Below are 54,812 nucleotides of genomic sequence, written 5' to 3'. Positions count from 1 at the left end.
CCTCTCCATCGTCTTCCCGGAGGCCATGCGCGCGCTCGAGGACAAGAAAGCGAAAGAAAAGAAGAATTAGCTCCGATGATCAATCCCAATCCACAGACCCACTACGCAGGCCCCGCGCTGAGACAGGAGGTCGAGACGCGGACGCTCTCGGTGCTCGTCGACAACGAGCCCGGTGTGCTCGCGCGAGTGATCGGGCTGTTCTCGGGCCGCGGCTACAACATCGACAGCCTGACGGTGACCGAGACCGAGCACGAGAAGCACCTGTCCCGCATCACCGTCATCACGCGCGGCACGCCGGCCGTGCTCGAGCAGATCAAGCATCAGCTCGAGCGCCTGGTGCCGGTCCACCGCGTGCGCGACTTGACCTCCGAGGGCGTCTCTCTCGAGCGCGAGCTCGCCCTCGTGAAGGTGACCGGCAAGGGCGACAAGCGCATCGAAGCCTTGCGCATGGCGGAGATCTTCCGCGCCCAGGTCGTCGACACGTCGATCGAGCACTTCGTCTTCGAGGTCACCGGCAAGCCCGGCAAGATCGAGACCTTCATCGGTCTCATGACGGAGCTGGGGCTGGTCGAGGTCTCGCGCACCGGCATCGCGGCTATCGGGCGCGGCGCGGCGGCTATGTGATGGCCGCCCGACTCCAACAGCGTTTTCCGGTATTAGGGACGTATCGTACGTCTTGCGCGCCGTCGGTCCTTTCCCACGAGGGGGAGAGGATCTGCGGTTCTGCCTGCGCGCAACCGGCTTTAGAAGATTTTCTGCTTGCGCTTTCCGCTCTTGCCCCGCGCAGCCTGCGTTTCGGCGACCGAAAGCGCGAGCCGCGAGAAGGCGAGGCTCTGGTCGCTCGCGAGCACCTTGCTGTTGCCCGCGGTCTGGAAGCCGATGCCGCCGTCCTTGACCGGATAGAGAGGCTCGGCGCGCGCCGATTTGGCGCCGATCGTCACCATGAACGCGGAGAGCCGCGCCCGATACGTGCCGGCGGCCGAGCGCTCACACCGGTTCTCGCCAATGGCGCTTTCACAAGCCTGAACGTTGTTGTACGAGGCCGACGACGCTTCGTGGGCGGCGACCGCACGCTCGATCGCTGCGGCGCACGCCTTGACGGCGTTGACGCCGAACGAAACGCAGTCGCCGGCAGTCGCGATCACGCCGTGCGTATCGGCGGGCTTGCTGGCGCCGGCCGGGTTGGTTCCGTCGCCGCAGCCACCGAGCGCGGCAGCGAGGCAGAGCAGGGCGGCGCGTGCTGCGGACGGGAACGGGGGCATGGAGGGAACGCTTCCGGAACGGTGAAAACGGTCCATAGTGCGCCGCCGCGCCTTTCGGATATGTTAATCCGCATGCCGATCCTCGGCGGTCGGGTGCAGACCAATATGTATCGGTCCAAGGCCGTATTGGCCGTTGAATCAGGACCGGCCGGCGATGTAACGTCCGCCCGACTTTCAGGAGCGCCCGCTTCTCGACACTTCCGGGGCGTCGGCCCCGCCCGTTCCACTCACCGTTAATCTCCAAACCACAAGAGAGACCGATGCGCGTCTATTACGATCGTGATTCCGACATTAATCTGATCAAGTCGAAGAAGGTTGCCATTGTCGGCTACGGCAGCCAGGGCCACGCGCACGCGCTGAACCTGCGCGATTCCGGCGTCAAGGACGTAGCCATCGCGCTGCGCAAGGGCTCGGCCTCGGCCGCCAAGGCCACCGGCGAGAAGCTCAAGGTCTTCGACGTCGCCGAGGCCGCCAAGTGGGCCGACGTCGTCATGATGCTGACGCCCGACGAGCTGCAGGCCGATATCTACAAGGAGCACCTGGCGCCCAACCTGAAGCAGGGCGCCGCGCTCCTGTTCGCGCACGGCCTCAACGTGCATTTCAACCTCATCGAGCCGCGCGACGACCTCGACGTCGGCATGGTGGCACCGAAAGGCCCCGGGCACACGGTGCGCGGCGAGTACCAGAAGGGCGGCGGCGTGCCGTGCCTGATCGCCATCCACCAGGACAAGAGCGGCAACGCCCACGATCTCTTCCTGTCCTATGCCTCGGCCATCGGCGGCGGCCGCTCGGGCGTCATCGAGACCACCTTCCGCGAGGAATGCGAGACCGACCTCTTCGGCGAGCAGGCGGTGCTCTGCGACGGCCTGGTCGAGCTGATCCGGGCCGGCTTCGAGACGCTGGTGGAGGCGGGCTATGCGCCCGAGATGGCCTACTTCGAGTGCCTGCACGAGGTGAAGCTGATCGTGGACCTGATCTACGAGGGCGGCATCGCCAACATGAACTACTCGATCTCGAACACGGCCGAGTACGGCGAGTACCGGACCGGCCCGCGCATCATCACGCCCGAGACCAAGGCCGAGATGAAGCGGGTTCTGGCCGACATCCAGGCCGGCCGCTTCACGCGCGACTGGATGCTCGAGTGCAAGGCGGGCCAGCCGAGCTTCAAGGCCACGCGCCGCCTGAACGACCAGCACCAGATCGAGGAGGTCGGCGCCAAGCTCCGCGCTATGATGCCCTGGATCTCGAAGAACAAGCTGGTCGACAAGGGCCGCAACTGACGGCCGCTCTTTAGAACCGTTCGACCGGCAGCCCGCCCTTTGTTGCGCAAAGTCCGCGCTCGGAGGGCGGGCTGCTGCGTTTCGGCGATCGGCCGCTGGAATGCGACATCATTTCGGAGCATCCTCCGCTTGTGTAGGCAACCGCACACAGGGAGTGGAGAAGATGAAACGCGCGATCATATCGGTGGGTCTTGCCGCCGTTCTAGCCGTGGCCGGTACGCTGGCGTTCGATGCCCTGCGAGGGCCGGAGCAGTCGGCCGCAGTGGCGGCCAAGGGCCACAAGGTCTGCAAGGCCAAGACCAATGCCGGCAAGCTCAAGACCTGGCGCTGCGGGACGGATCAGGCGTGCTGCGTCAACCGCGCGCTGGACCTCTACGTCTGCGGCTATCCGGGGCTCGGCTGCTTCTAAAGGCAAACGACGCGCAGGCCCGGTGCGCGGCGGAGGCCGGGCCTGCAACGATCGCTCGGCGCGGTGCTGGCGTCGCAGCCGTCTCGCGGGAAAAAGGCCGTGTAAATCCCGCAGGTTATCGATCGGCGCCATGCATCGACTTAAGAAAAGATTTAAGGTCTGGCGCGCTGCCTACTGTTTATCCAAGCGTATTATAATTTCGGCAACACTTGCCGTGGAATAAATGCCCTACGTCTCGGAGCGACCGCCCGAGGGATCTCTCCAGCGGTTGTGCCGAGGGCGTTCCCCAGAACCTCGGATTCTGCAAAAGAGGGACACGGGTGAGCGGCAAGAGCATACGCGACCGGCACATCGAGGACCGGCTCAAGGACATCCAGCACGAGGTTCTCGTCGCGGTTGCCACGGGCGAGCCTCTGGCCGATGTCATGAGCCTGCTCTGCGGGCGCGCCGAGGAGGTGGCCCCGAACGCCATCTGCTCGGTCCTCCGCGTCGACTCCGCCGGCTGCTTGCGGACGCTCGCCGCGCCGTCCTTGCCCGACAGCTATTCGCAAGCCATCGATGGAATCCCCGTGGGCCCGATGACCGGCTCCTGCGGCAGCGCTGCGTTCTACGGCAAGGCCTTCGAGGCCGTGAGCATCAAGACGGATCCGCGCTGGGTCGATTATAAGGATCTCGCCCTCGCCATCGGCCTGAAGGCGTGTTGGTCGAGCCCGATCAAGTCGCATGACGGCCGTGTCGTGGGCACGTTCGCGTTTTACTTCCGCCGCGCCCGCCGGGCGAGCACGCTCGAGAAGCGCATCGTGGCGCGCTGCGTGCATCTGTGCGCGCTCGCCATCGAGCATTGGGATGCCCAGGGCCGCATCCGGCGCCTCGCCTATACGGACCCGCTGACCGGGCTTGGCAACCGCGCGCTCCTGGCCGAGGAGTTCCCGGGAATTCTCAAGCGCGCAGACGAGTCCGGCAGGGAGGTTGCGGTCTTCTACGTCGATCTCAACGGCTTCCGCGGCATCAATGCGGCGCGCGGTCACAAGATCGGAGACCGGTTGCTGTGCGCCGTTGCCGACCGGATCCGGACGACATGCGGCGAAGCCGACCTCACCGCGCGTCTTGGCGCCGACGAGTTCCTGATCGTGAAGACGGATGAGGAGGGCGGACACGGGTTCGATGCCTTGGCGGCTGCGCTCGGCGAGGCGCTGCGCGAGCGATACCGTCTCGACGCCGATATCGACGTCAAGGCCGAGGCATCGATCGGCATTGCCCGCTTCCCCTGCGACGGTGTCGATCTCGACGCGCTGATGGGCCATGCGGACACGGCGCTCGGCCAGGTCAAGGGCTCCGGGCGGCCGGGTTACGCCTTTTACACGGCCCGCCTCGATGCCGAGCGGCGCGCGCGCCGCGCGTTCGAGCGGGATGTCTCCGTCGCCGCAATCGCCGGCCAGCTCTCGCTCGTCTTTCAGCCGCAGGCGGATGCCCAGACGCGCGCGGTCAAGGGGTTCGAGGCGCTGTTGCGCTGGAACCATCCCATCCATGGTTTCGTCCCGCCGGCAAAGTTCATTCCCGCAGCGGAGGCATGCGGCGCCATCGAGGACATCGGCGCCTTCGTCCTGCGCCAGGCGCTGGCGCAGGCCGCCAAATGGCCGAAACACTTGCGCGTCGCGGTCAATGTGTCGCCGGCCCAGATCGTGCACGCGGATTTCGCGCACCTCGTCGAGACCGCGTTGGCGGAGACCGGGGTCGACGCCTCGCGGCTCGAGATCGAGGTGACCGAGAGCCTCTTCATCTACGATGCGGACACGGCGCTGCAGACGCTCGAAAAGCTCAAGGCCCTGGGTGTCAGCGTTGCCATGGACGACTTCGGCACCGGCTATTCGTCGCTGAGCACGCTGAGATCGTTTCCGTTCGACCGCATCAAGGTCGATCGCAGCTTCATTCAGGACATGGTGTGCAACAAGGACGCTGCCGCCATCGTCGACACCATCATGGGGCTGGGCAGAGCCATTGGCCGGCTGGTCGTGGCCGAGGGCGTCGAGACGGCGGCGCAACTCGAGCTGCTGCAGAGCCAGGGATGCAACGAGGTGCAGGGCTACCTGATCGGGAAGCCGCTGCCCATCGAGCACTATTCTCATTTGATGAGCGCGGGAGGCAGATCGGGCGACGCCAGCGGGATACCGACCGCGGTCGCCTGAGCCGGACCGTCAGTCGTCGCCGTGCCCGAACGAGGCGACGCGATTACGCCCCGACGACTTGGCGTCGTAGAGCTTCGCGTCCGCGCGCTGCACGAGCGTCTCCACATCGTCGCCCGGCCGATACTCGGCGACGCCGAACGACGCGGTGAGCTGCCCGATCTTCTGGCTGGTCTCCCGGATCGTCAGCCGCTTGCTTTCGAACTGGCGGCGGATGCGCTCGGCGATGCTGCGGGCGGCCTCCTGCTCAGTCTGCGGGAGCACGATGGCGAATTCCTCGCCGCCGTATCGGATCACGGTGTCCGCGTCGCGGACGCTGCCCTCGATCACCCGCGCGAACATCCTGATCAGCTCATCGCCGACCTGATGTCCGAAAGCGTCGTTGACGCGCTTGAAATGGTCGATGTCGCACATGATGAGCGAGAGCGTCGTCCCGTTTCGCTCGCACTCGAGAACCGCCTTCTCCATCGTCACGTCGAACTGGCGCCGGTTGCCGGCTCCCGTGAGCGGATCCTTGAGCACCACCGCCTCTGCTTGGCTGAGGCTGGACCGGAGCGACTGGATCTGCTTTTGAGAATCTTCGAGCCGGGATTGAAGCAGGCCGCTGTCCTGGCGCATGCGCTCGTTCTCCGCGACCAGGAGGCTCACGATGACGCGCACCTGCTCCCCTTCGGAGAGACCCGAAAGGCGGGACTGCGCGCTTGCGAGAGATTTGGCGTAGCTCTCGTTGGTGGTGATGTGGGCGCGGATGTGTCCGAGCACCTTGCCGAGCTCCTGATCGAGCTTTTGTCCGGCCTGCGCGAGGGCGTCGCTCGGTGCGCCGAGAATGCCACCGGCAAACTTGGGCAGGAGACGCAGAAAGCTCGCAAAGACAAGTCCGAGGGCGCCGAGGATCGCCACCCCGATCAGCGCGAGTCCGACAATGGCGATGGGATTGTAGCGCGTTTCGACGACGTTGCCCGCTCCGTTGACATGCACGGCGCGCAGCGTCCTGAAGGCGGTCAAATCGAGATCGGAAGCCGAGAGAAGTACAAGCAGCGCAGCAACGACGGAAGCCGCTCCAACCCCCAGCAAGGTGCGTTGGCTTGCAGTCAAGTCTCTGAGTGAGATCATGAGAAAACACTTTGCGGGCGAGGCGAGCTCATAGAATCCTATAACTTATGGATCGCCCCGGGGATGTGATAAAATAGACCATAAGTACGAACAAACGAGCGCCGCCAACATACCTCTAGAGTGGCATGCCGGACGCGAGCCCGACGAATACGGTGCGCTTCTGTCGCATCTTCTCCGTTGAATTCAAAGCAGTTCTAGCGCGCGTCCCCTCGGACTGCAAACTGGGTTGACAACCTAAGCGATTCTCCGAAAGGCCGGAAGAAAGCGGTTTCTGCTGCTAAGCAGGCGCCAAGGCGCCATGGAAACGGTCACGAGCGCTGGGCAGCATGCGTGCTCCGTGCCCACGCGAGTGCGCTTTCGAGTCGATCGTTGCCCCAGAACAGCTCGCCGTCCGCTGCAACGAAGGTCGGTGCGCCGAAAATTCCCATCTCCCCCGCACGCTCGGTCTCTGCCCGCAGCCGCTCCTTGATCTCGGCCGTTTGCGCGAGTTCGAGAAAGCGCAGCGCGTCCGTGGCGAAACGTTCGACGACGGATTGAATGATGCCCGCGTCGGCGATGGGACGGCCATGCGCGAACGCCTCGCGGAACACCTGCACGCAGTAGTCGCCCAACCACGCTTCGTCGGCCGCCGCGACAGCGACGCGTGCCGCGAGCAGACTGTTCTGCGGGAAAGGCTCCGGCCGCACGAGGGGTAAGCTCAGCTCGGTGCAGATGCGCGCCAGGTCCCGCCACATATAGCGGCCCTTGGCGGGATAGAGGTTGAACGGTGAGGTGCTCCAGCCCTGCGCCTTGAAGATGGCACCCAGCATGAACGGACGGAATCGGACCTGCACCTCGGCCTCACGCGCCAGCGCCTGGATGCGCTGTGAGGCGGGGTAGGAATAGGTCGACCCGAAGTCGAACCAAAACTCGAGTTGCGGTTGGGCCATCGTGAGCTCGATCGTTAGGAGGAGGTGGCACGGTCGTAGGCCACCGGCAGCGCGCTTGCGACCAGGAACAGCGCCATGACGATGTTGAACGTACGGACGTGCGATGGGCTGTCGACAAGGCGGCGCATGAAGCTGCCGAAGGCGGCCCAGGCGCTGAGCGACGCAAGCGCGATGACGACAAACACGGACGCGACCCAGGCGAGACCCGACAACCCCGCTTCCGGCGCGGAGAAAGCGGCGGTTGCTGACAGCGCGACCGCCCAGGCCTTGGGATTGACCCATTGAAACACGGCGCCGGTTGCGGCCGACAGCGGACGCACCGCACGCGTATCGTCTCCGGCGTTGAGGCTCGGCGCACTCGTTGCCACCTTCCAGGCGAGCCACAGCATGTAGGCGACGCCGAGCGCCTTCGCCGCCGCGTGAAAGCCCGGGTTCGAATGGATGAGCGAGCCGAGGCCGATCCCCACGACGATCACCATGAAGGCAAAGCCGAGGCTGATGCCCACGATCAGGGGCAGCGAGCGCGGGACGCCGTGATTGAGCCCGGAGGTGAGCACGAGGAGATTGTTGGGGCCGGGGGTGATGGAGGAGGCGATCGCGTACCCGACGAGCGCAAGCAGGAGATCGGCTGGCATAAGGAGGACGTCTCGATGACTGATGGCGCAACCAGCATAGCCGTGCGCACGCGCGCTTTCACTGTCAGTGCGGAAGGTCCCAGAACGGTCTCCGCCATTCCTCGTACGCATCGGCGCGGCTGACCCCGATATCCTGAAGCGCCCGCTCGTCGAGCGCCATGAGTTGACGGCGCTCGCGGACGGTGCGGAAGACGGCCTCGGCCCAGGAGAGGGCCTGCGTCAGCCGCGCAGCCGTTTTGCGGCGTGACGCGGGGCAGTGGGGGATGCACGACGTGTGGTCCATTGGACATTCCGGGGCTTGCGCGGAGGCGTGTCTTAGGGCACATCTTTGTATTAGTGAAGCAAATGTAATTCATATTACGCATAACGGATCGTTATGGAGTGCGGCCATGGTGCGCAACATCGACATGGGGCTTCTGCGCGCCTTCACCGCTGTCGTCGAGACCGGCTCGGTGACGGAGGCGGCCGGCACGCTGAGCCTCACGCAGGCCGCGGTGAGCCAGCAGATCAAGCGACTCGAGGAGCTCATCGGCAAGCCCATGTTCGTGCGCACGCAACGCCGGCTGGTGTTGAGCCCGGACGGTGAGCGGCTCTTGCCGTACGCCCAGAAGCTGATTGCGTTGAACGACGAGACATGGCGCGCCATGGCGGCACCCGCCTTCGACGGTGAGGTGCGTCTCGGCGTGCCGTACGATCTCGTTGCCCGTTTCCTGCCCAAGGTGCTGCGCCTTTTCGACAAGCGCTTTCCGAACGTACGTGTCTCGCTGATGACCAGCACCTCACGCCTGCTGCTGGAAGCCCTGAGCCGCGGCGAGCTGGACCTCACGCTGACCACCGAAGCCGCGCGCCCTGCGCGCGCCGAAAGCCTGCTCGTCGACCAGCTCGTATGGGTCGGCGCTGACGGCGGCGATGCCTATCTCAGGGATCCGCTGCCCGTCTCCCTCGGCGCCGACACCTGCGCCTTCCGCCCCTACGCGCTGGCGGCGCTGGCCAAGTGGCATCGCCAATGGCGTCCCGTCAGCGAGAGCAACAGCCTCGAGCCCATGATCGCCACGCTGGAGGCGGATCTCGCGGTGGCGCCGATGCTCTCGTGCGCCGCGCCGAAGAGGCTCGCCATCTTGAGCGACGCCGCCGGCCTTCCCAGATTGCCGACCTGCCACGTCAATCTCTACCTGCCGCGCAACACGCAGAACGACATGGCGACCGAGCTGGCCGCGGTGCTGCGCGAGGAGTTCGCCTCCGTGGGCCGCGAGAGCCGAACCCCGCCGAAAAGGAGTGCTGCTGTCGCCGCAACGCCGTGAGGCTGATCTGACGCATCATGCGGCACGTAACGGCACGCAAGAACTCGAACTCCGACCAGAAACGAGGGCAAACGGATGGATCTCAATCTCGCAGGCAAGACGGCGTTGGTCACGGCCTCGTCCGGAGGCATCGGGCTCGAGATAGCCCGTGCGCTCGCCGCCGACGGCGCGCGCGTGGTCGTCAACGGCCGCACGCAGGCGAGCGTCGACAAGGCGATCGCCGACATACGCGCAGGGCTCCCGAACGCCGACCTCGTGCCGCTCGCGGCCGACAACGGCACGGCACAAGGCTGTGCGGCCACGATCGCGGCGCTGCCCTCGGTCGATATCCTGGTCAACAACCTCGGCATCTACGAGGCGGTCGGATTTTTCGACGAGACGGACGAGGCGTGGCAGCGCCTGTTCGAGGTCAACATCATGAGCGGCGTGCGCCTCACGCGCCACTACTTGCGCGGCATGCTCGACCGCGGTCACGGTCGCGTGATTTTCATATCGAGTGAATCCGGCGTGAACCCCGCACCCGAGATGGCCCACTACAGCGCCACCAAGACCATGCAGCTCGCCATCTCCCGCTCACTGGCCGAGCTGACCAAGAACACGCGCGTGACCGTGAACTCGGTGCTGCCGGGTCCCACGCGCACGCCGGGCGTCGAGGAGTTCATCGGCGGCATCTACGCGGGCCTGAGTTTCGCCGACGCCGAGCGCAAGTTCATCGCCGAGAACCGCCCGACGTCGCTGATCGGCCGCCTGATCGACCCCAAGGAGATCGGCGACGTGGTGGCCTTCGTCTGCTCCGACCGCGCCGCGGCCATCAACGGCGCCGCGATCCGCGCCGAGGGCGGTCTCGTGCGCAGCGTGGTCTGAGCCAACACGTCACGGTCGAATCCTGACGTCTACCCGCCCAAGCGTTGAGACTGGCGTGGGTGCCGGACTTCGCCGGCATGACGTCATTTTGGTCGCACCGTCCCGCCACCACTCAACGTCATCCCGGCGTAGGCCGGGATCCACGCAAGCTTCCACGCGCGCGACGTCGGCAGGATCATGCGTGTCGGTGAAGCCTCGTCCGTCTGGACCCTGCGGCGCCATCAAATCGCCGGATAGGCATATGAAAGTCGAGGCCGTGACGGCGCTCGGCTTGTCACGGGCACCGCCGGCTGGTATAGCCGGCCCATCATCAACGCAACCGGGGAGGACGACATGATTGTGACACGTATGCGCCTCTTCTCGGTTTGGACCGTCCGGCACGGTTAGCCGCACCGTCCTTGGATCGCCCGCGCGATCGCCCTTGCCGACAAGGCAATTCCCAAAATTTGTTCTGGACCGCAGACGCCCGCCCGACGTGCGTCTTGCGCGCCCCAATCCTTCGGAGACGGCGCACCGCGCCGAATGTGTGATGACAAGTGAGAACCGCAACGGCGAACGCGCGGCGATCAGCGCCGTGCTCGCCTATGCCGCCGGCCACTGGCGCCGGCGCAAGCTGATGGTGGCCCGGGTCGCCGGCGCCATCCTGCTCGCCACGCTGGCCGACGTGTTCATTCCGTTCTTCTCGGGCCGCCTTGTCGACGCGCTTCTGGTCGCCGACACGGCGCGCGAGGTTGCGCTCGCACGCGCGCTGGAGGCGTTCGGCATCATGATCGCGCTCGGCGTCGCCATGGTGGGCCTGCGCCACTACGGCTGGCTCGGCGTGATCCCGCTGTCGCTCGGCATGATGACGGACATCGCGCAGGAGACGTTCGCGCGCGTGCAGCGTTTCTCGACGGATTGGCACGCCAACAGCTTCTCGGGCTCGGTGATGCGCAAGGTCACGCGCGGCATGTGGGCGGTTGACCAGTTGAACGATACGCTGCTCCTCGCGCTGTTGCCGTCCGCATTCGTGCTCGTCGCGACGACGGTGCTGCTCGCCGTGCAGTGGCCGTTGATGGGCCTGATCGTCGCGCTGGGTGCTGCGGCCTACGTCGCCATGACCGTCTCACTCGCCGTGTTCTACATCGCGCCGGCCTCCAAGCTCTCGAACGCCTGGGACACGCGCATCGGCGGCACGCTGGCCGACGCGCTGGGTTGCAACGCCGTCGTCAAGGCGTATGGCGCCGAGGCGCGCGAGGATGCGCGGCTTGCCCGTGTCCTAGCCAAATGGAGCCGGCGCAGCGCGCGCACGTGGTTCCGCCACACGCTAGCGGGAACGGGCCAGCACGTGGTGCTGCTGCTCGTGCGCTCGTTGCTCGCCGGCGCCGGTATCTGGCTCTGGTGGATAGACCGCGCTACGCCCGGCGACGTGACGTACCTGCTAACGACGTACTTCGTCGTGCACGGCTATCTGCGCGACGTGGGCATGCACGTGCACAACCTGCAGCGTTCCGTCAACGAGATGGACGAGCTGGTGGAGCTGCATGCCACGCCCATCGGCATCGCGGATCGCCCGGACGCGGCACGCATGCGGATCACGGCCGGCGAGGTGCGGTTCGAGGACGTGGCCTTCCACTACGGCGCGCACGAGACGCCGCTCTATAGCGACCTCTCGGTCGTGATCCGGGGCGGCGAGCGTGTGGGCCTCGTCGGCCACTCGGGCTCGGGCAAGACGACGTTCGTGAAGCTGGTCCAGCGGCTCTACGACGTCACGGGCGGCCGCGTCCTGATCGACGGACAGGATGTGTCCGGCGTGACGCAGCAGTCGCTGCGCTCGCAGATCGCCATCGTCCCGCAGGAGCCGATCCTGTTCCACCGCACGTTGGCCGAGAACATCGGCTACGCGCGGCCGGGCGCGTCGGAGGCGGAGATCGAGCGGGCGGCACGTCTGGCCAATGCGCACGACTTCATCGCCCGCCTGCCGAAGGGCTATCAGACGCTCGTCGGCGAGCGCGGCGTGAAGCTGTCGGGCGGCGAGCGCCAGCGCATCGCCATCGCGCGTGCGTTCCTCGCCGATGCGCCGATCCTGATCCTGGACGAGGCCACGTCGAGCCTCGACTCGGAGTCGGAGCAGGCGATCCAGGCAGCAGTCGAGCGGCTGTTGAAAGGGCGCACGGCGATCGTTATCGCCCACCGCCTGTCGACGGTACGCGCGCTCGATCGCATCCTGGTGTTCGAGGCGGGCCGAATCGTCGAGGACGGCCCGCACGGCGAGCTGATCCGCCGCCCGAACGGCCGCTACCGGCACCTGTTCGAGCGCCAGACGAGCGACCTCCGCGCCGCGGAGTAATAAAAGCCCCCTCTTCCCGTAAAAACGGGGAGAGGGGGATACGCCTAGTGCAGCGTCTCGGCCGTCATGGCGCCGAAGCGGCCCTGCTCGAAGTCGAGCATGGCCTGCTTGATCTCACCGACCGTGTTCATCACGAACGGCCCATGCGCCACCACCTGCTCGTTGATCGGCTCGCCCGAGAGAACGAGCACCGTCACGTCGTTGTTGGCCTCGAGCGTGATGGCGCCGCCGCTCCTTTCGAACGCGACGAGCTGTCCGCTCCGCACGACCTCCTCGCCGTTGACCAGCACCGTTCCGCCGAGCACCGCCAAGGCGACCGTGTGTCCCTCGGGCAGCGTGAGCGTCGTGGTCTTGTCGCGCGCGAGCCGGAGGTCCCAGATGTTGATCGGCGTGAACGTCCGCGCCGGTCCCGTCTGGCCCTCGTAGTCGCCCGCGATCACCCGCACGCGCCCCGCCCCGTCCGCGAGATCGACGGACGGGATGTCGGCGTTGAGGAGCGTCTGGTAGCCCGGAGGCGCCTTCTTGTCCTTGGCGGGCAGGTTGACCCAGAGCTGCACCATCTCGAGCGTTCCGCCCGTGCGGGTGAACGCCTCCGAATGGAACTCCTCGTGCAGGATGCCCGAGGCCGCCGTCATCCACTGCACGTCGCCCGGACCGATCGTGCCGCCGTTGCCGGTGGAGTCACGGTGCGCGAGCTCGCCCTGGTAGACGATGGTGACGGTCTCGAACCCGCGGTGCGGATGCTGCCCCACCCCGCGTGGCCGATCCGTCGGCGCGAATGTAGCCGGTCCCGCATAGTCGAGCAGCAGGAACGGCGACAGGCCGCTCTCGGGCGAGAGCAGCGAGCGCACGGGGAAGCCGTCGCCGACCCAGTGGGCCTGCGGGCTGTTGGTCACTCCGAGGATCTTTCTCATGGGGCTCACTCCTTTCCGACCGAGCCTGCAGAAGCGCAGGGGGTCTGTGTAAGCCCGCCAAATGGGGAACGCGGCGCCGATAGCAAGGGGTTGCGGCAAACGCTGCGTTTCCGGCACGGCACCAGTGTGTGGCACCAAGTTGCGCTATTTCCGCGGGTGTACGGACGGGCGATGGACCTCGGCGGCAGGCTTGTCTTCGCGCAGGCCCTTGAAGGCCGCGTGGCGGAGCAGGTTGTCGCCGGTGAGCGCCCGGTATTCGATCTGCGCCACGAGCTCCGGCTTAACCCACACGACGCCACGCCGCTGAGGAGCCGTGAGCGCCCCGGCAAACGGGGCGGCCGCAGTTTTGAGCGGCTGCAGCGTCTTCCACAGCGCACGCGCAGTGGCGTTCGTGTACCCGGTGCCGACGCGTCCGGCGTAGACGAGACGCCCACGCTCGAACGTGCCGACCGCCAGCGCTCCTACCGCCCTGGCGTCGACACTCGAGACGAGGTATCCGCCGATGACAAACTCGTCGGTCTGGATGCACTTCGACTTGAGCCAGTCGCCGTTGCGGCCGGACCGGTACGGGCGGTCGGCGCGCTTTGAGATCACGCCTTCAAGCCCAAGCACGCAGGCCTCCTTGAGCACTACGCCGCCGTCGCCGGCAATGTGCGCGCTGTAGCGCAGGTGCTTCGAGCGGCTCCGCTTCATGACGGCTTCGAGCAGGAGCTTGCGGTCGCCCAGCTCCGCCGGCGTGACGTCGACGCCGTCGTAGTAGAGGAGGTCGAACGCCACGTACACCATGTCCTGGGAGCGGCCGGTCTCGAGCGCCTCGACCAGCTTGACGAAGCTTGTCACGCCGCGCGCATCCTCGACCACCGCCTCGCCGTCGATGAGCGCGTTCTTGACCTTCAGCCCCTTGAGCGCCTTGGCGATCGACGGGAACCGCCCTGTCCAATCGAGGCCGCTGCGCGTGAGCAGCCGCACGTCTCCATTCACGATGCGCGCCTCGAGCCGGTAGCCGTCGAGCTTGATCTCGTGCACCCAGTCCGCGCCCTCGGGCGGCGCGTCGGTGAGCGTGGCCAGACACGGCGGCACGAACGACGGCATCCGATCGGGCGTACGGCCGGCCAGCGCGGTCGCGCTGTCTCGCGCAGCGCGCGTCGGCGCGTTCGGCCTGCGCCGCGTCTCCTTCTCAACGGAACTCATGCAAGCCCGTCAGCATTCGTCATAAGCGCCTGTGCGCGCTTCATGTGGAAGGGGACTGCCATGCCCATCGTCACCACGGCCATTCTGACGTTCATCATTCTTGTCGCCATCGGCATTATCGTCGGGCTTCTGTTCAATCGCAGGGGACGAAGCTGGCTCGGACGCCAGGTCGCCGATGCGACCGGCGCGGGCGACGTGACCTACAGTCTGGTCGGCATCGCCGGCTCGTTCATGGGCTTCCACGTTGGCGTCATCCTGGGCCTCCTTCCCTCGGTTCTTCTTTATGTCGTGGCCATTCTCGGCGCCGCGCTGACCATCTTCCTCTGGCGCGGACGCTGAAGGGCAACCGTCATTTCCCGTCCACGAGCTTGCGGATGGCGCCCTTGAGCGGGCGCGCCGCCTTGTCGTAGTCGGCCCATGCCTTCGAGGTCTTGATGAGGCCCGGCACCGTGCGCATCGTGAACCGCATCGGGTCGAGCCCGCGGCGCACTTGCGCCCACGTCAGCGGCATCGCCACCGGCGCCCCGGGCCGCGCCCGCGGCGAGAGCAGCGCCACCGCCGTCGCCATGCGGTCGTTGCGCAGATAGTCGAGGAAGATCTTTCCGCGCCGCAGCGCCTTGCGCATCGTGGTCACGTAAAGGTTGGGGTTGTCGTGCGCCATGCCCTCGCAAACCGCGTGCGCAAACGTCTTGGCGTCGTCCCAGCCGAGCTTGTCGTTGCGATCCGTCTTGAGCGGCACCACGACATGCAATCCCTTGCCGCCGGTCGTCCGGCAGAAGGGGACGAGGCCCAGCTTCTCGAGCCGTCCGCGCATCTCGTTCGCCGCCACCACCACGCCGTCGAAGGCGACGTCCGGCCCAGGATCGAGGTCGAATACCAGCCGCCCCGGAACGGTTGGCGCGTTCGGGGCGCAGTTCCAGGGATGGAACTCGAGCGCCGCCGCCTGCGCCATGGCGATCAGTCCTTTGACGTTGTCGATCTGGATATAGGGCTCCCGGTCGCCGGCGATGCGTACCAGCGTGATGTGGTCGGACGTGCCGCGCATGGCGTGGCGCTGTAAGAACGTCTCGCCCGTAATCCCGTCCGGTGCACGGATCACGGAGCAGGGCCGGCCCGCGATATGCGGCAGCATCCACGGCCCCACCGTCGCGAGATAGCGCGCCAGGTCGGCCTTGGTCACGGCCGGCTCGCTCTTGGTGGCTGGCCACAGCACCTTGTCCGGTTTGGTGATGGTCACGCCGAGCACGGGGTCGTCCCCGTCCGAGTGCCAGACCGCATTGGGCTTGAAGGCCGACCGGCCGCCGAGCATGAACGGCTGCGGGCTCTTGCCCTTGCCGGCTGCGATCTCCGCCATGCTGCGCCCCGACGCCACGGACCGATCATCCTTTAGCAGCGCATCCTTGTCGCCGGACTTGGCGTATTCGTCGCGATGCTTGATCAGCAGCCAGTTGGTGCGCTTGCCGCCCATGCGATCGTGCTTCATGCGCACGAGCACCCAGCTTCCCTTGAGCTTGGTGCCGGCGAGCAGGATCTTGAGGTCGCCGTCGGCGAGCGCTTCGCGCGCGGGCTTGTCGCCCTCTGGCAGCCAGAAGCCGCGGTCCCACACCATGACGGCGCCGCCGCCGTACTCGCCCTTCGGGATGGTGCCTTCGAAGTCGCCGTAGTCGAGCGGATGGTCTTCGACCTCGACCGCCAGCCGCTTGTCGGCCGGATCGCGCGAGGGCCCCCGCGTTACCGCCCAGGACTTGAATACGCCGTCCATCTCGAGGCGCAGGTCGTAGTGCAGCCGCGTGGCGTCGTGCTTCTGCACGACGAAGCGGGGGTATTCGGCGCCGCGGACGGCCTCGAGGCCGCTCGGCTCCTCGGTTTTCGTGAAGTCGCGCTTGGCGCGGTACGCGGAGAGCTTTTTCTTTTGCCTTGCCATCTCTCGTCAACCCGCGGACTGCCGAAGCGTTTCAATCCTGACCGCTAGGCCCGCTTCTTGTTGCCGCGCGCGGGTTTGGACTTGGCCGATGACGAGCCCCCCTTGGGCGAGCTCGTCTTCGTGGACGACGCCCCGACGCTCTTCTTCAGCGCCTCCATGAGGTCGACGATGTTGCCGCCCTGCGGCCGCTCCTGCTCGTGGGCGACGATCTTGCGCCCCTTGAGCTTGTCCTGGATCAGCGCCTTGAGGGCGGACGCATAGTGATCCTCGAACTTCTCTGGCTTGAACGCGCTCGACTTCTTCTCGATGAGCTGCACGGCGAGGTCCACCATTTCCCGGTCGGGCTTGGTGCCCGGCACCTCGTCGAAGAAGTCCTCGGGCTTCCGAAGCTCGTCCGCGTAGCGCAGCATCTCCATCACCAGACCGTCCTCGAGCGGGGCGATGGCGACCAGCCACTCGCGCCCGGAGATGGTCACCTGTGCGAGCCCCACCTTGCCGGTTTTGCGCAGCGCCTCGCGGATCACGACATAGCCCTCGCCCGAGAGCTCGTCCGTCGGTGCGATGAAGTAGGGACGCTCGAAGTAGCGGTAGTCGATGTCGCGGGCGTCGACGAACTGCACGAGGTCGATTGTCTTCTTGCTCTCGAGCTTGACCGCATCGACCTCCTCGGGATCGAGGGTAACGTAGGTGTCCTTGTCGACCTCGTAGCCTTTGACGATGTCCTTGCTGTCGATCTTGCCGATCCCCTGCACGACCTTCTCGTAGTTGACACGCTTTCCGGACGGCTTGTGGATCTGGCGGAAGCTGATGTCCGCCTTGGACTCGACGGCGTTGTAGATCTCGACGCCGATGGTGACGAGCGACAGTCTGAGGAAACCCTTCCAGTAGGCACGGGCCGCGTTGGGCATGACGCAACACTCTCAAGAGGCGACAAAGACGGGACCAAGATGTTGTGGTCCCGATCCTAACGGAACGCAAGATGATGCGGCGGGGTTTCGTGGCTGTGGCCACCGCGGTTAATGCGATCTGGGCAGGACGCCTAAAAAAAGAGCCGTCGAGCGCTGTTGACCCCGGGTGAGCGAGTTGCGAGGCTCGTTAACCGCTTGAGGGAACGGGGGAGAAGCTGATGCAACCTGCCGACGACCGCGAGCACGGCACGCCCGAAGGGCACGCCGAGCCGAGCCTGCATCGGGTCATGGGACCCTGGCTGCTGCTCCTCTTCATCGTCGGCGATATCCTCGGCACCGGCATCTATGCGCTCACCGGCAAGGTGGCGAACCTCGTCGGCGGGGCTGTCTGGCTTCCCTTTCTGATGGCCTTCGGCGTGGCGCTGCTCACCGCCTTCAGCTACCTCGAGCTGGTCACCAAGTATCCTCGCGCCGCAGGCGCCGCCCTCTATACGCACCGCGCCTTCGGCATCCACTTCGTGACCTTCCTCGTCGCCTTCGCGGTCATGGCGTCGGGCATCACGTCGGCGTCCACCGCTTCACGCGCCTTCGCTGCCAACCTTTCGGACGCGTTCGGCTTGGGCCTCGCCGGCGGCGTCGGCATCACGCTGGTCGGCCTGCTCTTCATGACGGCGATCGCCGCGGTCAACCTGCGCGGAGTCGGCGAGAGTGTGAAGCTCAACGTGCTTCTGACCTGCGTCGAGCTAACAGGCCTGCTGATCATCATCGTCATCGGGCTCTGGGCCATCGGCGGCGGCCATGGCGATTTCTCGCGCGTCCTCGAGTTCAAGGCCGGCGAAGGGGCGGGCGGCGCGGTGTGGGCGGCTATCGCCGCAACCACGCTCGCCTTCTTCGCCATGGTCGGCTTCGAGGACAGCGTCAACATGGCCGAGGAGACCAAGGATCCGGTGCGCACCTTCCCGAAGATCCTGCTGCTCGGCCTCCTGATCACCGGCACGATCTATCTGCTGGTCTCGATCTCGGCCATCACGCTCGTGCCGCCCGATGAGCTCGGCGAGGGCGAGACGCCGCTGCTCAAGGTGGTCGCCGCTGGCGCGCCGGGCTTCCCACTCGGCCTCTTCGGCTTCATCACCATGTTCGCCGTCGCCAACAGCGCGCTGATCAACATGCTGATGGCGAGCCGTCTCGTCTACGGTATGAGCCGCGAGCACGTGCTCCCGCCGCTGCTCGGCAAGGTGCACCCGGCGCGGCGCACGCCGTACATCGCTATCGCCTTTACGACGCTTCTTGCTTTCGCGCTGATCGCCTTCGTTGGCGAGGTGCCGGCGCTCGGCGGCACGACCGCGCTGCTCCTCATTTGTGTTTTCACGATCGTCAACGTTGCCGTTCTCGTACTGAGGCGTGATACCGTCGAGCACGAGCACTTCCGCACGCCGACAGCGCTTCCCGTGCTGGGTGCCGCGAGTTGCGCGTTTCTCGCAGGCCCTTGGACGGGCCGTAACCCCGTCGAGTACCAGGTCGCCGGGGCGCTCATCGCCATCGGCATCGCGCTCTGGATCGCAACCGTGTACATCAACCGCGCCACGGGCACGGCGCCGTCCGAGCCCCTGGCCGAGGATATCGGCGGCAAAGGCCCCCGCAACTGACGACGGAAAATACTGAAAAAACAATGCCGTGGAACCATTCTTTGTCGGTGGACGTTCAATAGGCGCACGACCCCCAGAACAAAGGAGACGTCCCTATGGCAAACGAGAACCGGAACCCCGGTCAACAGGGCGGCCAGTCCCAGCGTGATCAGCAGCATCAACAGGATCAGCGCCGCGACCAGCAGCAGCGCAACGCACCCGGCAAACAGAGCCAGGATCAGCAGCGTAATCGCAAGCCGCAGCCAGGCGATCCCGAGGACAACCGTAGCGGTGAGCAGCGCCAGGGCCAGGACCAGCGCCGCGATCAGCAGCGCTAGACCGACTGTGCGCGAATAAGAGACGCAGAAAATCAGCGATACCTCGGGCCGCGACAACGCGGCTCTTTTTTGATCCGCCATCGCGGTGTCACCCGCCTTGCACGCCGAGACGGCCTCGCACGCGCCAAGTCAAGATCGCGCCCCGGACGGAATCACTCCGGCAGCAATGTCAACCACGCGTCTTTTCGGATGCACAAAGGGTTGACCTGCCAGGGTCGAGCGCGCAGCATGCGCGCGCAACGGAAGGAATTCCGTTCACGGTATCGCTCGCTGGGGCGAGGGGGCTGCAGTCAGGGGAGGCTCCTGAAATATCGCGGAACATGGACTTTCTGCTGCGCTACTGGGAGCGTCGGCCTTCGTTCCGGGCGGTAGCGGGTCAGCCCGCGCAACTCGCTGCGCGCTATGGTCTCATCGCAGCCGGCATCGCGCTTCTCGCCATCACGCTATTAGGTCCGCTCGTGACATCGCTGGTCGAGGACTGGTCGCGTCGCGATGTCGAGATGCGCGCCGCTCTCGTCTTCAACTCCGTCGGTGGGCCGCTCGCCGCCATGTTGGCCGGCGGCCAGGACGATCAGATCAACGCACTCTTCGAGCGTGTTGCCACCGACCCCCGCGTCGTGGCCGTCGCGCTCTGCCGTGGCGGCGATGGTCCGCCCTCCCATGCAACGCGTCTGATGCCGCCGTCGATCTCGTGCGCGGAGATCGCGCGCTCGGACTCGGAGAGCTTCTCGTCCGTCATCGTCAAGGGACGGCGCATGTTGATCGGCGCGTTTCCGATCTCGACGGAAACGCCGCAGAGCCATTTCATCATCGTCCAGGATCTCACCTTCGCCGAGCATCGCGGCCAGGAGGCACGCAACTACCTTACGCTGATGCTGGGTGGCATCATCCTGGCCAGCGGCGCGCTTGCCATCGGCCTCGTGCTCTATCTGATCCGCAACTGGATGCAGAGGTTCAAGCAGGCCGTGACGAGCGCCACTACGGCGCGGGGCCCGGGGAGCGAGGCGCCGGCGAGCTTCGGTCCGCTGGACCGCGAGGTGCGCCAGGTGCTGCGCCAACTCGAGATGAGCCAGGCCGCCATCGACCGCGACCAGGCCAACTGGAGCAAGACCACGCTGCGCGAGATCATGATGGCGGAGCTTCCCGGCGTCGAGGTGCTCGTGGTGGCGAACCGCGAGCCCTACATTCATAATCGCGGCGAGCACGGCATCGAGCTGCAGACGCCGGCGAGCGGCCTCGTCTCGGCCGTCGAGCCCGTGATGCGCGCCTGCGGCGGCACGTGGATCGCCCACGGCAGCGGTACGGCCGACCGCGATACTGTCGACGAGCACGATCGCATCGCCGTGCCGCCGGGCAATCCCGAGTACACGCTGCGCCGCATCTGGGTCTCCGAGGAGGAGCAGGACGGCTACTACTACGGCCTCGCCAACGAGGGCCTCTGGCCGCTCTGCCACATCGCCTTCACCCGGCCCGTTTTCCGCGAATCCGACTGGCGCACCTATCGCACCGTGAACGAGCGCTTCGCCGAGGCCGTCGCCGCCGAGGCCAAGACCTCCTCGCCCATCGTGCTGATCCAGGACTACCACTTCGGCCTCCTGCCGCGCATGGTGCGCGAGCGACTGCCCGATGCGACCATCATCACCTTCTGGCACATCCCGTGGCCGAATGCGGAGACCTTCGGCATTTTTCCGTGGAAGGAGGAGATCATCCACGGCCTCCTCGGCTCCACCATCATCGGCTTCCACACGCAGTTCCACTGCAACAACTTCCTCGAGACCGTGGACCGTTTCGTCGAGAGCCGCATCGACCGTGAGCAGGAATCGGTAACGCTCAAGGGGCATGAGACCTTCGTCCGTCCCTACCCGATCTCCATCGATTGGCCGCCGGCGGCGTTAGAGCATCAGAAGAGCGTCGAGGAGTGCCGGGTGGCGGTGCGCAAGCGGCTCGGCTTGCCGCTCGACACCAAGATCGCCGTCGGCATCGAGCGCTTCGACTACACCAAGGGCGTGCTCGACCGCACCCGTGCCGTCGACACGCTGCTCGAGTCGCATCCCGAATGGCGCGGCCGCTTCGTGCTGATCCAGGCGGCGGCGCCGACGCGCAGCAAGCTCTCGACCTACAAGGGGCTACAGGACGAGGCGGCCGAGCTCGCCGAGCAGATCAACGCCAAGTACGCCGACGTGTCGCCCGCGCCGGTAAGGCTGATCATCCGCCACCACGAGCCCGCGGAGGTGTTCGAGCTGTTCCGCGCCGCCGATGTCTGCATCGTCTCGAGCCTTCACGACGGTATGAACCTCGTCGCCAAGGAGTTCATCGCCGCCCGCGACGACGAGCGCGGCGTGCTCATGCTGTCGCACTTCGCGGGCGCCTCGCGCGAGCTGGCCGAGGCGCTGATCATCAATCCGTACGATACGCACGCCACCGGCGAGGCGCTGCACAGCGCGCTGATCATGCCGGAGGCGGAGCAGCACGAGCGCATGCGGCTGATGCGGGCCTATGTCAGCTCGCGCAACGTCTACCGCTGGGCGGGGCGCATGCTGCTCGACGCCAGCCGGCTCAGAAAGAAGCAGCGCATCCTCGAGATCGCCTCGAGCGACAGCTTCACCGGCTGAGATCAAGCCCCGTCGGCGCTCGCAAGCAGGCGGGAAAGCATCGCCTCCGCCTGCGTCCGCTGTGCAGCGTCCCCGATATGGAGCCCGGCCTTCGTGCGTCGCCAAAGGACATCCTCGGCCGTACGCGCCCATTCGTGATCGCGCAGGTAGATCACTTCGCGCTCCGTCAGGCCGCCGCCGATCGCCTGCCCGAGGTCCGCATCTTTCTTGGCATCGCCGAGCACGCGCTCGGCGCGCGTACCATAGAGCGAGACGAGGCGCTTGAGCATGCCCTCCGAGAGCCCGCGATGCCGGCGCGCGAGATCCGCGCCGTACGCCTCGATCCCGTCCGCGCCGACATCGCCGCCGGGCAAGGGCGCATACGCCGTCCAGGCCGCTCCCACGCCCGGAAAGAAAGGCGCGAGCCGCGTCAGCGCCGCTTCCGCGAGACGGCGGAACGTCGTGATCTTCCCGCCAATGACATTGAGCAGGGGCGGTTGCCCTTCAGACGCCACGAGGTCGAGCCGATAGTCGCGCGAGACTGCGGACGCACGGGACGCGCCGTCCTCGACCAGCGGACGGACGCCCGCGAACCGCCACACGATGTCGTCCTTCGCCAGCGCGTGCGAGAAGAAGCGCCCGGCCGTCGCGAGCAGGTAGGCTTCCTCGGCGTCGCTGGCGGCAAAGCCGTCCTCGGGCCGCGTGACATCGACCTCCGTCGTCCCGATCAGCGTGAACGCACGCTCGAACGGCAGTGCGAACACCACGCGCCCATCCGGGTTCTGCAGCAGATAGGCATCCTCGGCGCCGTCGATACGCGGCACCACGATGTGCGTGCCCCGCACCAGCCGCAGAGTCGGTACGTGCCCTTGAGATCCGACGAGACCGGCCACCTCCGCACACCACGGCCCGGCCGCGTTGACGAGCACGCGCGCCGCGACGGCCATCGTCCCGCTCGGCCCTTCACCGGTGATCTCCCAGACGCCGCCTTGCCGCGCCAGGCGCGTGACCGGCGTGCGTGTATGAACCGCGGCCCCACGCTCCGCCGCGTCCATCGCAACCATGGCGACCAGGCGTGCGTCATCCACGAGGCAGTCGTAGTACGAGAGCCCGGCTTGAAACGCGGCCCGCAGCGGCCGCCCGGCGGGATCGCGCGCGAGATCGACGGTGCCGGACGCCGGGATGCGCCGTCGCGCGGCCAGATGGTCGTAGAGGAACAGGCCGAGCCGCATGAGCGAACGCGGGCGCATGCCGGCCGCATGCGGAATGACGAACCTCAGCGGGCGGATGAGGTGCGGCGCCCGAGCGAGCAGAACCTCGCGCTCGATAAGCGCCTCGCGCACCAGCCGGAGTTCCCAGTGCTCGAGATAGCGCAACCCGCCGTGGATGAGCTTCGAGCTTGCCGACGAGGTGCCGCTCGCGAGATCGCCCTTCTCGAACAGCACGACCTTGAGTCCGCGCCCGGCGGCATCGGCCGCAATGCCGGCACCGTTGATTCCACCGCCGACGACCGCCAGATCATAGACCCCGCTTGGCATGCGAGCGCCGCTCCAAATACATGTGGTTTTTGGATAAACTTCGCTCCAGCCCACCGCGCCGACGAACGCATCGCTGAATCACTTCCGGCATGATACGCAGGAATGAGGACGTTCGCGACCGCGCGTTCGCCACGATGCCGCCGCCTTCCGACCGCACACGGGATCCGATGATGAGATTTGCATTTCAAGCCCTTGCCGCCGTGCTCGCCCTGTTCGGGCTCGGCCTCACGCTTGCACCCGCCGAGGATCTGCCGCCGCTCAAGACCGGCGACATCGTCTTTCAGAAAACCATCACCAGCGCCAGCGACGCCATCATGCTCGCATCCGGCAGCGAGTACACGCACGGTGGCATCGTGGAGATCGACAAGGGGGGGCGCCCCATCGTGATCGAGGCCGTTGGCCCGGTGCAGACTGTGCCGCTCGAGAAATGGATCAAGAAGGGCAACGGAAGCCGCGTCACCATCAAGCGCCTCAAGGCGCTTGCAGAGTCGGATGCCAAGCAGGCCATAGCCGGCGCGCGTCGCTACCTGGGCCGTCCGTATGACCACTACTTCTATGAGACGCGCGACCAGATCTAGTGCAGCGAGCTGGTCTACGCGGCGTTCAAGGAGGGGCCGGGCATTTCGGTCGGGCGCGAGGAGCATGTGCGCGACCTCAACATCGACACCGATGCCGCCCAGAAGCTGATCGCGCAGCGTTGGAAGAGTCATCCCCTCTGCCGGACCAAGGGCGCGAAGTCCTTCAAGGACTGCTACGCGCTCATCCTCGATCAGACTCTGGTAACGCCGGCCAGCATTGCCCGCGACCCCCAGATGGAGCTCATCTACACGAGCTTTGGCGCGAGCGCAGAGTAGGACAGCCGAGTAGGGCGGCGCGGCATTCGACGCGAGGTTAGGTCTGAAGCGGCGGCGGAGAAAAGCGCGCCCGCGGCGTCGACGGATGAGCGATGCGTCCCAGCACGGCCGCGACCAGACGGTCCGGATCGCGCTCGCCCGAGCGGGCGACCACGAACAGCCGCCGCGCCATCAGCTCGACGGGAATATCGACGCCCGCCTCGGCGATGGCCCGATCGAGGACCCTCCTGAAGATGTCGAGATCGTCGGTCGTGTATCCGGAAACGTCCATTGCCTCGCACTCCCTGGCGCCTGTCGCCAGACGGTCAAAAACCTCGGGCTCCCCTGACGCTTGGCGTCGCGGGCTCTGGCCACCAACGCACGATGGGCCCATGCGTTCCCCGGCCGGGCCACGGGCAGGACGTAGTGGGGGAACCAGGCGGCGGAAGCGCCGCTTTAGAGGCATTGGCTTGTCACGGAGTGCATGGGCATGAGCATCGAAGACCCCGAGGCGCGGGATCCGCGCACGAGGCCAACCCGCACCGACACGGGACACGAGCGCCGTTCGATGTTCCGCCTGGCAGCGGTGGGTGCCATCACGCTGTTCGTGTTTCTGATCGGCTACTTTCTCGCGTTCGGCCCGCTCGATCCGACCGAGGAGCCGGCCTATCCGCCTGCCGGCCGCAACCTTGATCTCGAAAACAAGGCCGCGCCGCCGCCTCAGCCCGAGACGCCCTAGGCCATGGCCCGGCCCGAGCCGGCCCGGCCGAGCGAACGAGCGCATTGAACCGCATCAGCCGATGATCTTCTGCTTGGCCTGCGCGAACTCCTGGTCGCTGAGCGCGCCGGACTTGTGGAGCGCAACAAGGCGCTCGAGCTCCGCCGCCACGTCCCTCGATGCTCCCGCCGAGGAGTGGGTGCGGTTCTGCTGGTCGATCTCGGGCAATGCCGACTGCAGAAAACTGGCGAGCGACTCGACGTTCTCGCGCACCGTGCTGCCGAACCAGCCCTGCGTCTGGCCATCGATGGTGATGGTCGTCTTGTCCGCGGCACCTGCCTTGGCATTGACCACCATCTCGCCCCCGTAGGTCGTGGAGCTGGCCGGGATCTGCACGCGCGCGCTGGTCGCGGTCGGATGGCGCACGCCCTGGGTCTTGGCCATCGCCGGACCCAAGGCGGCAGCGAACGTCCGGCCGCTTTGGTAGTGCGCCCCGGCCTGGCCGTCGATCAGACCCTTGGCGAATGCGGACGTTCCGTTCTGAATGTTTCCGACCCAGTGGTTGATGGCGGCGCCGAAGATCGGCGGGATATTGGAGAAGGGAATGGGGACATCGAATTTTACGCTGTGCTTGGCCATGGAAAGATCCTGCGGGATGAAAAATGCTGAAACTCATGAAGCAGAGGACGGCCGCCTCACCGTCTCGCAACGAGACGAGGCGCGACCGCGCACATCAGTTAGCCGGCGCGGACTGAGGCTGACCAGATAAAAATATGCAAGCTGCGGCAGTCACCGGAAATAGAACGTCGTCAAGAAACGCAGTTGTCGCGCACGGCATCCAGCATGCCGACGCTGCCGTCCGCGTTCTTGGCGAGCGCGGGGCGCGTGGCCGCGTTGTCGGCGGGGACCGTCATGGCGATCACTCCGCTGCGGTGCGCCGGCCGTCGGAGGTCACCGTCTGCAGCACATGGAAGCCTTCGAACTCGGGATGCCCGAGATAGAGCGGCTTGTGTCCGCCGGCGCCCGCGTGTGCCTTCCGGAACTGCTCGGACTTCGTCCACGCCTCGAAATCGGCAACCGAGCGCCACACCGTATGCGAGGAGTAGAGCACGTGATCGTCGCGCTCGGGTCCTTTCAGAAGGTGGAACTCGACGAACCCGGGTACCTCATCGAGATGCGTCTCGCGAGACAGCCACACGTGCTCGAAGTCCTTCTCGGCGCCTTTGATGACCTTGAAGCGGTTCATGGCGATGAACATGGACGCAATCTCCTTTCTTGGGCCTCGTGGCCAGACGAACGACCGCACCTCAATTCTGAGGCCGCCACCGACAGGCTTCAACGATCCTTCTATTGAAATCGATCAGCGGGTTGGTTGGGCTCCGGAGCGTGCCGCTGAGCGTATGCCGGCAATTGTGAACGTTGAATTGGGCGACAATGCCGGAGTTCGCGAAGCGCGTCATGGCTGTCGATGCCGAAAGACGCTGGCCTTCTGCCGAGCTTGCCATCGCGTATCCGGATGCGGCAGAAATATAAATATTGATTGTGAACGTCAATAATGCGATTCAATTGCAATCCAGAGTTTTGCCGATGGAACGCATCTGTCCGCAAGCCGGAGGGCTTTGTGCAGATGCCCGGCAAATGGCCGTTGGCGCCGGCCCCCACGCCAGGCTCGGGCGGGTCCACAAGGCAAGGAGATGTGCGATGTTCGTCAGCTCGAAGGCACGCGCGCGTTCAATTGCGCGCGCGTTGGTCCTGATCGCCCTCGCGGGCGCCATGGCGACGGCAGGGCATGCCGGAGAGGGCAAGACCTACGACACGTCGCGCATCGTTTCGGTCGGCGGTGACGTGACGGAGATCCTCTACGAGCTCGGTCTCGGCGACAACGTGGTCGCGGTCGATACGACGAGCGTGTTTCCCCAGCCGGGCGTCTCTCAGAAGAAGAGCGTCGGCTACATGCGCGCGCTCTCGTCGGAAGGCGTGCTGTCGATCGGACCCACATTGATCCTCGCCACCGACAAGTCCGGGCCGCCGGAGGTCGTCGCGGCGCTCAAGGCGTCATCGGCGCCATTCGTCACGGTCGAGGCGCCGGACACGCCCGAAGGCGTTGCGCAGAAGGTGCATCAGGTGGCGAAGCTGGTCGGCAAGGAGGCGGCGGGGGAAGCTCTGGCGGCGCGGATCCGCAAGGACTTTGAGGCTGCCGCCCAGACGCGCGCTCAAATCACGAAACCCGTGAAAGCTCTGTTCCTGCTTTCCGTGCAGAGCGGTCGCGCGCTCGCCGGAGGTCGGAACACCGCAGCCGACGCGATGCTTGGCCTTGCTGGCGCCGAGAACATCATGAGCGGGTTCGAGGGCTATAAGCCGCTTTCCGGGGAAGCGGCGCTGACGCTCGCTCCGGACGTGATCGTCGTCATGCAAAGGGGGGGCGGGCATCGCACTGCGGACGCGAGCGGCTCCGTGGCCGCCGAGATCGCCGCCATCGAGGGGCTTGCTGCCACGCCGGCCGCCAAGAACGGCCGCATCGTCGAGTTCGACGGCAGCCTGATGCTCCAGTTCGGTCCACGCGCTCCCAAGGCCGCACGCGAGCTGATGCAGATCTTCTATCCAGAGACCGCCAACGCACGCCGGATCAACTAGGCCCATGCTGAAGGTTGCGCCGGCCGGGGAGACCGCCGCGGACGCCACGATGCGCCGCCGCGTTCGCACCTCGCGTCAGCTCCTCGTACTTGCGTTGATACTCGCACTTGCGGCCCTGTTGTCGCTCTCCGTCGGACCGAGCGGCACGACGCTGCTGGCCTTGCCGCGCGTGCTCGCGGAGCTCGTGGGCTATTCCGCCAAGACGGACGGCCATGAGGCGCTCGTGCTGCTCGACATTCGCCTGCCCAGGACGCTGCTTGCGATCTATGTCGGCGCGTCATTGGCGATCGCGGGCGCTATGATGCAGGGTCTGTTCCGCAATCCTCTCGCGGACCCCGGGTTGATCGGTGTGTCGTCAGGCGCGGCACTGGCGGCCGTCGCGCTGATTGCCTTCGGCGAGACGCACGCTCCGGCCTTGAAGGAGGCTCTCGGCGTGCACGCGGTGCCTATAGCCGCGTTCGTCGGCGGACTGGCGGCGACCGCGGTACTGATCGGCATGACGAGTGGCAAGCGAGGCGTATCGACCGCCACGTTGCTGCTGGCCGGCGTTGCCATCGCCGCGCTGACGCAGGCGTTGATGGGCGTCGCCGCCTATCTCTCCGACGACCGCGCCCTGCGCGACCTGACGCTGTGGACTCTTGGAAGCCTTGCCGGCGCGAGCTGGACCAAGGTCATCGGCGCGCTGCCGTTCATGGCGCTGCTTCTGATCCTGCTGCCGCGCCTGGTGCGGGACCTGAACGGCCTGCTGCTGGGCGAGGCCGAGGCCTTTCATCTCGGTATCGATGTACGGCGCGCCAAACTTCTGATCATGCTGGCCACCGCCGCGGCGGTTGGCGCCGCGGTCGCCGTCGCCGGCATCGTGGGCTTCGTCGGCATCGTGACGCCGCATATCGTGCGCTTGGCCGCAGGGCCGGACCATCGCTTTCTGCTACCGGCGAGCGCCATGCTTGGCGCAACGCTCGGGCTCGCGGCCGACATCGTCGCTCGCATGGCCGTGGCGCCGGCGGAGCTGCCGCTCGGGATCGTCACGGCCTTGATCGGCGCGCCGTTCTTCCTGCATCTCGTCTTGCGCCGAGGTGTCCATGGCTAGCGCGCCGGCACCGGCAATCGAAGCTGATGGCGTGAGTTTCGAGGTCGGCGGTGCGCGCCTCGTCGAGGGCGTGCACCTTGCGGTCCGTGCCGGCCAGGTGATGGGCATTCTCGGCCCCAACGGCGCGGGCAAATCCACGTTTCTGAAGCTCGTGTCCGGCGAGCTCGAGCCGACATCGGGACGCATTCTCTTCGACGGTGTGCCGATCGCGCGCGCCGAGCCCGCACTTCTTGCGCGGCGTCGCGCCGTCGTACCTCAGTCGTCCCAGCTCACCTTCCCCTTCACCGCACTCGAGGTCGTGCTTCTCGGGGCCTCCGTTCCGGGATTCGGTCACGCGCGCGACGCCGTGGCGGCAGCGGAGCGTGCCTTGAAGCGCGTCGGGCTGATCGAGCTTGCGGAGCGGAGATACACGGAGCTCTCCGGTGGCGAGCGCCAGCGCGTCCACATCGCTCGCGCCATCTGCCAGATCGAGACCGCGCCCCGCCGCCCCGGCGAGACTCCTCTTCTGCTGGTGGATGAGCCGACCTCGAACCTCGACATCGGCCACCAGCGACTGGTGCTGAGCGCCATACGCGAGATCGCAGCAGAGGGCGCGGCTGTGCTCGCCGTCCTGCACGATATCAATCTCGCGGCCGGCTATTGCGATCTTCTGGCGCTCCTGCGCGACGGCCGCCTGATCGCGTGCGGTCCGCCCGCAGAGATCGTCCGCAACGATCTCTTGTCGCGCACCTTCGGATGCGAGATCGACGCCAACACGACCCCGGCGAACACACCGTTCGTGCTCCCGATCACGCGCGACGCCGTCGAGGGCGGGCAGGCCGCGGCCCGTGTCCGCTGAAAGCCCTCAATTCAGTCGCCAATTCTTTCGAGCGTTGCCGCGCTTGCTCGCGTCCTGACGGCGTGACATCCTCGAACGAGATTGAGCGTCCATTTTCCGGAGGCGGCCATGATCCGCCGGTTCATATTTTTTCCGATTGCCCAGGCGCAGACTTTCGTTGCCGCCGTTGGTGTTGCAAGCAATATCCTGGCGGGTATCGCTACTCAGCCTGCTCCGGCTCAGGCAGAGGACAAGTGTGTGGTTGCACGGCAGGGAGGCCCGTGCAAGTTCAGCCGCGACAATCGGGCCTTCGAGGGTACGCCTGCTCAGCAGGCCCGGTGCCTGCTCCGTGAGCTTAAGGTCGGGGGCACGGTGGGAAGGCCCATGACGCAACTGCCGGCGCCGCTCGATAAGTTGATCGGCACTCCGACGACCGTACGTCCCGCCGAGGTCGCCGCCTACGCAGAACGCTGCCGAATTCCCGCTGCAGAGCTCGGCAGCGCCTACAAGACGGAGGCGCGGGCCGCGGATGCACCGGCGGCGCGCTATTTCGTTCTCCACGACACGGCGTTAGCGCTGTTTCGCGGCAAGACGCCGACGAGCTTCGATATGGACACGATCAACTCCGCGGTCTGGCCATACAATGCGAGGCCCAAGTGGAGCTATTTCGAGGACAAGATCAGCTTCATGGTCAACAGGGCGGGATCGTCGACACCCTTCGTGCCGTTGAACGACGCAAGGCCCAAGGATGCCATGCGGCTCGAGGTTTGCTTCCCCGAGGTCAAGCCGCTTTTCATCCATGTCGAGCATGTAATGCCCCGCTCGACGCCGGCCAAAAAGCCGAACGATTCATACTTCCCCGTTACGCCAACCCCTGCCTACACCGATGCGCAGATGCAGCGCTCCGCGCTGCTTTACATCGTTTCCAGCGTATGGGCCGGGCGCTGGCTCATTCCGGCCTTCCACGCTCATATTGACGGCGCCTTGCGTCGCGACGACCCGCAAGGATTCAACGTCGCCGCATGGTCGGCTGCAGTTGCGCGCGCAGTCGACGACATCAGCAAGGGCACCTCGGTCAGTTGCCCTAAAACGTGACGGGGTATCGCAAAAAAACAAGCGCACCCCTAGGCACGACGAGACGGGTCGGAGCGCGAGACGACGAGCGGCTAAACCATTGAAATTGGTGGGTGATGAAGGATTCGAACCTTCGACCCGCTGATTAAGAGTCAGCTGCTCTACCAACTGAGCTAATCACCCGCTGCCGGAAGACGGCGAAGGGGCCCCGAACGAGTGCTCTAGGGCCCCAACGCCGGTTCGTCTAACACCAGCCAACCCCCTTGTCCAGTCGGATATGACCCGGAATAGGGACAGGGCTGTCGGCCGCTGGGGACAGGCGGCCGCTCAGCCGATCTGCTCGGCCTTCGCCGTCTTCTGCCGCTTGAGCATCAGCTTGTTGAGGGCCGCCACGTAAGCCCGCGCGGAGGCCACCATGGTGTCCGTATCGGCGCCGCGGCCGGTCACCACGCGCCCGTCCTCGGCAAGGCGGACAGAGACCTCGGCCTGCGCGTCGGTGCCCTCGGTGACGGCGTGCACCTGATAGAGCTCGAGCTTGGCCGTATGCGGCACCAGCCGATGGATCGCGGCGAAGATGGCATCCACCGGACCGTTGCCGTTGGCATGCACCGTCTGCTGCGCCCCGTCGATGTCGAGCGTCAGCGTCGCCGACTGCGGCCCGCTGGTCCCGGCGATCACCTGCAGCGCCATCACCTTCATGCGGTCGTGCGCGTGCGCGATCCCCTCGTCCACGAGCGCCTCGATGTCCTCGTCGTAAACGTGCTTCTTGCGGTCGGCCAGCGCCTTGAAGCGGTTGAACGCGTCCTCGAACGCGTTCTCGCCGAGGTCGTAGCCGAGCTCCTTGAGCTTGGTGCGGAACGCGTTGCGCCCCGAGTGCTTGCCCATGACCAGCGATGTCTTGCCGACGCCGACCGATTCCGGCGTCATGATCTCGTAGGTCTGCTGGTGCTTGAGGATGCCGTCCTGGTGGATGCCGCTCTCGTGCGCGAACGCGTTCCGCCCGACGATGGCCTTGTTGTACTGCACCGGGAAGTTCGTCACCGCCGAGACGAGCTTGGAGGCGCGCGCCAGCATCGTCGTCTCGATGCCCGTGCGGTAGGGGAGCACGTCGCCGCGCGTGCGCACGGCCATCACGACCTCTTCCAGCGCCGCGTTGCCCGCCCGCTCGCCGATGCCGTTGATCGTGCACTCGATCTGCCGCGCGCCTGCCTTCAGCGCCGCGAGCGAGTTCGCGACCGCGAGCCCCAGGTCGTTGTGGCAGTGCGTCGAGAACACTGCCTTGTCCGCGTCCGGCACGCGTTCCCGCACGGCCCGGAACATCTCGTAGTATTCCTCGGGCGTCGCATAGCCCACGGTGTCCGGCAGATTGATGGTGGTGGCACCGGCGCGGATGGCCGCCTCCACGCACTGGCAGAGGTAGTCGATGCCGGTGCGCGTCGCGTCCATCGCGCTCCACTCGACGTCCTCGACCAGGTTACGCGCCCGCGTCACCGTCGCCGTGATGATCTCGAGCACCTCGGCCTCGCTCTTGCGCATCTGATGCGCGAGGTGGATGGGCGAGGTCGAGACGAAGGTATGGATGCGGCCGCGCTGAGCATGGCGCACGGCCTCGCCGGCCCGGTCGATGTCGGCGTTGATGGCGCGTGCGAGGCCGGCGACCGTCGCCCGCTTGACGCGCTTGGCGATGGCGGACACGGCCTCGAAGTCGCCCTCGGAGGCGATCGGGAAGCCCGCCTCGATGATGTCGACGCCCATCTGGTCGAGGCAGTCGGCGACCTCGAGCTTCTCCTCGAAGGTCATGGTGGCGCCGGGGCACTGCTCGCCGTCGCGCAAGGTGGTGTCGAAGATGACGACGCGGTCGCCGTCGTTGCCGGTGGTGGTCATGAAACGTGGTCCTTCCTCAGTGACCAGCCCGTCATAGCGGTTGCTGGCGGAGATCCTATCAGCGTGCGTCTCGGGTCCCCTGAGCACCTGCCCGGCGCATTGCCGGGCCCCCGGTTCTCAGGGGCTGATAAGGAGGAGGGTCAGGAGGCCGGACGCGGGCGCGCCGACGCGGCCGGGCGCAGAAGCGCCGGTCGGGTTTGTGTCGGGGCTGCCAAACATCGGGCTCATGGGCGAGCAGGTCTCGGGCCATAAAACTCGTCTATGCCGTTGACACTTACGCGAATCCACCCCCGGAGCGCAAGGGGGGCGGGTCGAAGGGTCACTGAGCGGTAAACGCCCATCCAGCCTCCCGCCTTCATTCCGGCCGGCTTCCGATGTCGGATGCGGTTCCGCTCGTTCGTCTTCCAGGCACGGGAGCCGCGCGCCCGACGGCGTCGCCTCTTGGATCAATGGGTTAGACAACTCAGGGAAGGAGTACGCCATGGCGAAAGCAGCAACCAAGGCACGTCCGGCAGAGAAAGCAAGCTCGGCCGAAAGCGGCAAAACCGCGAAGGGGAAATGGGATTCCCGCAAGATGCCGACCGTGACGCCGCATCTCGTCTGCGCCGGCGCGGCCAAGGCCATCGACTTTTACAAGAAGGCATTCGCGGCGGAGGAGATCATGCGCCTCGAGGGGCCGGATGGCAGCTTGTGGCACGCGTCCATCACCATCGGCGGGTCTCCCGTCATGCTCGTCGACGAGTTCCCCGGCATGGGCTCGCTCGGGCCCAAGGCGCTCAAGGGCACGCCGGTTACCATCCATCTCAACGTCCCCGACGTCGACGCCTTCGTCGAGCGGGCGGTGAAGGCGGGCGCGACGGTGGTGATGCCGGTGGGCGACGCGTTCTGGGGCGATCGCTATGGCCAGATCGAGGATCCGTTCGGGCACAGGTGGTCGGTGGCGACCCACGTCAAGGACATGACGGTCGAGGAGATCAAGGCTGCCATGCCTGCCATGTCCGAGTGCGGATCCGGAGAACCGAAATAGAAACGGCGGCCTTTCGCTGATAAGGGCGCATCGGCCGGAAAGACAAGTGCGCCGGTTGCGGGCGAGCGGGATCGCCAAGGGCCAAGCTCGCCCGGACCTTGGCTCAACCGCGAAGCCCACGCCCGACGAGATCCGGTACGATGCCCTCGCCATAGTGGCGTATCATGTGTGTGATGAGGCCGCGCATGACGTTCTCGCGGTGTTTGGCGGCATGGAAGTGGCGCGCCGAAACATTGTAGAGAAAGAGGATGATCTGATGCGCGCGCGCCTCGCCGAAAGATGCGAGCAGCGCTTCGAGATGGTCGGGCAGCTTCTGTGCCTCGGGGTCCACAATGAACAGCCCGATCTTGGCAAGGATTGCCGGATTGATGGCGTAGAGTTCGGCACCGAGCACATCGACCATGGCGCGGTCGTTAGCGGCCAATGCCAGCGTTGTCTTGAGCACTTTCAAATAGACCAGAAACTCCGAGCCGGGCTCGGCGAGCTCGATGGCCTTGTCGTAGAGCAGACGCGCCTCGACGAAATCGCCCTGGTACATGCGTATCTGCGCGCGCGTGGCAAAGGCGGCGGCAAACGCGGTGCTTCTCTCGAAGGCCTCTTCGGCAAGTCGATCGGCCAGCTCGAAGTGACCGCGGTCGATGAAGAACAGCAGCTTCGCCGCGCCGAGCACGAGCAGGGGATTGTCTTGGATGGCGGAGAGCGAGCCGAGCACGAGATCCTCGATCTCGGCTTCGATTGCCTCCCACTCCTCGGCCGGGCGGGGAACCTGGATCAGGCTGGCGTAGAGGGCGAGCCCACGCATGATGGCGAGCGCAGGATCGTCGGGATTGGCCGCACGCGCTCTCTCGATCTGCGCGCCGGCTTCCTGCCAGCTCTCGGGCGCGCGGGAGAGGAGCAGGGCAGCATCGTGCATGCGCAATTCCAGCGGCCTGTCGACCGGCGCGAGCGGGGACGGCGAAGGGAGCGCGCGATGCGCCCAGATTGCGTCCTTGATGCACGTTGCAAGCGCGCGGATCTCGTTGTCCTGAGGCGCGCTCGCTAAGGCCATCCGGAACGCCTGCAGGATCTGCCCCGACCGCCCGTCGCGAAGCACGAAGGCACCGTGCAGCCGGCCGATGTCCTCATGCAGGCTCGCGTCGAGCGAGTAGGAGACCGAGCCCGAAGTATTCGCATCGGATGACCAGTCCGGCTTGATGACGATGCCGTGCTTTTGCCCCGTGACGGCGTCGAGCGCCTTGGCCAGTCCGGCGAGCATCGGACCGGCCCTCGCGGCCGTGGGCTCGTGCCGCATGCCGTAGCACGGGCCGATGACCACGAAAGCACTGACGCTCTCCTCCTGTTTGGCGATCCAGACATAGCCTTCGCCGTACTGCGTTGCGATGAAGCGGGGCGCCCGCGCACTGTCGCCGAGCTTCGCCCTCAGGCGGTTGACGAGAAAATCGACGTTGCGGTCGGAGATGTCGGAGCCTGTGTGTGTGATCGCGTCGAGGATGTGTGCCCGACTGAGAGGCCTGTTGGGGTTCTGCATGAAGAGCTTGAGAAGCGCGCGCTCATAGCGCGTGAAGCGCAGCTGCTCGCTCTTGCCGCGTTCGGCGAAGAGGAGGGTCTTGTCAAAGACCAGATCGCCATAGCGCCGCTGCTCCATGTCCCCCCGTACTTTTTGTACCGGCTCCCGACGCACCGGGCGGGCACATATTCGGCCCCATGTTTCAAATATTCAAACAACAATCGTTTTCCAAACTCCGCCTGCTGAGAAGTCGGTCCGAAAACGTCGATCCTTCTACGTCGGGGAAAAGGTTAATGAGAGAAAGATCCGCAAACGGCATATGCACCGCAGCGATGCTTCTTTGCATGGTGCTGCTGCCCGCGGAAAGTCGCGCGCAGACCCTGGTCGATGTCGAGATCGTCATCGCCGCCGATGTCTCCGTATCGATGGATCGCGAGGAGACGCGCCTGCAGCAGGAGGGCTTTGTCCATGCGTTCCGCCATCCGGATATCCTGAGCGCGATCCAAAGCGGACCCGTCGGGCGCATTGCCGTTGCCTATATCGAGTGGGGCGGAGCAGGCCGGCACAGGGTCGTTGTGCCCTGGTCGCTGATCGAGGACGCCGAGAGTGCACACCGCTTCGCGCGGCGCCTGGAGAAAAATAGACCGGCGCGCTTCAACCGGGGCACGTCGATCAGCAGCGCGCTGTTGCGGTCATACGATCTTCTGCTGGCAAGCGGCTATTCCGCGACGCGGCGCGTGATCAATATCTCGGGCGACGGTGTACAAAACAAGGGTCCCGACCTCGCGCTTGTCCGCTCCGAACTGCTCTCGGCCGGCGTAACCATCAACGGCCTGCCCATCGTCTACAAGGGGCTCCTCGACGGCGTTGTCGCAGGGCCGGAGCGAGAGACGGATCCGCGGGTCTTGATCGAATACTTCGAGCAGGCTGTGATCGGCGGCCCCTACGCCTTCGTCGAGCCGGTCACCGCCATCGAGAGCTACACTGAGGCGGTGCGACGCAAGCTCATCCGCGAGATCCGTACCCCGATGTATGCCGGCTTGAGAAACGCAGGTTGGACGTCATCCGCCGAGGACGAGGATCGCGCGGCGGAATAGCGGCTCAGACCTCGATCGTCCCTTCCGACACGCGTACGGCCGAGCCGCCGATCCTGACCGTCGTGAGCTTGCCGCCGGCCACCACGAGCGTCAGCACGATCTGGCTCGGACGGCCCATCTCGTAGCCCTGCTCGACGATGCGGCGGTGCGTACCGTCCGGCAGGCCGTCGAACTGGTGCACGATGCCGGCGAGGCCCACGGCTGCCGATCCCGTGGCCGGGTCCTCCGCGATGCCGACCTGCGGCGCGAACATGCGCACATGGAAGGCGCTGCTCGTGTGCGTGCACTGGCGCGTATAGACGTAGACGCCGGAGACACCTTGCTGCTCGAAGGCCCGCTCCCAGTGCGCGCCGTTGACGCGCGCTCGTCCGATCGCCTCCAGCGAGACCACGGGCACGAAGGCGAACGTGGTGCCCGCCGCATAGCAGAGCGGCACGTGGTTCTCGAACCCGACCTCGCTCGGGATGAGGCCGAGCCCCGCCGCCAGGATGTCGTCTGGCGGCAGCGCGCCGGCCTCGGCCGGAAGCTTTGGTGCGTCGAACTCGGCGAACGCGGCGGCACCCGCCCGCAAACGGGCCCCAACGCGCACCGTACCGATGTTCTGCTCGAGCACGATCAGCGCGTCCTGCTCGCCGTTGTGTACCGGCGCATTGAGCTCCGCGAGCAGCACCGCCGTACCGACGGTCGGATGGCCCGCGAACGGGATCTCGCTCCTGGGCGTGAAGATGCGCATCTTGGCCGAATGCGCCGGGCGCGTCGGCGTCTGCACGAAGACCGTCTCGGAGAGGTTGAACTCCCGCGCGATCTTCTGCATCTCGGCTTCGCTGACCCCATCGGCATCGAGCACGACCGCCAGCGGGTTGCCGCCGAAGCGCCGGTCGGTGAACACGTCGAGCGTATGGAACTTGAGCGCCATGTAGTCTCCCCCGCGTTGAAGCGCGCGCACTCTGCCCTATCCGCCTCCTCGCTCCAAGCGGGGCGGCGCCTCAGGCCAGGGATTTCAGGCCGGGGAGGTGGCCGAGCAGCACCCGCGCGTAGTCCGGCATGGGAAGCCCGGCCGCCGCGTCGCCCGGCGCGGCGAGCACAAGGTCGGCAAGCTCGCTGTCCGCCTCCGCCGAGATGTGCCGCGCAGCATCCTTTAGCAGCGCCGCGCCAGGGAGCGGCGAGCGGTAGGGGACGGCGATCGAAAGCACGGGGCCTGCGAAGGTCAGCACGTAGCCGCCGGTCCGCGCAATCGCGGGCGCGGCGAGCCCCGTTTCCTCGGCGATCTCGCGCGCGACGCTGCCGTCGATGTCGATGCGCCCGTCAGGCCCGATGTCGCGCACGTCGATGAAGCCGCTTGGCGGGTAGCAGAGGCCGCTGTTGAGGTGCCCGGCGCTCTGGCGCCCCAGCAGCACCTGTCCGTCTGCAGAAAGAATGAGCGCCGAGCCGAACGCGTCCATGACGCTCTGATCGCACCACCCCGTCTCGCGCCAGTAGAGGAAGCTCTTGAAGTCGGTGCGCACGAAGCGCGCCGAGAACATGCCGCCCGCGGAAAGGGCGCACTCCGTCATGAGATGCACGACACCGTTGAAAAATCCCGGTTTCTCGTGTGTCCGCAGTTCCCAGTGCTGGTCGATCTCCTCCCGGCTCCGGTCGGCGAACGCCCACCCGCCGTCGGTCACATTGAGATCCACGCCCGTAGCCGCAAGCACCCGTGTTTCGCCGTGCGACCACATCGGCAGTTCCCCATTGAAAGCTGGCCCGGCCGGCCCCCGCGCTCCGCTGCGGCTAACCATAAGCTCGCTTAAGCCATAACAATGACATAAGGCCGGCAGATTGCCTCACCATGCGGAGTGGAGAATACCGGCGTTCGGATGTCTTGCGTAGCAAAGGGCCGGAAGGAGGGGAGGCTGTGCGCCGGACGGGACGGCGCGCCTAGCTTCACCCCCCTATGGGCTGTCGCTCCTGGCCTGCTTGTCGCGGTCATCCTATCCGCCTGCGCGAGCCTGGACAGGCTGCCGGCCGTGCCCCTCGCGCTTGCCTCTGAGATCAAGCCGCTCGATATCCCCTACGCACGCTTCTACGCCGACGGCGACCCTGCGGTCTTCAGGGCGCTCGCCTACGAGATGGTCTCGAAGGCGCACGCATACCGCGCGGCGCAAGGTATCAAGCAGGTGCCGCCGACGCACTTCCTCGCCATCTCGGGCGGCGGAGACGACGGCGCATACGGAGCAGGCCTCCTGGTCGGATGGACGGCGCGCGGCGACCGCCCGCAGTTTGCGGTCGTGACCGGTATCAGCACGGGTGCGTTGTCGGCTCCGTTCGCGTTCCTGGGCTCCGACTACGACGAGCAGCTGAAGCGCGTCTACCCCGAGACCAGCGCCGGGGACATCTTCAACACGGAGCCATTGCTTGCCATCCTGTCGAGCGACTCCGCGGTCGATACGGCCCCGCTCAAGCGCCTGATCGCGAGCTACGTCGATCAGGAGATGGTCCGGCGCATCGCCGAGGAATACGACAAGGGGCGCCTGCTCCTGATCGCCACCACGAACCTCGACCAGGCCCGCTCCATCATCTGGAACATCGGCGCCATCGCCAAGAGCACCGATCCGCGGGCGCGCGAGCTGATCATCGAGGTGTTGCGCGCCTCGGCCTCGATCCCGGGCGCCTTCCCGCCCGTCATGCTCGACGTCACCGTCGACGGCAAACGCTACGAGGAGATGCACGTGGACGGCGGCGCCATGGCCCAGGTTTTCCTCTATCCGCCGTCGCTGAAGCTGAAAACCGTCGACCGCATGCGCCCGCACCATAAGGACATCGCCTACATCATACGCAACGGCCGCCTGTTCCGCGCCGAGGCATCGGTGAAGCGGCAGACGCTCGCCATCGCCGGCCAGGCCATCTCCACAATGACGGCGGCCAACGCGGTCAACGATCTCTACCGCATCTATCTGACGGCGCAGCGCGACGGCGTGGATTTCAATCTCGCCTACCTCGAGGATGAGTTCACCGAGCCCTACAAGGGTCCGTTCGACCGCATCTACATGAACACCCTGTTCGAGTACGGCTACCGCAAGGGCAAGGCCGGCTATGCGTGGCGCAAGCTGCCGCCCGGCTACCAGCGATAGCAGCCTTGCGCGGCGCTATGTCCCCTATCCAATGCCGCGCGCCGCGTTTGAACTCCGCGCCACCGCCACCAGCCGGGAGCGCGCAACGCCATGAGCGGCGATCAAACCGTCCAACCGCTATATTTCGAGGACCTGCCCGTCGGCCGGCGCGTGACGACAGGATCGCTCGTCATCGATGCGGCCGCGATCAAGGAATTCGCAGCACGCTTCGATCCGCAACCTTTCCACCTCGACGAGGCCGCGGCAGCGAACACCTTTTTCGGGGAGCTCGTGGCGAGCGGCTGGCACACGGCCGCGCTAACCATGCGCCTCCTCGTGACGAGCGGGCTGCCGATTGCCGGCGGCGTGATCGGCGCCGGTGGCGAGGTGCAGTGGCCGCGTCCCACGCGCCCCGGTGATGAGCTGACCGTCGTTTCGGAGGTGATTGCGGCCAAGCCCTCCACCTCGCGCCTGAACCGCGGCATGGTCACCGTGCGCAGCGAGACTCGGAATCAGGCGGGCGAGGTGCTGCAGATCATGACCGCGCGCCTTGTGGTCCCGCGCCGTCCGGCGCCTCTGGCCTGATCTACGGCCGGCGCGGAGCGAACGGCGTGTCGTCCAGGCCGCAAGTGTTACACCATAGCATCAGTGCCACTTATGAGGCCTCTCGGAAAATACGATTGGCCGGACGGGTGCGGGTCAGGGTATGGTTTCGCTATAAGTCGGGCGGATCGCATAAATCCGCTACAACCCAAGGAGAAGACCATGAAGACCTGGATGAAGCCCTCGGTTCGCGAGCAGGAAGTCGGCCTCGAGGTAACCTCGTATCTGCCGGCTGAGATCGACCTGATCTAAGGCGCGATCACACTCTGCATAGATCGTGCGGCGGTCGCGAAGCGGCCGCCGCTTTGTTTTTGAGGAGCCCCCTACGCTTCTTTGGGCGTGAAGCTGCAGAAGAGCTTCTTGACCGGCGTGGCGCTGCTCCAGCCGACCGAGGCCCCCTTGGGCACGAAGCACGTTTCCCCCTGAGCGAACGTCTCCGTGCGCCCCGCGCCGTCGTCGAGCGTCACCGTTCCTTCGAGAATGTGCATCAGCTCGTGGCGCGAAAAGGGTTGCGCCGTGCGCCGATAGGGCGTGGCCGACCAGACTCCGGCCGTGAGCTGGCCCGTGAGGTATGTGAACGCGATCGCCTCGCGGCAGGTGGGCGGCGGGCCTTGCAGGAGAGCCGCGTCCGGACCCTCGGCCGGCATGAGCGGCGCGGCCGGGTCGATCTTGCGCGCCCGCAGCGCTCCGGTGTTCTCCGGCACGTATCCCGAGCTGTCGCTGTGTATGACAAAGAACTTCCTAAGATCGCCCTCCTGGCGCCAGGAGCAGACGGTACCTTTCGGAATGAAGAAGGCCTCCCCGGCCGTCACGTCGAGCCGGCTGCCGTCGGCGTGGTCGATCGTCACGGCCCCTTCGAGCAGGATCATCACCTCGTTCGTCGACCACGGCCCCATGCGCCCGGTCATCGGCGAGCACGCCCAGACGCCCACCATCAGCCCCGAGGCCGTGTCATCGAGCCACAGATGGCCGTACTGCTGCCCCGTTCCGGCGATGAGATCGTCCTTGGGCATCGGCCCCCAGTCCTCGAGCACGCCCGATCCAGCGGCTGAGAGGCGTACGAACCCGGTCATCGTGGTCTTCCCCGAGGCGGCGTGAGGTTTTCCGAATGGAACTGCGGCAATTCCGTGGCGAGCGCCGCATTCCTTTCGCAGCGCGTCATCGATGTGAAGAATATATCATCGATTTTCACTTTGCCGCGCGCGTGAGCCGGTATTTACTCCATCGCACGAGGGTATGCACCGGAAGGTGAAAACCGCAGAGCATTTGAAGAGAGACGAGGGGGGAACCGGCGACCGGCCGCAGCGTTGACGCCGGGCAACTGAGCCAATGAAGCGTTACGGAGTATTCGCCTCATGAACAACTCAGCCGCTCCTTCCAACCATACGAAGACAGGGTCGACTGTCACCTACCTTCACCTGAGAGACCGTACGGCCGAGCTGCCGCCGATCCGCTATCCCTGGACGGAGGAGCTCGAGCGCCGTCGCAAGGCCGTCGCCCGCTGGAGAGGAAACGACTCCGGCCTCAAAGAGACGATGATGCGCGAGTAGCCATCGCGTCGACTCCGAGTCTTCGGCCCGCAGAATCAGCGACACTCACCAACGCGCCCGCCGCAGCCGCCTCAATGGTGGCTGTGGCCGCCGCCGCTCGCACCAAGCGCGCGCACAGGCAGAACCACCTCTCCCACGGCCCCGCTCTTGAACGCGAGCTTCACGGACACCTGCGAGCCCTCGACGAGCGGCTGCTTGAGATCCAGGAACATGAGGTGCTTGCCCCCCGGCTTCAGCTCCACGCTGCCGCCAGCCGGGATTTCGAGGCCATCCGCCAGACGGCGCATGCGCATCACGCCCGCGTCGTCCGTGGTCATGTCGTGGATCTCGCCGCGCCCCGCTACGGGTGTCTGGACGGAGACCAGCGTGTCGGCTGTGCTCCCCGTGTTGTGGATCGTGAGATAGCCGGCGGCGACCTTGGCGCCCTCGGCCGTGGCGCGCGTCCAGGCGCCCGCGATGGCGAGCGTTCCGATGGTCGTCGCGCCGTCGCCTGCCGCCGCCTTCGCATCGCCGTGCTTGTGGCCGTGTCGGTGCTCGTGCGCAGGCTCGCCGCCGGCCGCGAGCCGCAGTACGGCCGCCGGCGCCGCGAGGTCATGCGGATCCTGCCCCTCCGCCGGCACGTCGACCCAGCGTTCCTCGCCGTTTGCGCACACCTGCACGACCTTGAAGTAGAGCGCGCTCTCGGTCAGCTCCCGGGCGATGAAGCCCGAGGCCACGAACTCGTCGTAGTAGTCGTCAGGCAGCTCGCCGCCCGACCACTCGATCTGCTTCACGCCCTCGCTGAGGGGGCCGTGATAGAAGCCGTAGCTCTTCGCGTAGGCCCCGCGCACGGTCTTGATCGTCCAACCCGGCTTCGGCATCGGCTTGACGCCGATGAAGCCCTCCGGAATCTCGACGCGCACCGTGTGCGTCGCCTGCCCGTCGCATCCGTGCGGGATCTTGAGCACGGCCTTGTAGGACTTGCCGCGCTGGGTTTCTGCTCGCTCGAGGGTGACATGCGCGTATGCGGGCAGCGCGGAGAGCGCCAGCGCTGCCCAGATCGAGAGCTTCCAATTGAATGTCATGACACGCTTCCGAGTTTGTCCGCTTAGTGATGCGAATGATGATCGTGGTCCAACGGGGCATGGTGTCCGGCGGCATCTCCCGAGACGACGCCCTCGAACAGGGAAAACATGGCCCGCCGCTCGGCAGGGAGCACGGCCTCGGCGGCCTTGAGGTCCGCCGCGATCCGGTCGGCATTTTCCGCGGGCACGCCGGCCTCCGCGAGCCAGCCGGCCTCGCGGAGCGGATCGCCGCTGCACAGTACGACGACCCAGCCCTTCGCGTCCCGCCGCAAAAGGGCACGGCCGCCATGCTGGCCCTGCGTCCAGCTTGCAACGGCATAGTCTCCCGAAATGACGACTGGGTCCGTCTCGACCTTGCTTTCGGGCCTGTCCCAGGTGGCGCCGATGAGCGCACGGATCGCTCGGGCATCGTCGACCGCCAGGGCGGGCAGGGGAGAGTGGATGGCGCCGCAAAGCGCCATCCACGCACACGCAATCAGCGTCGCGACACGTCGGGAGCCAGGCGCGAGAGGCCGAATGCGCATGGTGCTCACCATTTCACCTGGAAGCCGCCGTAGATGGCGCGCCCGGTGCCGGGCTCGAACACGGCGCCGTCCGCGCCACCGAGATCGCCCGACACGCTCGCCGACGCGATGTAGGCTTCGTCGGAAAGGTTGCGCCCTTCGAGGTAGGCCGAGAACGTCTCGCCCTCGTAGCCGATCCTGGCTCCCCATATCGCGTACGCGTCCGTCTTGAACGTGTTCTCGTTGTCCACGAAGTACGCCTCCGGAACCCACTCGATGTTGGGGCCGAAGAAAACGCCGGACGGATGCTTGTAGACGAGCTCGGCGCGCAGATAGTGCCGGGGCGCGCCCGGCAGCTCGTTGTCCCCGTAGTCGGCATCATCGTCGAAGCGGAAATCGCTGAACGTATACGCCGCGTTCAGCCAGAGCTGATCGAGCCGCCCCGCCGTCTCGATGATGCCCGACCAGAGCGCCGCGCCCACGCCGAGCTCGACGCCCTGGTGGATCGTCTTGTCCGCGTTGACCTGGTTGCAGAGCGACGACCCGACCGTGAGGCACTGGAACTCGTTGTCGATGTTGGAGCGATAGAGCGCGAGATCCCACTTGAAGTCAGGTGTGGATCCGCGCGTTCCGATCTCGTAGGTCGTCGCCCGCTGCGGGTCGAGGCTGGTGGTGAGAGCCGGCGTGACCGTGATTTCGCTGAACGTCGGCGCCTCGCCGCTGCGCGACACGTTGGCGAAGACCTGCGCGAACGGCGTCACGTCCCACGCGATGCCGGCCTTGGGGTTCCAGAAATCGAAGCTCGCCTTGCCCGAGGAGTTCCCGTCGGAAAGGAAGTTGTCGGAGACCGCGCGTTCCGCGTCGACGTACTGCAGCCCGGCAACCAGCGCCACCGTCGGCTGCACGAAGAACGAGTTCTCGGCGTAGACGATCGTATTGTCGGACTTCTGGTCGGAATCCGACATGAGCGCGCCGCGCTCGCCGAGGATGTTACGATAGAACCGCGACCGCGTCTCGCCGTTGTGGATGCTGACGCCGGCGACCAGCGTGTTGCGGAAGCCGCCGATCCTGCTGTCGTCGACGATCCGGGCGAAGCCGCCCTTTTCCTGCGTGTCGTTGTCGAGCACGAACAGGATCGGATGGTCGAGCTGCTTGTCCCGGTAGAATGCCCCGAACTCCGCGACGGTCCCCGGCGCGAGGCGGACGGTCGTCCTGTTGGCGACGCGTACCGCATCGATGTTGCGCTCGAAGTCGCGGTCGACGTTATCGTTGCCCGTGCTGAACGGGAAGAACGGGAGCGACGGCTCTCCCGGCAGCACGAATGCGCCCTCCGGGTTCGAAAGCGCCTGCTGCTTCGTCACGGCGCCCGGGATGTCCTGGCGGATGTGCGCGGCGCTGAGGTAGAAGCGCGTCTCGACATCGGGTGTCAGCCGGTAGCCGACGTTCATGGCCCCGCGCGTGCTCTCGCCTTCGGAGTGATCCCTGAACCCGTCCTGCTCCTGCCAGGTGCCGGTGATGAAGTAGTCCGCCGCGCCGAAGACGCCGCCCGAGCTGGCCGAGAGCTTGTGGAAGCCGAAGCTGCCCACATCGACTCGCGCTCCGAACAGGTCGGAATCGTAGCCGGTCGGCATGACGAAGTTGAGCGCGCCGCCGAGCGTGTTGGCGCCGTAGCGAAGCGCGTTGCCACCCTTGTAGACCTCGATGTAGCGGAACGCTGTCGGGTCGATCTCCTGGAAGTCGCTTGCGCCATCGGCCGTCGAGAGCGGGATGATGCCGTCGATCAGGAGCAGGACGCCGCGGCCGTGGAAGTTGCGCGAGAGCCCCGACCCGCGGATGGAGAGCCGGGAATCCTCGCCCCACTTGGGCTGCACGAGCACGCCCGGCACATAGTCGAGCGCGTCCTTCAGGGTGACGGCCGGCGTGGAAGTCTTGTACTCCTCGGCCGGAACGAGATCGACGCCGCCCGGCGTGCGCTCAATTTCGACCGTCGCCTCGGCGACCGTCGGCACGCCGAGGCTGCCCGAGCGGGCGCCGAATTGCGGGTGGTCGCTGCCGTCCGACGGCGCCTCGGCTTCGGCGCTGCTCGGCTGCTGGGCGATCGCGGCCGGAGCGGACTTTGCCGCCTTGGCCTTCGGCTTGCCCGTTGGCGCCGTCGTCGTGACGGTCACCTCGGGAAGCTCGGTGACGGCCTCCTGCGCCGATGAGGGCGCGCCGAGCGCAACGGAGAGGATGGCGACTGAGAGCGCGGAAGGAACGCCGTACTGGCGGATAAGCGTTGGCCGGGTCGAGCCCTGCGGCCGCAAGCAAGATGACATGGCGGAGGATCCGTATTGAATCTGAAGCGGGCGGCAGGCGTGCGCTTCCATCGACGGAACGCGACGCACGGCCACTGATGACGAGCGGACTCAGATCAACGCGGAGGTTGGTGGACCACGGGCCGATTGGGCCCCGGGTTTCGGTGTCTCGGCAAAGAGCGCGACCGCCCGCGGGTAGGTGACGGCGGCATACTCGGCCGCGGTGGCGAGGCTTTCCGGCGCCGCAGCGGCGAGCGCTGCCGCTCCGGCGGCGGCGAACGGGCAAAGCCCGCTCTCGACGTGCTGTGGCTTGGAGGCCGGCGCGGTCCCATCACCGTCGAGGCTCACGAGCTTCTGGCCCGTGCTCGTACAGATCACGATCTCGAACGAGCCCTTGGACGCATCCGCCGCCTGCACCATATAGCCAGCCGGCAGCAGGCTGCGCAGAGCCAGCACGGCGAGCAGGATCAGGTTGACGGCGGCACGCGTTGGCAAGGGCAAAGTCCTCGGTCCCCGACATCGGGCGCGGCGACGGTAAGCGCCGCCGGCCGCGTTGGCAAGCCGTGACGCAAAAGCATGGGGCGGGCTTCGTGCCCGTTGGGCCACAGTCCACTGGCGGCAGGACGCGATGCAGGGTTAAGATTGCGCGACGGTGATCTGAGCAGAAGAGAACAAAGAACATGAGGTCATGCCATTCGGGCGGCGTATGGAGCCGGGTTGTGGCCGCGGCGATGGCAGCAGTCCTGGCGCTGGCCGGCATCACCCATGCGCAGGAGCAGCAGGGGGATGTCGACACGGCGCTCATCGTTTCGGTGGACGTCTCGAACTCCGTCGACGAGCACCGCTACCGGCTGCAGATGGAGGGCATCGCCAAGGCGCTGGAGGATCCGGAGGTCTTGAAGGCGATCCTGAACGGTCCCAACGGCAGCATCCTCGTGGCCATGGTGACCTGGGCCGACAAGCCACGCCTCGCGCTGCCGTGGCAGCGCATTGCAAACCCTTCCGACGCGGCGTACCTGGCGTCCAAGGTGCGCGCTCTGCCGCGGCAAACGGGAGAGTTCACGTGCGTCTCGGGCATGATGCGCTCGATCTCGGACAAGGTGGTGCCGCAGATCCCGGCTAGGGCGCTGCGTATCGTCGTCGACGTCTCGGGTGACGGCCGCGAGAACTGCAACCCCGAGGAGGCGACCGCCGTCGTGCGCGACGAACTCGCGGCCGCCGGCGTGACCATCAACGGCCTGCCGATTCTCGAGGGCGATGAGGGACCGGCACTCGAGCAGTGGTACCGCGACAACGTGATGGGTGGACCTGGCAGCTTCATCCTTCCCGCACATGGCTTCAACGATTTCGGCCGCGCCATCCGCCAGAAGTTCATGATCGAGATCAGCGGCAAGCTTCCGCCCGTCAAGGAAGCGCGGCAGGTCGTGAAGGAGCACGGCTCCTCGCGTGCCATCCCGCCCGAAGCGGCGACGCAATAGACCATAATCGCTTCGGACCCTATCGGTCCGAAGCGTGAATCATCGGTCTCATCAGAGGTTAGATTGCGATACCGATTCAATCAAAGCTGATCGCGCTCTAGCGTCGCCGCGCAGAGCCGCGCCTCGTCTTACGTATCGTTGAAGGTGGACGACTGGCACTTCCAGCGCCGGATCCGCCATTGCGGATGCTCCTCGGCCCACTGCGCGAAATAGGGCGGCGCGGCCATCGTGCAATGCATGACGTCCATGCTCACATCGAGCGGAATCTTGAAGTCACGGCATTGCTTCGGATCGGCGATGAGACAGGCCGAAAGGATGATGCTGAGCATGAAAAGGCGCCTCCTGATGCCGGTGTGTGTTCAGCCGGTCGCAACAGATACGCACCAGACCCCTCGCCGGTTTAGGCAGAGATCCTCGCTATGCCGTCAGCAGAATCTCGCCCTTGCCGATGGTGGCCTGGTCGCCGGCGAGCTTGCGCACGGCCCCCGGCAGCGCCTTGGGCGCGAGCGGCCCCAGCACGTCCGCAATATAGCGCGAGAGGATGCGCAGGATCACGGGATCGATGCGCCCGCAGTCGGCGAACGTCGGCAGCAGCTCGTCGACGGACGGCCCGATCAGCGTGCCGCGCCGGAGCAGGGGACCGGGCCGCGGCCCGAAGCCGGCTTCGGTCCAGAGCGGTCCGCCCACCATGCGCGAGCCCGCCGCCGCGCCGAACTTGCCCTTTGCCACCACGATGCCGCGCCGCATGCGTTCGCCCGCCCGCTCGCCGACGCTGCCGTCGACCAGCACCGTGCCGCCGAGCTGGCCGAACTTGTCGCCGGGCCGCGCGCCGCCGAGGAAATCGCCGGCCGAGCCCTTGACGTGAATGAGGCCGCCCTTCGCCGTCGAGGCGAGGTAGGCGCCGGCGTCGCCACCGATCGTGATCTCGCCGCCTCTCATGCCGCGCCCGGCATAGGCGCCGACCGGCCCCTCGACCGTGATCGAGCCGGCATCGAGCCCGGCGCCCACGTAATCGAGCAACGGCGAGCCGCCCAATATGGCGACGGCCTCGCCCGGCGCCCCGCTGACCGCGAACACGTCGCCCACGTGCGGCACGTGCGGATCAGCGCCGAGCGGCAGTCTTTCGATGCCGCCTGTCGAAAGCCCCGCGAGCTTGCTCGGGATCAGTGCGGAGAGGTCGAGCACCTGGGTCGGCGCGGCGCGCAGGGTGAAGCTCAGCGTGCTCATGGCAGCAGATCCTTGAGGTAATAGTGGTGCTGGCCGAGCTTGCCGCCGTAGTTGCCGGCGGAGACCCGCGTCACGCCCTTCGCTGCGCCGGTCTCGATCAGCGTCTTGAGTCCGACGCGCATGGCGTCGGCAACGGACTTGGAGGTGAGACCGTCGATGACGATCTCGAGCACGGCGATTGTATCCGGGCTGCACTCGGTTTTCACTGCACCCTTGAGCGTCGGGCAGAAAGCGTCGTTGGTGGAGGCGATGGCGCCCTTGTACTTGGAGCCGACCTTCGATCCAGAGCGCACGATGCCGCCGGGAAACGGCGTGATTACGTCGTCAATCTTGGCGATGGCGTCGACCGCGGCCTCCGTCGCCTCGAGCAGCCCGGCACGGTCACGCCCGAGCACGAGCAGGTTGCCGCCGCCGACCGCATCCGTGGTGACGCCGCACGTGTCCTCGATGACGAACTCGCCGTCCATCACGGGGACGCGCCAGAAGCGCCGCTTGCCGAGCTTCTTCGCCGTCTGCCAGCCGTCGCCGAAGAAGCGCGGACCGGCCGCGAGCGCCAGCGTGGTTGGGCTGTCGAGGCCATTGTAGCATGCCGATCCCGGGCTGGTCAGCACGCACTGGCCGACGCGGTTGACGAGCTGCGGCTTCAGCGCATCCGGCGAGAAGCCGAAGATGAGCACGCGCACGCCGGGCCGCCCGTCGGGCGTCTCGTCGGGCTTGAGCTCGCGGTCGATGCCGCACTCGGCGCCGCAGCCGATGACTGACGTGCCGAACCCGGTCATGACCTCGGCCGAGATACGCGCCCACTTGAGCGTGTCGGCGGTGATCACGAGGCCGAGCCCGCTCATGCCGAACGCCTCGGCGAAAGTGTCGTCTATGACGACGCCGTTGATGGTCGTGGCGCTCATGGTCAGGAGGTCCTCGGTCCGCACGGCTGCACGATCACGCAGCCGCATTCTCCGCCGGTATGGCCGCAGTTGCTGTCCACGATCTCCTGGTCGGAGACGCGAAAGTTGTCGAGCTTCACCGTGTGGTAGCGGTCGAAATACTCGCGCAGCGACTTCTCGATGCCCGGATCGTAGTCGGGCCGGGCCACGTGCGTCGCGCCCGCGACCACCTTCACCACGCGGCCGTTCTTGACGATCATCTCGCCACTCTTGAACACGAACAGCGGCGTCTTGAACATCGCCTCCCGGTCGGCGTTGTCCTCGTAGACCGTGATATCGGCGATGGCGCCCGTGCCGAGATGCCCGCGGTCGCGAAGCCCCAGGCTCTTCGCCGGGCCCGCGCGCGTCATGATGGCGATGTCGTAGAGCGTGTACTCGCGGTCGAGCGACTTGAGGATGGTCGCTGCCTGCGCCGCCGGATGCAGCTTCTCCAGCATCTCGTTGCGGAACGTGCGGTCCATGAGCAGCCGGATGAGGTGCGGATAGAAGTAGAACGGCGCTCCGTTCGGATGGTCCGTGGTGAGGAAGATCCGCCACGGGTCGCGCACCAGCAGGAACAGCTCGAGCCCGATCGCCCACTGCAGCGCGTTGACGTAGCTCTTGTCGCGATACTTCATCGGCACCACGCCGCAGCCGTTGTCGCACTCGATGTCCATCACCACCCACTTCTTGGGGTTGGCGGACTTCGTGTTGCCGTACTGGCGCATGCTGTCGCCGGAAGCGGTGCAGGTCTGCCCGAACATGATCTGGCCGATGTCGATCGACACGTTGGGGGTCTGGTTCAGAAGCTCCGCGATCTGCGGCGCGCCGGACGAGAACTTCATGTCCCCTTCCGTGCCGTAGCTATGGAACTGGATGTGTGTGAGATGGAGCGGCAACCCTTCCGCGGCCCTGATCGTCGCCAGCGTCGAATACATGCTGCCCGGAACGCCGAGGTTGCAGCCGTGGATATGGATCGGGTGCGGAACGCCGAGCTCCTTCATGCCGCGCGCGAGCGTGAGGATGATGTCGCGGGGCGTAAGTCCGTAGAACTCGTGCCTCTCGTCGAGATCGAGCTGGCGCTGGTTGAACTTGAAGGCGCTGATGCCGCCCGGGTTCACGATCTTGACCGCCAGCGCCTGCGCCGCGTGCATGGTCCAGGCGATGTAGTCCTTGATGAACGAGAAGTCTTTCTTTTGCGAGAGCGCACGCAGGAAAAAGTCGTCGTTGCCGAGCATCACGAACGCGCCCTTGTCGATCATGGGCGTGTCGCCCATCTCGAGGTGCGCCTGGCGCGCGTTGGCCGGCAGCATGGCGGGCTCGAACGCCGCCGTGTAGCCCATCTCCGCGTAGCGGTAGCCCGTGGTCATGGTGGAGGGCACGGCGTGCCCGCAGCCCGAGCGCAGAAGCTCGGTGCGCGCCACCTCGTGGCCCTGGTGGTCCTCCGGCAGCAGCATGCGCCCGATCGTAACCTTGCCGCCGCCGATGTGGCTGTGCGGGTCGATGGCGCCCGCCATCACCACGCGGCCGTTGAGCGCATACTCGGCGTCGATACGCGTGCCGGGCGCCGGCGTCGCCACGATGCGCCCGTCCTTGGCATAGATGTCCCGCACCTCGCCGTTGACCCCGTTCAAGGGGTCGTAAACGGTTCCGCCGGTGAACTTGATCAGCATCTCTTGGATCCTCGAGGCGGAGCTTAAAGGGCGAGTTCGATGGCGCCGAGAACGTCGGATGCCTTCGGCAGGTTGGAGCGCCCGAGATTCTTGAGCGGCAGCGACACCACGTTGTCGACGCGGATGATGCGCCCCGCGTGGTCCGCGCCCGGCGTGCCGATGGGGATGAACACCGCCGGCGGGCTCGCGAGCTTGAGGCCGGGCGTGCCGAGCACGATGGTCGGGATCTTCGTCGCTGGCGGTCCGAGATCCGGCGTGAACGAGGCGAGCCAGAGAAGCAGGTCGCCCTCGCCGTTGGCCAGCATGCGCGGGATGGCGTAGCGCAGGAAATCGTAGTCGGGCTTGCCGCTGGCGAAGGAGACGCGCAGCGGATAGCCGCTCTGCCAGGACGAGACTGCGCCAGCCGAGATCGCCCCCTCGTTGCCGCCGAGCGCGAGTCCGGCCGCACGGCCGCTGACGTTGAGATCCTTGACGAGGTCGGACACGGTGCTGACGACCAGGTCCGCGTTCGGGAAGGCGAGGCTCGGCGGCGCCCATACGAACACGGGATAGGATGCCGCCCGGCACCGCTCCGCGAGCGCCTTGATATCGGCAAGCGGCACGCCGGCCACGGTCTCCTGCGCGAGTGGCGCGCCCCGGATCTCGGCCGCGAGCGCCGCCACGACCTCGCCCACGCGGTCGACATCGCAGGGAAGGGTGATCACGTCTCCGATGCGTGGTCCCGTGACGGCCGACTGGTCGAGCCCGCGGCCGATGAACACGACCGTCCGCTTCGGCGGCGTCTCAGACAGCAGCGACTGCTCGACGGTGACGATGCGCTCGAAGAAGCGCGGATGCAGCTTCTGGATGTCGCTGCCGACGACGATGAAGAAGTCGGCGCGGTTGCGCGTCTCCGTGAGCGTCGTCATGATCCAGCCGCGCGTCTGCAGCACGCGGAAGTTTCGGTACTGCCCCTCGGACAGCGCATGATCGACGACGCCGCCCGACTTGTCGGCGAGCGCCATCACCGCGCGAATGCCGTCGACGTCGGTGCCGAGGCCGCCATAGAGCGGCAGCGCCGCCTTGCGGATCAGCTCCGTCGCGGTCTGGATAGCAACCCCGAGGTCGACGTCGCGCCCCGCGACCTGGGGCTTGGCGCCGTCCACGTTGCGCTCGAATCCGGCTATGGCCTTTTCGCAGCCGTTCTTGGTGACCTTGATCCCGGTTTCGTCACGGGCCAGCTCGAGATCGTCACACACAAGACCGCAGAAAGGGCAGGCGACATCCGTGATCGCGTTGGACTTGGGCGGCTGGCCCTGGCCTCGGGTCCAATTCGTCATTTTCGATCGATCTCGTTATTGATTTGGCGCGGAACAAAAGCATGGACCCGCGCCCAAAACAACATCCGATAATGCTGCGCCGCGGGGCGGCCAATCCGCGCATCGATTGCGCGCCTCACGAACCTTCCTTATTGTCCGGCGCCGGCTCGAGAATGGTTTGCCGACGACGGAATTCCGGAGGACTGCTGATGGTTAGATTGTTTGCTTCATTCCTAGCGCTGGTCGCCCTGTGGCCGCTTGCCGCGAGCGCGCATGGCCCCACGCGGCAAAAGGTGACCGAGTCGGTCGAGATCAATGCCCCGGCGGACAAGGTATGGGAGGTCGTGGGCAATTTCCAGGACATGGGCTGGCATCCCGCCTTCGTGAAGACTGAGGGCAAGGGTGGCAACGAGGTCGGCGCGACCCGCGTCCTGACGCTCGAGAACGGCGGCCAGATCTTCGAGAAGCTCAACAAGTACGATGCCGAGGGCAAGACGCTCTCATACGAGATCACCGAGGTCGACGTGAAGGTGGTCCCCGTCACGAACTACTCCGCCCACTTCACCGTCACTGCCGACGGCGACAAATCCAAGGTGGAGTGGCGGAGCGCCTTCTATCGCGGCTACGTCAACAACGACCCGCCGCCGGAGCTCTCGGACGAGGCCGCCGTCAATGCAGTCACCGGCGTCTTCCAGTCCGGCCTCGCCGCGCTGAAGAAGAAGCTGGAAGGCGGCTGATGCCGGCGCCGAGGCGCGCCATCGCGCTGATCTTCCCCTCCCCCTTGTGGGGAGGGGGCAGGGGTGGGTGGAGCCACGACGTTCTGGATTCCCCCTCTCCTAGCCTCCCCCACAAGGGGGGAGGGACAGCGGCGTCGCAGGAAGCAGATCTCCTGATCACGAACGCCAGACGGCACAGATTCGCTTTCGCCGGTTTCGCCGCGCTGCTGACTGTGCTCGCATCGGCCGGTCCGGCCGGAGCGGAGCCGAAAGCGGCCCGCGAGGCGTTCGTCACCAACCAGACCGGCGACTCGCTCTCTATCGTCGATCTCGCGGCCGGCAAGGCCGCCGCCGAGATCGCCATCGGCGGCAAGCCTGCGGGCGTCGCCATGGCGCCGGACGGGCGCTTCGCCTATCTCACGTCGCCCGACAGCAAGGAGCTTGTCGTCGTCGATGCCGCCAAGCGGACCATCGCCTCCCGCTTCAAGGTCGGCGAGGGACCGCTCGGCGTCGCCGCCCATCCGGCGAGCGGCGTGGTCTATGTCGCCGACTGGTACGAGCACAGGCTTTTCGCCGTCGACCCTGCCGCGGGCAAGGTGACAGGCAGCGTCGAAGTCGGCCGGTCCCCGTCCGGCGTTGCGGTGACCGCCGACGGCGCGCGCATCCTGACCGCGGACCGCGACAGCAACGAGGTCTCGCTCATCGACGCCGTCACGCTCACCCGCACGGCCGCCGTCACGGTCGGCGAGCGTCCCTTTGGCGTTACGGTCGATGCCGAGAGCCGCCGCGCCTACACCGCCAACGTGGGCAGCGACGATGTGAGCGTGATCGATCTGGCCGCCGGCAAGGTCGTCGGCACCGTGAAGGTCGGGCGGCGCCCCTATGCGGTCGCGTTAGCTGGCGGGCGTGGGTTCGTCTCGGACCAGTACGCCGCGACCGTGACCGTCTTCGACCTCGAGACGCTTGCCGTGGTGAAAACCATCGGCGTCGGCGAGTACCCCGAGGGCATCGAGGCCGATCCATCCGGCAGCGCCGTCTACGTGGCCTGCTGGGAGGCCAATACGCTGGAGCGGATTGATACGGCAACTCTGGAGGTTACGGCCCGTATTCCGGTGGGGGACGGGCCACGGGCCTTTGGCCTCTTCCTGAGGACGTCCGAGTGACGCTCCGCCGCCTGCCCATCGATTGGGCGGGGCCCTCGCCTACCTAGCGAACCTATGCGCCTTGCAGAGATTTCATCATCGGGAGATTGCCGCTGGGCGGCTCCTGGGGCTAGAAGACTTCCCAAGAAGGCTGCCAGAATGGCGCCCCGAAGGAGGAAAACGGAACCATGTTGAGCTTCATTCGTGTGTCCGCGGCCGTCGCGCTGGTACTGCTGCCGACTGCGGCTGGCGCGGCCGGCGAGCAGAAGGCTGCGCCGATCCTGTTCGAAACGCGCCAGCTCGACCTCATAGACAAGGGCGGGGAGGTCACCTACCGCTTCGAGAAGAAGGGCTCGGACGAGCGCCTGGTCGGCAAGAACTACGCCGACGATATTCGCCTCGGCGTCGCGAAGGTGGACAATAACGGCGGGCGCGACGTCGTCTTCAAGGTCTTCACCGGCAGCAACGCCCGCGATCCGCAGAACTGGCCGGAGCTGACCATCAACCCGCTGTTCATCTGGTACCTGGACCGGGCGGTCAGCACGTTCAACTCTCTGGCCGGCGGCAGCCAGATGTATCTGAAGCACAAGATCCGCGAGGCGCTGGGCAACGCGACGGCCGAGGAGGTCAAGACCGACTACAACGGAAGCTCCGTGGACGCCTACAAGGTTACCATCGCACCCTTCGTCGACGACCAGAGCGCGTCCAAGATGCAGGGCTTCCACAAGACCAGCTTCACCATCGTGGTGAGCAACCAGGTGCCGGGTTACTTCGTTGACCTCCAGTCGAACTTCGTAAGCGCCCAGGCGGCCGGACCCGAGCTCAAAGAGCACATCAAGGTCGTCGGCATGGCAGGAGAGAAATCGCAATGAGCAGGCTGATCAGGCTTCTTGCAACGGCGGGATTGGCGGTAGTGGCGGCAGGAGCCGCCGCGTTTGGCGAGGAATGCGCCGAGAAGATCACGAGCCCGAGCCTCGTCAACGACTACCCGACCAACGTGCGCGGCGACTACATCTACGGCTGCATGTTGGTGAACGGGCAGACGCGCGACGTGCTCGACAAGTGCGCCTGCTCGATCGACGTCATCGCCTCCGTGCTGCCCTACAAGGAGTACGAGGAGGCGGAGACCATCATGTCCGTGCGCCAGCGTGGCGGCGAAAGCGTCGCCTACATGTACGCGCCCGCCATGCTCGAAAAGGTCAAGAACCTGAAGCGCGCCCAGGTCGAGGGCGAGATC

57 protein-coding genes and 1 tRNA gene (1 of these 58 running past the window's edge) are annotated in these 54,812 nt (G+C 66.3%); 30 read left to right on the top strand and 28 right to left on the bottom strand.

Translation table 11 applies throughout. The annotated features are described in order from the left end of the window. Positions 1-70, top strand: the 3' portion of a protein-coding gene (locus IT540_RS11350; RefSeq protein ID WP_291177445.1) for a hypothetical protein. 413 nt of this gene lie to the left of the window's left edge; only the last 70 of its 483 coding nucleotides appear in the window; its start codon lies beyond the left edge, outside the window; its stop codon occupies positions 68-70. A 5-nt stretch (positions 71-75) separates the two neighbouring features. Beyond that, complete coding sequence (gene ilvN / locus IT540_RS11345) at positions 76-624, top strand: acetolactate synthase small subunit (RefSeq protein WP_291177442.1); 549 nt, start codon at positions 76-78, stop codon at positions 622-624. Between the two features lie 119 nt (positions 625-743). Here the strand turns inward: ilvN and IT540_RS11340 are convergent, their stop codons facing one another. Further along, on the bottom strand, positions 744-1,262 hold the full coding sequence (locus IT540_RS11340; protein ID WP_291177439.1) for a DUF1190 domain-containing protein: 519 nt from the start codon (positions 1,260-1,262) through the stop codon (positions 744-746). A 260-nt stretch (positions 1,263-1,522) separates the two neighbouring features. On the opposite strand from IT540_RS11340, the gene ilvC reads away from it, so the two are divergent. From ilvC to IT540_RS11325, 3 genes are all read left to right on the top strand, one after another. Next, complete coding sequence (ilvC, locus tag IT540_RS11335; RefSeq protein WP_291177436.1) at positions 1,523-2,542, top strand: ketol-acid reductoisomerase; 1,020 nt, start codon at positions 1,523-1,525, stop codon at positions 2,540-2,542. Positions 2,543-2,705: 163 nt separating this feature from the next. Continuing rightward, positions 2,706-2,951: a hypothetical protein gene (locus IT540_RS11330; RefSeq protein ID WP_291177433.1), complete on the top strand. Its 246-nt coding sequence runs from the start codon at positions 2,706-2,708 to the stop codon at positions 2,949-2,951. 320 nt (positions 2,952-3,271) lie between these two features. Continuing rightward, positions 3,272-5,137: an EAL domain-containing protein gene (locus IT540_RS11325; RefSeq protein WP_291177430.1), complete on the top strand. Its 1,866-nt coding sequence runs from the start codon at positions 3,272-3,274 to the stop codon at positions 5,135-5,137. Between the two features lie 9 nt (positions 5,138-5,146). Here IT540_RS11325 and IT540_RS11320 read toward each other — a convergent pair whose 3' ends face one another. From IT540_RS11320 to IT540_RS11305, 4 genes are all read right to left on the bottom strand, one after another. Then, complete coding sequence (locus IT540_RS11320) at positions 5,147-6,247, bottom strand: GGDEF domain-containing protein (protein WP_291177428.1); 1,101 nt, start codon at positions 6,245-6,247, stop codon at positions 5,147-5,149. Between the two features lie 308 nt (positions 6,248-6,555). Further along, positions 6,556-7,176 carry a 2-hydroxychromene-2-carboxylate isomerase gene (locus IT540_RS11315; RefSeq protein WP_291177425.1) on the bottom strand — a complete coding sequence of 207 codons (621 nt, stop codon included), beginning with the start codon at positions 7,174-7,176 and terminating at the stop codon, positions 6,556-6,558. 14 nt (positions 7,177-7,190) lie between these two features. Continuing rightward, positions 7,191-7,811 carry a LysE family translocator gene (locus IT540_RS11310; protein ID WP_291177422.1) on the bottom strand — a complete coding sequence of 207 codons (621 nt, stop codon included), beginning with the start codon at positions 7,809-7,811 and terminating at the stop codon, positions 7,191-7,193. Between the two features lie 64 nt (positions 7,812-7,875). Next, positions 7,876-8,094 carry a DUF1127 domain-containing protein gene (locus IT540_RS11305; protein ID WP_291177419.1) on the bottom strand — a complete coding sequence of 73 codons (219 nt, stop codon included), beginning with the start codon at positions 8,092-8,094 and terminating at the stop codon, positions 7,876-7,878. A gap of 106 nt (positions 8,095-8,200) precedes the next feature. On the opposite strand from IT540_RS11305, the gene IT540_RS11300 reads away from it, so the two are divergent. The 3 genes from IT540_RS11300 (at position 8,201) to IT540_RS11290 (ending at position 12,305) form a co-directional block, all read left to right on the top strand. Then, complete coding sequence (locus tag IT540_RS11300) at positions 8,201-9,112, top strand: LysR family transcriptional regulator (protein WP_291177416.1); 912 nt, start codon at positions 8,201-8,203, stop codon at positions 9,110-9,112. Between the two features lie 75 nt (positions 9,113-9,187). Then, positions 9,188-9,976, top strand: a complete 789-nt coding sequence (locus IT540_RS11295; RefSeq protein ID WP_291177412.1) for an SDR family oxidoreductase — start codon at positions 9,188-9,190, stop codon at positions 9,974-9,976. A 529-nt stretch (positions 9,977-10,505) separates the two neighbouring features. Further along, positions 10,506-12,305, top strand: coding sequence for an ABC transporter ATP-binding protein (locus tag IT540_RS11290; protein WP_291177409.1), 1,800 nt, complete (start codon positions 10,506-10,508; stop codon positions 12,303-12,305). 44 nt (positions 12,306-12,349) lie between these two features. Here IT540_RS11290 and IT540_RS11285 read toward each other — a convergent pair whose 3' ends face one another. Both IT540_RS11285 and ligD (IT540_RS11280) read right to left on the bottom strand, forming a co-directional pair. Then, complete coding sequence (locus IT540_RS11285; protein WP_291177406.1) at positions 12,350-13,219, bottom strand: pirin family protein; 870 nt, start codon at positions 13,217-13,219, stop codon at positions 12,350-12,352. A 144-nt stretch (positions 13,220-13,363) separates the two neighbouring features. Next, complete coding sequence (gene ligD, locus IT540_RS11280) at positions 13,364-14,410, bottom strand: non-homologous end-joining DNA ligase (protein WP_291177402.1); 1,047 nt, start codon at positions 14,408-14,410, stop codon at positions 13,364-13,366. Positions 14,411-14,470: 60 nt separating this feature from the next. Between ligD (IT540_RS11280) and IT540_RS11275 the strand changes: the two genes are divergently transcribed. Next, a complete protein-coding gene (locus tag IT540_RS11275; RefSeq protein ID WP_291177398.1) occupies positions 14,471-14,749 on the top strand; it encodes a transglycosylase in 279 nt (92 codons plus the stop codon). A gap of 10 nt (positions 14,750-14,759) precedes the next feature. Here IT540_RS11275 and ligD (IT540_RS11270) read toward each other — a convergent pair whose 3' ends face one another. Then, positions 14,760-16,334, bottom strand: coding sequence for a non-homologous end-joining DNA ligase (ligD, locus tag IT540_RS11270; protein WP_291177395.1), 1,575 nt, complete (start codon positions 16,332-16,334; stop codon positions 14,760-14,762). Between the two features lie 44 nt (positions 16,335-16,378). After that, complete coding sequence (locus IT540_RS11265) at positions 16,379-17,242, bottom strand: Ku protein (RefSeq protein ID WP_291177392.1); 864 nt, start codon at positions 17,240-17,242, stop codon at positions 16,379-16,381. Positions 17,243-17,460: 218 nt separating this feature from the next. Between IT540_RS11265 and IT540_RS11260 the strand changes: the two genes are divergently transcribed. From IT540_RS11260 to IT540_RS11250, 3 genes are all read left to right on the top strand, one after another. Then, positions 17,461-18,888 carry an APC family permease gene (locus IT540_RS11260; protein WP_291177389.1) on the top strand — a complete coding sequence of 476 codons (1,428 nt, stop codon included), beginning with the start codon at positions 17,461-17,463 and terminating at the stop codon, positions 18,886-18,888. Positions 18,889-18,983: 95 nt separating this feature from the next. Beyond that, entirely contained in the window at positions 18,984-19,205 is a 222-nt protein-coding gene (locus IT540_RS11255) for a hypothetical protein (protein WP_291177386.1), read from the top strand. Between the two features lie 320 nt (positions 19,206-19,525). Further along, positions 19,526-21,817, top strand: a complete 2,292-nt coding sequence (locus IT540_RS11250) for a trehalose-6-phosphate synthase (protein ID WP_291177383.1) — start codon at positions 19,526-19,528, stop codon at positions 21,815-21,817. A gap of 2 nt (positions 21,818-21,819) precedes the next feature. Here IT540_RS11250 and IT540_RS11245 read toward each other — a convergent pair whose 3' ends face one another. Further along, positions 21,820-23,334, bottom strand: coding sequence for a glycerol-3-phosphate dehydrogenase (locus tag IT540_RS11245; RefSeq protein WP_291177379.1), 1,515 nt, complete (start codon positions 23,332-23,334; stop codon positions 21,820-21,822). 170 nt (positions 23,335-23,504) lie between these two features. On the opposite strand from IT540_RS11245, the gene IT540_RS11240 reads away from it, so the two are divergent. Further along, on the top strand, positions 23,505-23,912 hold the full coding sequence (locus tag IT540_RS11240; protein WP_291177376.1) for a YiiX/YebB-like N1pC/P60 family cysteine hydrolase: 408 nt from the start codon (positions 23,505-23,507) through the stop codon (positions 23,910-23,912). A gap of 66 nt (positions 23,913-23,978) precedes the next feature. Then, positions 23,979-24,188, top strand: coding sequence for a hypothetical protein (locus tag IT540_RS11235; protein WP_291177372.1), 210 nt, complete (start codon positions 23,979-23,981; stop codon positions 24,186-24,188). A 37-nt stretch (positions 24,189-24,225) separates the two neighbouring features. Here the strand turns inward: IT540_RS11235 and IT540_RS11230 are convergent, their stop codons facing one another. After that, positions 24,226-24,459, bottom strand: coding sequence for a hypothetical protein (locus IT540_RS11230; protein ID WP_291177369.1), 234 nt, complete (start codon positions 24,457-24,459; stop codon positions 24,226-24,228). 198 nt (positions 24,460-24,657) lie between these two features. On the opposite strand from IT540_RS11230, the gene IT540_RS11225 reads away from it, so the two are divergent. Beyond that, the gene (locus IT540_RS11225) at positions 24,658-24,906 is read left to right on the top strand and encodes a hypothetical protein (RefSeq protein ID WP_291177366.1); all 249 of its coding nucleotides are present in this window, start codon (positions 24,658-24,660) and stop codon (positions 24,904-24,906) included. 54 nt (positions 24,907-24,960) lie between these two features. Here IT540_RS11225 and IT540_RS11220 read toward each other — a convergent pair whose 3' ends face one another. Both IT540_RS11220 and IT540_RS11215 read right to left on the bottom strand, forming a co-directional pair. Then, entirely contained in the window at positions 24,961-25,524 is a 564-nt protein-coding gene (locus IT540_RS11220) for an SHOCT domain-containing protein (protein ID WP_291177363.1), read from the bottom strand. Between the two features lie 280 nt (positions 25,525-25,804). Further along, positions 25,805-26,143, bottom strand: a complete 339-nt coding sequence (locus IT540_RS11215) for an antibiotic biosynthesis monooxygenase (protein ID WP_291177360.1) — start codon at positions 26,141-26,143, stop codon at positions 25,805-25,807. A 443-nt stretch (positions 26,144-26,586) separates the two neighbouring features. On the opposite strand from IT540_RS11215, the gene IT540_RS11210 reads away from it, so the two are divergent. The 4 genes from IT540_RS11210 (at position 26,587) to IT540_RS11195 (ending at position 30,521) form a co-directional block, all read left to right on the top strand. Beyond that, positions 26,587-27,519: a hemin ABC transporter substrate-binding protein gene (locus tag IT540_RS11210; protein ID WP_291177357.1), complete on the top strand. Its 933-nt coding sequence runs from the start codon at positions 26,587-26,589 to the stop codon at positions 27,517-27,519. A gap of 4 nt (positions 27,520-27,523) precedes the next feature. Beyond that, entirely contained in the window at positions 27,524-28,609 is a 1,086-nt protein-coding gene (locus IT540_RS11205; protein ID WP_291177356.1) for an iron ABC transporter permease, read from the top strand. Continuing rightward, the gene (locus IT540_RS11200) at positions 28,602-29,447 is read left to right on the top strand and encodes a heme ABC transporter ATP-binding protein (protein ID WP_291177353.1); all 846 of its coding nucleotides are present in this window, start codon (positions 28,602-28,604) and stop codon (positions 29,445-29,447) included. Before IT540_RS11205 ends, IT540_RS11200 begins: the two co-directional genes overlap by 8 nt. Before the next feature lie 108 nt (positions 29,448-29,555). Then, on the top strand, positions 29,556-30,521 hold the full coding sequence (locus IT540_RS11195) for a hypothetical protein (protein ID WP_291177350.1): 966 nt from the start codon (positions 29,556-29,558) through the stop codon (positions 30,519-30,521). An 86-nt stretch (positions 30,522-30,607) separates the two neighbouring features. Here the strand turns inward: IT540_RS11195 and IT540_RS11190 are convergent. Both IT540_RS11190 and IT540_RS11185 read right to left on the bottom strand, forming a co-directional pair. After that, positions 30,608-30,683, bottom strand: a tRNA-Lys gene (locus IT540_RS11190). Between the two features lie 144 nt (positions 30,684-30,827). After that, positions 30,828-32,384, bottom strand: coding sequence for a 2-isopropylmalate synthase (locus tag IT540_RS11185; RefSeq protein ID WP_291177347.1), 1,557 nt, complete (start codon positions 32,382-32,384; stop codon positions 30,828-30,830). A 481-nt stretch (positions 32,385-32,865) separates the two neighbouring features. On the opposite strand from IT540_RS11185, the gene IT540_RS11180 reads away from it, so the two are divergent. Next, complete coding sequence (locus IT540_RS11180) at positions 32,866-33,411, top strand: VOC family protein (RefSeq protein ID WP_366029724.1); 546 nt, start codon at positions 32,866-32,868, stop codon at positions 33,409-33,411. 103 nt (positions 33,412-33,514) lie between these two features. On the opposite strand, the gene IT540_RS11175 is transcribed toward IT540_RS11180, so the two are convergent. Further along, positions 33,515-35,056 (bottom strand): helix-turn-helix domain-containing protein, encoded by a 1,542-nt coding sequence (locus tag IT540_RS11175; RefSeq protein WP_291177344.1) that lies wholly within the window; start codon positions 35,054-35,056, stop codon positions 33,515-33,517. Between the two features lie 206 nt (positions 35,057-35,262). Between IT540_RS11175 and IT540_RS11170 the strand changes: the two genes are divergently transcribed. Then, the gene (locus tag IT540_RS11170) at positions 35,263-36,015 is read left to right on the top strand and encodes a DUF1194 domain-containing protein (RefSeq protein WP_291177342.1); all 753 of its coding nucleotides are present in this window, start codon (positions 35,263-35,265) and stop codon (positions 36,013-36,015) included. 4 nt (positions 36,016-36,019) lie between these two features. Here the strand turns inward: IT540_RS11170 and IT540_RS11165 are convergent, their stop codons facing one another. Further along, positions 36,020-36,961 (bottom strand): PhzF family phenazine biosynthesis protein, encoded by a 942-nt coding sequence (locus IT540_RS11165; protein WP_366029721.1) that lies wholly within the window; start codon positions 36,959-36,961, stop codon positions 36,020-36,022. Positions 36,962-37,001: 40 nt separating this feature from the next. Next, positions 37,002-37,733, bottom strand: coding sequence for an NUDIX hydrolase (locus tag IT540_RS11160; RefSeq protein ID WP_291177339.1), 732 nt, complete (start codon positions 37,731-37,733; stop codon positions 37,002-37,004). Positions 37,734-38,021: 288 nt separating this feature from the next. Between IT540_RS11160 and IT540_RS11155 the strand changes: the two genes are divergently transcribed. The 3 genes from IT540_RS11155 (at position 38,022) to pqqA (ending at position 39,959) form a co-directional block, all read left to right on the top strand. Further along, positions 38,022-39,125, top strand: coding sequence for a patatin-like phospholipase family protein (locus IT540_RS11155; protein WP_291177337.1), 1,104 nt, complete (start codon positions 38,022-38,024; stop codon positions 39,123-39,125). Positions 39,126-39,215: 90 nt separating this feature from the next. Further along, positions 39,216-39,689, top strand: a complete 474-nt coding sequence (locus IT540_RS11150) for a MaoC family dehydratase (RefSeq protein ID WP_291177334.1) — start codon at positions 39,216-39,218, stop codon at positions 39,687-39,689. 180 nt (positions 39,690-39,869) lie between these two features. Continuing rightward, a complete protein-coding gene (gene pqqA / locus IT540_RS11145) occupies positions 39,870-39,959 on the top strand; it encodes a pyrroloquinoline quinone precursor peptide PqqA (protein ID WP_020086227.1) in 90 nt (29 codons plus the stop codon). A 71-nt stretch (positions 39,960-40,030) separates the two neighbouring features. Here the strand turns inward: pqqA and IT540_RS11140 are convergent, their stop codons facing one another. After that, positions 40,031-40,780 carry a cupin domain-containing protein gene (locus IT540_RS11140; RefSeq protein ID WP_291177331.1) on the bottom strand — a complete coding sequence of 250 codons (750 nt, stop codon included), beginning with the start codon at positions 40,778-40,780 and terminating at the stop codon, positions 40,031-40,033. Between the two features lie 282 nt (positions 40,781-41,062). Between IT540_RS11140 and IT540_RS11135 the strand changes: the two genes are divergently transcribed. Continuing rightward, positions 41,063-41,257, top strand: coding sequence for a hypothetical protein (locus tag IT540_RS11135; RefSeq protein ID WP_291177328.1), 195 nt, complete (start codon positions 41,063-41,065; stop codon positions 41,255-41,257). A gap of 71 nt (positions 41,258-41,328) precedes the next feature. Here the strand turns inward: IT540_RS11135 and IT540_RS11130 are convergent, their stop codons facing one another. The 4 genes from IT540_RS11130 to IT540_RS11115 form a co-directional block, all read right to left on the bottom strand. Next, a complete protein-coding gene (locus tag IT540_RS11130) occupies positions 41,329-42,321 on the bottom strand; it encodes a DUF1775 domain-containing protein (RefSeq protein WP_291177325.1) in 993 nt (330 codons plus the stop codon). 23 nt (positions 42,322-42,344) lie between these two features. Further along, on the bottom strand, positions 42,345-42,845 hold the full coding sequence (locus IT540_RS11125) for a copper uptake system-associated protein (protein ID WP_291177323.1): 501 nt from the start codon (positions 42,843-42,845) through the stop codon (positions 42,345-42,347). A 5-nt stretch (positions 42,846-42,850) separates the two neighbouring features. Further along, on the bottom strand, positions 42,851-45,139 hold the full coding sequence (locus tag IT540_RS11120; RefSeq protein ID WP_291177319.1) for a TonB-dependent receptor: 2,289 nt from the start codon (positions 45,137-45,139) through the stop codon (positions 42,851-42,853). A gap of 90 nt (positions 45,140-45,229) precedes the next feature. Beyond that, positions 45,230-45,613 (bottom strand): DUF2946 family protein, encoded by a 384-nt coding sequence (locus IT540_RS11115; protein ID WP_291177316.1) that lies wholly within the window; start codon positions 45,611-45,613, stop codon positions 45,230-45,232. Positions 45,614-45,837: 224 nt separating this feature from the next. On the opposite strand from IT540_RS11115, the gene IT540_RS11110 reads away from it, so the two are divergent. Then, entirely contained in the window at positions 45,838-46,596 is a 759-nt protein-coding gene (locus IT540_RS11110) for a DUF1194 domain-containing protein (protein ID WP_291177313.1), read from the top strand. 128 nt (positions 46,597-46,724) lie between these two features. On the opposite strand, the gene IT540_RS11105 is transcribed toward IT540_RS11110, so the two are convergent. The 5 genes from IT540_RS11105 to IT540_RS11085 all read right to left on the bottom strand — a co-directional run bounded on the left by IT540_RS11105 (position 46,725) and on the right by IT540_RS11085 (position 51,738). After that, positions 46,725-46,925 (bottom strand): hypothetical protein, encoded by a 201-nt coding sequence (locus IT540_RS11105; RefSeq protein ID WP_291177310.1) that lies wholly within the window; start codon positions 46,923-46,925, stop codon positions 46,725-46,727. 88 nt (positions 46,926-47,013) lie between these two features. Beyond that, positions 47,014-47,823 (bottom strand): formylmethanofuran dehydrogenase subunit C, encoded by an 810-nt coding sequence (locus IT540_RS11100; RefSeq protein WP_291177307.1) that lies wholly within the window; start codon positions 47,821-47,823, stop codon positions 47,014-47,016. Then, positions 47,820-48,728, bottom strand: a complete 909-nt coding sequence (gene fhcD / locus IT540_RS11095; protein ID WP_291177304.1) for a formylmethanofuran--tetrahydromethanopterin N-formyltransferase — start codon at positions 48,726-48,728, stop codon at positions 47,820-47,822. The genes IT540_RS11100 and fhcD overlap by 4 nt, the downstream gene beginning before the upstream one ends. 2 nt (positions 48,729-48,730) lie before the next feature. Further along, the gene (locus IT540_RS11090) at positions 48,731-50,419 is read right to left on the bottom strand and encodes a formylmethanofuran dehydrogenase subunit A (RefSeq protein ID WP_291177301.1); all 1,689 of its coding nucleotides are present in this window, start codon (positions 50,417-50,419) and stop codon (positions 48,731-48,733) included. 23 nt (positions 50,420-50,442) lie between these two features. Next, the gene (locus IT540_RS11085; RefSeq protein WP_291177298.1) at positions 50,443-51,738 is read right to left on the bottom strand and encodes a formylmethanofuran dehydrogenase; all 1,296 of its coding nucleotides are present in this window, start codon (positions 51,736-51,738) and stop codon (positions 50,443-50,445) included. A 188-nt stretch (positions 51,739-51,926) separates the two neighbouring features. On the opposite strand from IT540_RS11085, the gene IT540_RS11080 reads away from it, so the two are divergent. From IT540_RS11080 to IT540_RS11065, 4 genes are all read left to right on the top strand, one after another. Further along, entirely contained in the window at positions 51,927-52,454 is a 528-nt protein-coding gene (locus IT540_RS11080; RefSeq protein ID WP_291177295.1) for an SRPBCC family protein, read from the top strand. A 212-nt stretch (positions 52,455-52,666) separates the two neighbouring features. After that, complete coding sequence (locus IT540_RS11075; protein WP_291177292.1) at positions 52,667-53,596, top strand: YncE family protein; 930 nt, start codon at positions 52,667-52,669, stop codon at positions 53,594-53,596. A 167-nt stretch (positions 53,597-53,763) separates the two neighbouring features. Continuing rightward, on the top strand, positions 53,764-54,447 hold the full coding sequence (locus IT540_RS11070; RefSeq protein WP_291177289.1) for a hypothetical protein: 684 nt from the start codon (positions 53,764-53,766) through the stop codon (positions 54,445-54,447). Next, positions 54,444-54,812: hypothetical protein (locus IT540_RS11065; protein WP_291177286.1), on the top strand; the 369-nt coding region annotated here is incomplete at its 3' end. The genes IT540_RS11070 and IT540_RS11065, both read left to right, overlap by 4 nt.

The organism is Hyphomicrobium sp. (assembly GCF_020852195.1).
GTDB lineage: Bacteria > Pseudomonadota > Alphaproteobacteria > Rhizobiales > Hyphomicrobiaceae > Hyphomicrobium_C.
The sequence above is the reverse complement of the archived record's forward strand: the minus strand, read 5'-3'. Positions and strand labels throughout refer to the sequence as shown.

What these genes read in the sequence shown, in the direction of transcription:
- ilvN (WP_291177442.1), top strand. Translation starts at nt 76, where the DNA reads ATGATCAATCCCAATCCACAGACCCACTACGCAGGCCCCGCGCTGAGA.
- IT540_RS11340 (WP_291177439.1), bottom strand. Translation starts at nt 1,262, where the DNA reads ATGCCCCCGTTCCCGTCCGCAGCACGCGCCGCCCTGCTCTGCCTCGCT.
- ilvC (WP_291177436.1), top strand. Translation starts at nt 1,523, where the DNA reads ATGCGCGTCTATTACGATCGTGATTCCGACATTAATCTGATCAAGTCG.
- IT540_RS11330 (WP_291177433.1), top strand. Translation starts at nt 2,706, where the DNA reads ATGAAACGCGCGATCATATCGGTGGGTCTTGCCGCCGTTCTAGCCGTG.
- IT540_RS11320 (WP_291177428.1), bottom strand. Translation starts at nt 6,247, where the DNA reads ATGATCTCACTCAGAGACTTGACTGCAAGCCAACGCACCTTGCTGGGG.
- IT540_RS11315 (WP_291177425.1), bottom strand. Translation starts at nt 7,176, where the DNA reads ATGGCCCAACCGCAACTCGAGTTTTGGTTCGACTTCGGGTCGACCTAT.
- IT540_RS11310 (WP_291177422.1), bottom strand. Translation starts at nt 7,811, where the DNA reads ATGCCAGCCGATCTCCTGCTTGCGCTCGTCGGGTACGCGATCGCCTCC.
- IT540_RS11305 (WP_291177419.1), bottom strand. Translation starts at nt 8,094, where the DNA reads ATGGACCACACGTCGTGCATCCCCCACTGCCCCGCGTCACGCCGCAAA.
- IT540_RS11300 (WP_291177416.1), top strand. Translation starts at nt 8,201, where the DNA reads ATGGTGCGCAACATCGACATGGGGCTTCTGCGCGCCTTCACCGCTGTC.
- IT540_RS11295 (WP_291177412.1), top strand. Translation starts at nt 9,188, where the DNA reads ATGGATCTCAATCTCGCAGGCAAGACGGCGTTGGTCACGGCCTCGTCC.
- IT540_RS11290 (WP_291177409.1), top strand. Translation starts at nt 10,506, where the DNA reads ATGACAAGTGAGAACCGCAACGGCGAACGCGCGGCGATCAGCGCCGTG.
- IT540_RS11285 (WP_291177406.1), bottom strand. Translation starts at nt 13,219, where the DNA reads ATGAGAAAGATCCTCGGAGTGACCAACAGCCCGCAGGCCCACTGGGTC.
- ligD (WP_291177402.1), bottom strand. Translation starts at nt 14,410, where the DNA reads ATGAGTTCCGTTGAGAAGGAGACGCGGCGCAGGCCGAACGCGCCGACG.
- IT540_RS11275 (WP_291177398.1), top strand. Translation starts at nt 14,471, where the DNA reads ATGCCCATCGTCACCACGGCCATTCTGACGTTCATCATTCTTGTCGCC.
- ligD (WP_291177395.1), bottom strand. Translation starts at nt 16,334, where the DNA reads ATGGCAAGGCAAAAGAAAAAGCTCTCCGCGTACCGCGCCAAGCGCGAC.
- IT540_RS11265 (WP_291177392.1), bottom strand. Translation starts at nt 17,242, where the DNA reads ATGCCCAACGCGGCCCGTGCCTACTGGAAGGGTTTCCTCAGACTGTCG.
- IT540_RS11260 (WP_291177389.1), top strand. Translation starts at nt 17,461, where the DNA reads ATGCAACCTGCCGACGACCGCGAGCACGGCACGCCCGAAGGGCACGCC.
- IT540_RS11255 (WP_291177386.1), top strand. Translation starts at nt 18,984, where the DNA reads ATGGCAAACGAGAACCGGAACCCCGGTCAACAGGGCGGCCAGTCCCAG.
- IT540_RS11250 (WP_291177383.1), top strand. Translation starts at nt 19,526, where the DNA reads ATGGACTTTCTGCTGCGCTACTGGGAGCGTCGGCCTTCGTTCCGGGCG.
- IT540_RS11245 (WP_291177379.1), bottom strand. Translation starts at nt 23,334, where the DNA reads ATGCCAAGCGGGGTCTATGATCTGGCGGTCGTCGGCGGTGGAATCAAC.
- IT540_RS11240 (WP_291177376.1), top strand. Translation starts at nt 23,505, where the DNA reads ATGAGATTTGCATTTCAAGCCCTTGCCGCCGTGCTCGCCCTGTTCGGG.
- IT540_RS11230 (WP_291177369.1), bottom strand. Translation starts at nt 24,459, where the DNA reads ATGGACGTTTCCGGATACACGACCGACGATCTCGACATCTTCAGGAGG.
- IT540_RS11225 (WP_291177366.1), top strand. Translation starts at nt 24,658, where the DNA reads ATGAGCATCGAAGACCCCGAGGCGCGGGATCCGCGCACGAGGCCAACC.
- IT540_RS11220 (WP_291177363.1), bottom strand. Translation starts at nt 25,524, where the DNA reads ATGGCCAAGCACAGCGTAAAATTCGATGTCCCCATTCCCTTCTCCAAT.
- IT540_RS11215 (WP_291177360.1), bottom strand. Translation starts at nt 26,143, where the DNA reads ATGTTCATCGCCATGAACCGCTTCAAGGTCATCAAAGGCGCCGAGAAG.
- IT540_RS11210 (WP_291177357.1), top strand. Translation starts at nt 26,587, where the DNA reads ATGTTCGTCAGCTCGAAGGCACGCGCGCGTTCAATTGCGCGCGCGTTG.
- IT540_RS11205 (WP_291177356.1), top strand. Translation starts at nt 27,524, where the DNA reads ATGCTGAAGGTTGCGCCGGCCGGGGAGACCGCCGCGGACGCCACGATG.
- IT540_RS11200 (WP_291177353.1), top strand. Translation starts at nt 28,602, where the DNA reads ATGGCTAGCGCGCCGGCACCGGCAATCGAAGCTGATGGCGTGAGTTTC.
- IT540_RS11195 (WP_291177350.1), top strand. Translation starts at nt 29,556, where the DNA reads ATGATCCGCCGGTTCATATTTTTTCCGATTGCCCAGGCGCAGACTTTC.
- IT540_RS11185 (WP_291177347.1), bottom strand. Translation starts at nt 32,384, where the DNA reads ATGACCACCACCGGCAACGACGGCGACCGCGTCGTCATCTTCGACACC.
- IT540_RS11180 (WP_366029724.1), top strand. Translation starts at nt 32,866, where the DNA reads ATGGCGAAAGCAGCAACCAAGGCACGTCCGGCAGAGAAAGCAAGCTCG.
- IT540_RS11175 (WP_291177344.1), bottom strand. Translation starts at nt 35,056, where the DNA reads ATGGAGCAGCGGCGCTATGGCGATCTGGTCTTTGACAAGACCCTCCTC.
- IT540_RS11170 (WP_291177342.1), top strand. Translation starts at nt 35,263, where the DNA reads ATGGTGCTGCTGCCCGCGGAAAGTCGCGCGCAGACCCTGGTCGATGTC.
- IT540_RS11160 (WP_291177339.1), bottom strand. Translation starts at nt 37,733, where the DNA reads ATGTGGTCGCACGGCGAAACACGGGTGCTTGCGGCTACGGGCGTGGAT.
- IT540_RS11150 (WP_291177334.1), top strand. Translation starts at nt 39,216, where the DNA reads ATGAGCGGCGATCAAACCGTCCAACCGCTATATTTCGAGGACCTGCCC.
- pqqA (WP_020086227.1), top strand. Translation starts at nt 39,870, where the DNA reads ATGAAGACCTGGATGAAGCCCTCGGTTCGCGAGCAGGAAGTCGGCCTC.
- IT540_RS11140 (WP_291177331.1), bottom strand. Translation starts at nt 40,780, where the DNA reads ATGACCGGGTTCGTACGCCTCTCAGCCGCTGGATCGGGCGTGCTCGAG.
- IT540_RS11135 (WP_291177328.1), top strand. Translation starts at nt 41,063, where the DNA reads ATGAACAACTCAGCCGCTCCTTCCAACCATACGAAGACAGGGTCGACT.
- IT540_RS11130 (WP_291177325.1), bottom strand. Translation starts at nt 42,321, where the DNA reads ATGACATTCAATTGGAAGCTCTCGATCTGGGCAGCGCTGGCGCTCTCC.
- IT540_RS11125 (WP_291177323.1), bottom strand. Translation starts at nt 42,845, where the DNA reads ATGCGCATTCGGCCTCTCGCGCCTGGCTCCCGACGTGTCGCGACGCTG.
- IT540_RS11120 (WP_291177319.1), bottom strand. Translation starts at nt 45,139, where the DNA reads ATGTCATCTTGCTTGCGGCCGCAGGGCTCGACCCGGCCAACGCTTATC.
- IT540_RS11105 (WP_291177310.1), bottom strand. Translation starts at nt 46,925, where the DNA reads ATGCTCAGCATCATCCTTTCGGCCTGTCTCATCGCCGATCCGAAGCAA.
- IT540_RS11100 (WP_291177307.1), bottom strand. Translation starts at nt 47,823, where the DNA reads ATGAGCACGCTGAGCTTCACCCTGCGCGCCGCGCCGACCCAGGTGCTC.
- fhcD (WP_291177304.1), bottom strand. Translation starts at nt 48,728, where the DNA reads ATGAGCGCCACGACCATCAACGGCGTCGTCATAGACGACACTTTCGCC.
- IT540_RS11090 (WP_291177301.1), bottom strand. Translation starts at nt 50,419, where the DNA reads ATGCTGATCAAGTTCACCGGCGGAACCGTTTACGACCCCTTGAACGGG.
- IT540_RS11085 (WP_291177298.1), bottom strand. Translation starts at nt 51,738, where the DNA reads ATGACGAATTGGACCCGAGGCCAGGGCCAGCCGCCCAAGTCCAACGCG.
- IT540_RS11080 (WP_291177295.1), top strand. Translation starts at nt 51,927, where the DNA reads ATGGTTAGATTGTTTGCTTCATTCCTAGCGCTGGTCGCCCTGTGGCCG.
- IT540_RS11070 (WP_291177289.1), top strand. Translation starts at nt 53,764, where the DNA reads ATGTTGAGCTTCATTCGTGTGTCCGCGGCCGTCGCGCTGGTACTGCTG.